This window comes from Frigidibacter sp. MR17.14, from assembly GCF_037095735.1.
Taxonomy (GTDB): domain Bacteria; phylum Pseudomonadota; class Alphaproteobacteria; order Rhodobacterales; family Rhodobacteraceae; genus Frigidibacter.
The window spans coordinates 57,672-112,774 of the sequence record NZ_JBAWKD010000006.1; the positions used below are offsets into that span (position 1 = coordinate 57,672).

Sequence of the window (55,103 nt, forward strand, 5' to 3'; positions counted from 1 at the left end):
GGGTCGACCACCGCGCCCGCATCGGTGCCCATCCGGCAGGTCCCGGCGACATGGTAGATCGTCTGGCCATTGGCCCGCGCGAAGGCCAGCCAGTCGGCAGCGCTCTGGCAGGCCGGGCCGGGGCTCATCTCGTGGTCGCGGAAGGCGTCCATCGGCGCCTGCCCCACGATCTCGCGCGCCATGCGCATCCCCTCGACCATCGCACGGCGGTCCTCGTCCTCGGCCAGGAAGTTCGGGCGGATCGCCGGGCCCTGCCGCGGATCTGGGCCGCGCAGGTGGATCGTGCCGCGTGACTGCGGACGCAACTGGGTGACGCCGATGGTCATGCCCGGCAACCGGTCGAGCTTGCGCTCGGCGGCGTTGGCGTAGCTCGCATGCATGAAGAAATACTGCACATCCGGCCCCTCGAGCCCCGGCCGCGTCCGCACGAACCCATGCGCAAGCCCGGTGCCCAGTGTCAGCACCCCGCGCCGCGACAGGCCGTAGCGCAGCACCTCGGCCAGCAGCGGCAGGCCCCGGGTGCGGTCGTTCAGCGTCCCGGGCTGGCGCACCCGCCAGTTCATCCGGGTGCAGAAATGGTCGAGGTAGTTCTCGCCCACCCCCGGCAGTGCGTGGCGGGTCTCGATCCCCGCCGCGGCGAGGACCGCGGGCGCGCCGATGCCCGACAGTTCCAGAAGCTGCGGGCTCTGGATCGCGCCGGCGGCAAGGACCACCTCGCGCCGGGCGGTGATCGCGCGGGGCGCTCCGCCGTGCTCGGCCAGAACGCCGGTCACGCGGCGGCCCTCGAGCAGCAGGCGGGTGACGAAGACCCCGGTCGCGACACGCAGGTTCGCCCGGCTCCGCGCCGGCGCCAGCCAGGCATCGGCGGCGCTGGCCCTGCGGCCGCGGTCCTGATTGACCTGATAGTAGCCGAAGCCGTCCTGCGCGGCGCCGTTGTAATCGGCGCTGCGCCTGTGCCCCGCGGCTTCGGCGGCGGCGATGAAGGCCTCGGCGATCGGGGGATGCTCGGCCACGACCTCGACCGGCAGCGGCCCTCCGCGCCCGCGCAGCCCCTCGGGGTCGGGGCCGCGATAGGCCTCGATCCCGCGGAACACCGGCGCGACGTCGGCCCAGGACCAGCCCCGCGCGCCCAGCTGCGCCCAGAGGTCGTAATCCTGCGGCTGGCCGATGACATAGATCATGCCGTTGATCAGGGTCGAGCCGCCCAGCCCCTTGCCGCGCGGCACCGCGATCACCCGGTTGCCGGTCGCGGGTTCGGGCTCGGTCGCAAAGTGCCAATTGTACCGCGGGTTGGTGAGCAGCTTGTAGAAGCCCGCCGGGATCCCGATCCAGGGACTGCGCGGCTCTCCCCCGGCCTCGAGCAGCAGGACCCGCACCGCCGGATCCTCGGACAGGCGGTTGGCAAGGATGCAGCCCGCGGTGCCACCGCCGACGATGACATAGTCCCAGTCGCCATCAAGCGTGTGCATCACCCCAGCGCCCCCATGTGGCGGGCCATCAGCTCGATCTGCGCCTCGAGCATCGGCAGGCCGGGATGCACCGCGGCCCCCGCCGCGCGGGCGCGGGCCAGAAGCGGGGTTTCCGCCGGGTCCATGATCGCCTCGGCCACCACCTGCCCGGCGTGCAGCCCTGCCGGATCGACGGGCAGCGCATCCCCGGCACGCATGCCCAGCGAGGTGGCGTTGACGATCATCTCGGCCTGATCGCAGTTCCCGTCGCCTGCCGCCACCGGCAGCGCCGGATGCAGCGCGGCCACCCGCTCGACCAGCGCCTCGGCCTTGGCGCGGGTGCGGTTGACGATGGTCAGCCCCGCCACCCCGGCCTCGGCCAGCGCGAAGGCGATCGCCGAGGCCGCCCCTCCGGCCCCCGCCAGCAGTATCCGCCGGCCCGCCGGATCGTGGCCGGCGCGGCGCAGCCCCTCGACCATGCCGATCCCGTCGAGGATCGCGCCGGTCATGCTGCCGTCGGCCTCGCGCCGCACGCAGTTCACCGCACCCACTGCCCGCGCCGCCGGGCTGACCCGGTCGCACAGCGCCAGCATCGCCTCCTTGTGTGGCATGGTGGCGATGAAGCCGCCGAAGTTCTCAAGCCGGCGCAACCCGTCAAGCGCCTGCGCGAGCCCCTCGGGCGCGACCTGCATCGGCACCAGCACGCCGTCGATGCCGTGCCGGGCAAAGACCCGGTGCATGACCATCGGCGTCTTCACATGCACCACCGGATCCGCAAGGATCGCGTAAAGGCGCGTCCGCCCGGTGACCGCCACCGCGGGAATTCCGTCCATCGTCGTTCCGACCCCGTCCATCGTCCTGCCTCAGGTCATCATGTAACCGCCCGCGACATCAATGGTCTGGGCAGTGACGAAGCTTGCCTCGGGCGAAGTAAGCCAAAGGGCGACATCGGCGACCTCTGCCGGCTCGCCCAGCCGCCCCATCGGCGTGAGCGCGACCTGCGCGTCGTTCACCTCGCGCGCGACGCCGTTGACCATCGGCGTCGAGATCCGGCCCGGCGCCAGCGCGTTCACCCGGATCCCGAAGGGGCCGAGTTCCGCCGCCAGATGCTTGGTGAAGCCGATGATCGCCGACTTGGTGGCGGCGTAGTGGCAGGCGACGATGGGCGAGTAGGTCTTGCCCGCGACCGACGAGGTGTTGACGATCCAGCCGCGGCGCGCGGCGCACATCGCGGGCGTCAGCGCGCGGATCGTGTTGAAGGTGCCGGTCAGGTTCACGTCGACCACCCGGCGCCATTCCGCGGGGTCCATCTCCCAGACCTTGTGCGCGCGGCCCGCGTGCTTGGGTGAGATGCCGGCGTTGTTCACCACCGTGTCGAAATCGCCCCCCGCCGCGGCCAGCGCGCGGTCAAGGGCGCCGTAATCCGACACGTCGCAGGCCAGCGCCACCGCCTGCCCGCCCGCCTCGCGGATCGCGGTGACGGCGCGGTCGACATCCTCGGCCGACAGGTCGCAGACACCCACCACCGCGCCGCGCGCGGCGAAGGCCTGCGCCAGCGCCGCGCCGATGCCGCGCGCGGCCCCGGTCACCAGCACCCGGCGCCCGGCGTGGCTGGCGCGCCCGGCCATCGCGGCCGGGTTGATCTCTCGTTCCGTCATCATTCAGATCCCCAGGTAGGCCTGCCGCACATGGTCGTTGCGCAGAAGCGCCGCGGCATCGTCGGCGATCACGATCTCGCCGTTTTCAAGGACATAGCCGCGGTCGGCGGCCTTCAGCGTGTGGAAGACGTTCTGCTCGACGATCAGGACCGTGGCGCCGGTGGCCACGATCCGCTCGATCACCTCGAAGACCTGCGCGACGATGATCGGCGCAAGGCCAAGCGAGGGTTCGTCGAACATCAGAAGCCGCGGGCGGGCCATCATGCCGCGCGCGATCGCCGCCATCTGCTGCTCGCCCCCCGACATCGACGAGGCCTGCTGACCCAGCCGTTCCTTCAGCCGCGGAAACAGCGCCAGCACCTCTTCCAGCGTCTGCTCGGTCTGCCCGCGCGCCCCCCGTCGGTAGGCGCCCATCCGCAGGTTCTCTTCCACCGTCATGTCGGGGAAAAGCTGGCGCCCCTCGGGGATCAGGGTGATGCCCAGCTCGACCGTCTCATGCGCCGAGAGGCGGGTGATGTCCTGCCCCTCGAAGCTGATGCTGCCGGCCGAGGGCGTGAGCAACCCCGCGATGGTGCGCAGCGTGGTGGTCTTGCCCGCGCCGTTCGCGCCGACGATGGTCACCACCTCGCCCTGCCGCACCTCGAGCGAGACGCCGTGCAGGATCGTGGTCGCGCCATAGCCCGCGTCGATCCCCTCAAGCCTGAGCATGGCTGAACTCCTTGCCGAGATAGGCCTCGATCACCTGCGGGTCGCGCACCACCTCCTGCGGCGGCCCCTGCGCGATGATCCGGCCCGAGTTGATGACGATCACGCGGTCCGACAGCGACATCACCGCCTGCATCACATGCTCGATCGCGACGATGCTGACGCCGGTGTCGCGGATCGACTTCATCAGGTCGATGGCGCGGCGCACGTCGGTCTGGTTGATGCCGGCCATCACCTCGTCCAGCAGCAGGATCTTCGGCTGCATCGCCATGACCCGCGCCACCTCGAGCCGCTTGAGCCCGCCGATGGTCAGCCCGCGCGCCTCCGAATGCAGATAGGGCGCGAGGCCCATCGCATGGGCGACCTCGCGCGCGGCCTCGCGCGCCGCCTTCACCTCGCCGTGGCGCCAGAAGGCGCCGACCATGATGTTTTCCTCGACGGTCATCGCCGCGAAGGGCTGCACGATCTGGAAGGTCCGCCCGAGGCCGAGGCTGGCGAAATCGGCGGGGCTCGAGGGTTCCTGCCAGCCGCCGTCCGGCCCGCGCAGCAGGACCCGCCCGCCGTCCGGCTTCAGGAAGCCCGAGATCATGTTGAAGACCGTGGTCTTGCCGGCGCCGTTCGGGCCGATCACGCCCAGGATCTCGCCCTCGCGCAGGGTGAAGCCCACGTCGTTGGTGACATGCAGGCCGCCGAAATGCTTCTGCAGCCCTTCGACCCGCATCACCTCGTCCCCGATCGGCGGGCGCGTGGCCGCCGCGGGGCGCGCGGCGACGGCCTCGGTCTCGCCGGGTTTCACCGCGCGTTCGGGATGCAGCAGGCGGTCGAGCACGCCCATGATCCCGTTCGGCATGAACAGCACGACACCCATCAGCACCGCGCCATAGACGAAGCCGTGCAGACCGATCGCCTGCGCGCCCAGCGCCCCGCGCGCCAGTTCCGAGATCGGCACCAGGAGCACCGCGCCCAGCAGCGGGCCGAAGACCGTGCCGATGCCGCCGATCAGCGCGAACATCGCGATCTGGATCGAGTTCTGCAGCGAGAACATCGCCGCGGGCTCGATGAAGGTCAGGTACATCGCGTGGAAGGTGCCCAGCATTGCCGTCAGCGCCGCCGAGGCCGCGACCGCCATTAGCCGCACCCGCACCGTGCGCACCCCCGCCGCCTTCGCCGCGCTTTCGCGTTCGCGCGTGGCGACAAGGTAGAAGCCCAGCCGGCGCGAGCGGATCGCCCAGGCCACCGCAAGGCAGACCAGCAGCATCCCGAAGGCGATCAGCAGCGCGGGCCACTTCTCGCGGAAGACCATCCATTCCCAGCCGATCTTCAGCGGGATCATCAGCCCGGTCGCGCCGCCGGTGAGGTCGCGGAAATGCAGCGCCAGCACGCGGAACACCTCGAGAAACGCGATTGTCGCCAGCGCGAAGAACGGCCCGTGCAGGCGGAAGCAGGGCCACGAGATGACGACAGCGACCACCGCAGCCACGGCCGCGCCCGCGAACATCCCGACCCAGGGCGAGATGCCGTGGCTCATCAGGATCACGCCGACATAGCCGCCGATGCCGTAGAAGATCGAATGGCCCAGCGAAAGCTGCCCGGCATAGCCGCCGACGATGTTCCAGGCGGTCGAGAGACCGGCGAACAGGCAGATCGTGACGAAGACATGGGTGACGAAGGCGTCGTCGATCGCCAGCGGCACGATCAGCAGCGCGGCCAGCACCGCGACGAGGCCCCAGGCGCCCCAGGTGGTGCGGCGGCTGGCGGCGGCCTCGGCCCGGGCGATGCGGCTGGCGGGAAGAGAGCTGTCGGTCATGACACATGCGCGAGCACGGCCCGCGTCCCGAAGAGGCCCGAGGGCCGGAGGATGAGGATCAGCAGGAACACCCCGAACACCACCGCCTCGCGCACGTCCGAGCCGATGTAGAAGCCCGAGAGCGCGTCGAGCAGGCCGATGACCATCGCCCCCGCGAAGGCGCCGGTGATCGAGCCGAGCCCGCCAAGCACGACCACCACGAAGGCGGTCAGCACGAAGTAGGTGCCGATGGTGGGCGAGGTCGGATAGAGCGGCGCGATCAGCGCCGAGCCCAGCCCGACGCAGGCCGCGCCGATGCCGAAGGTCAGCATGTAGATCGCGTCGACGTTGATCCCCATCAGCTTCGCGGCGGCCCGGTTCTGGGCGACGGCCCGGATCGCGCGGCCGGTGTTGGTGCGGGCGAGGAAGGCGCGCAGGCCGATCACCAGCGCCACCGCGGCGACGAGGATCCAGAGCTGCCCGGTCAGCATCCGGACCGGCCCCGCCTCGATCGGCGCGCGCAGCCCATGGGCCGGGGTGTTGGCGATGTCGGCGCCGAAGACCATCAGCGCGAGGTTCATCAGCGCGGTCGACAGGCCGACCGTGGCGAAGATCTGCACGTGGTCGTCGCGCGCGGCCATCAGCGGCTGGATCAGGAAGCGCTGGGTCAGCACCCCCAGCAGGAACAGCAGCGGCACGACGCCGGCCACGGTGACATAGGGGTGAAGGCCCATCTTCGTCGTCAGCAGCCAGGTGGCGTACATCCCCACCATCAGGAACTCGCCATGGGCGAAGTTCACCACCTTGACGATGCCGAAGATCAGCGTGAGCCCCACCGAGATGATGGCGAAGATCCCGCCGAGCATCAGCCCGTTCAGCACGATCTGGAAAAAGGTCTGCATGACACCTCGCAGCAGCCGAAGGCCGGCGCGGGGGCTCCGCACCGGCCGGGTTCGGGACGGGTCAGTTCGAAGGCTTGGCGAAGATCATCTCGGACACCGCGGCGGCATCCGGGAAGACGGTCACCAGCTTGCCGTCCTGCCACTGCATCCCGGCCATCGCGGCGCGTTCGTTCTGGTTGTTCTTGCCGAACTTGATGCCGTAACCCGCCGCGGTGGTGCCGTCGGCCACGTCGATGGCCGTCACCGCCTCGACGATGGTGTCGGGCTCGAAGTCCTTGGCCGCGTTCATCGCCTGCAGGATCGCCAGCGCGCCGACGTAATTGTTCAGCGAATGGCCCGAGCGCGGCTCGCCGCCGAACTTGGCCTTGTAGGCCGCGACGAACTCGGTCAGGCCGGGGGTGAACTCGGTGTTGACCGCGTATTGGGTAAAGTCGACGTCGAAGACGCCGTTCATCAGCTCGGCGCCCACCGCCTCCATCGTGGGGGTCAGCGAATAGCCGCCGCCGCCGCCGATGATCGCCTTCGGCTGGTAGCCGGCCTCGTTCGCCTGCTGCAGGAACAGCACCGAGTCGTTCTGGTACGAGGTCTGCAGCACCACGTCGGCGCCGCGGCTCTTGAGGTCGAGCACCAGCGAGGACATGTCGACGGTGTTGGCCGGATAGGCGCTGTCGGCGACGATCGTCAGGCCCGCGGCCTTGCCATACTCTTCCTGATGCGCGGCGACCGAGGTGCCATAGCTCGAATCCTCGTGGATGATGCCGATCTTCAGATCACCCGGCGCGACGCCAAGGCCGGGGGCGATCTTGTCGGTGATCATCTGCACGATCATCTTCGCCATGTCGTCCGCAGTCGGGTTGGTGCGGAAGACATATTGCAGGCCGCGGCCGGTCACCTCGTCGGCGACCGCGCCCAGTTCGAAATAGGGCACGCCCGCAAGCTCGGCCACCTGGCTGGCCGCGATCGAGCGCGACGAGGAATAGGTGCCGAAGACCGCCTTCACCCCCTCGAGCGAGATCAGCCGGCGCGCCTCGCCGATGGCCTGGTTGTTGTCGACCGCGTCGCCCTTCACCAGCACGATCTTCTCGCCCTGCAGGCCGCCCGCGGCATTGACCTGATCGACCGCGATCTCGAGCCCGCGGGCGCTTTCCTCGCCCAGCAGCGCGAGCCCGCCCGAGAACGGGTAGAGCTCGCCCAGTTTCACATCGGCAGTCGCGGCGGTGGCCGCGAGGCCCGCGACCAGCGCGGTCGTCGTCAGATAGGCTGCAAACCTCATAGGTTCCTCCCTGTTTCGCAGCGATCGTCCCGGTGCCCGCGCCTCCCCGCGCGGGGTGCCGGCCCTCGTCAGTAGTCCAGCGCCTCTTTCCCCTCGAAGGAGGTGATCGGCGGATGCGCCCGCTCGTCGGTGACGACGTCGAGCACGGTCAGCGTCGGTTCCGCCAGCGCGGCGGTCAGCGCGGGCAGGAATTCTGCCGGCCGCTCGACGCGCACACCCCGGCAGCCGACGGCCCGCGCGATGGCGGCATGGTCGACCGGCTGGAAATGCACGACGTCGGTATGGGCGCCGAACAGGCTCAGCTCGGCATGTTTCTGGTAGCCGAGGATCTGGTTGTTCAGCACCACCAGCACGATCGGCAGCTTCATGCGCTTGGCGGTCTCCATCTCGGCCCAGACATGGCCGAAGCCGCCGTCGCCCGAGACGCAGATCACCGGCGCATCGGGCCGCGCGGCCTTGGCGCCCAGCGCGAAGGGCAGGCCCCAGCCCAGCCCGGCAAGGCCCCGCGGCGTCAGGAAGCGCTGGCCCGCCCGGCGCGCGGTCAGGAAATTCGCGACCCAGATTGAGGAATAGGAGGCGTCGGCCACCACGATCGCCTCGGGCGTCAGGACGCTGTCGATGTCCAGCATCAGCCGTTCCGGCCGGCAGGGTGCTGCGTCGAGGTCGTAGAGCCGCGCCATGTCCTCACCATGCGCCGCCCGCCCCGCGGCGATCCGCGCCGCCAGCCCCTCGCGCCGGGCGGCCATCGCCGTCAGGTCCTGCCCCTTCAGCGCCGCCGCCAGCGCCGCCAGCGTCAGCTTGGCATCGCCCTGCAGGCGCAGCGCCTCGTAGTTGCGGCCGATCTCGGCCCCGTCGATGTCGATATGGATGTAGCGGGCCGAGCGCGGGTAGAGCTGCCAGCTGTCGGTGCCGTTCTGGTTGGTGCGGTTGCCCACCAGCAGCACCACGTCGGCGCCGGTCACCAGCTCGCGCTGATGCGACGAGCGTCCGCCCGGCGCCATGAAATAGCCCACCACGCCCAGCGACAGCGGGTCGGTCTCGTCGACCGCGCCCTTGCCCATCACAGTAGTCGCGACCGGCAGGCCCAGCGCCTGCAGCGCCGCCAGCTCGTCCCAGGCGCGCGAGCTGTTCACGCCGCCGCCCGCGATCACCACCGGGGCCCGGGCCTGCGCCAGCAGCGCCGCCGCCTCGGCCACCCGCGCCGGATCGGCCGCGGTGCGGTCCAGCGGATAGCGGCCCAGATCGGCCGCCCGCCGCCCCTCGGCCGGGATCAGGTCGGGTCGTTCGTCCAGCAGGTCGAGCGGCACCATCAGCACCGCCGGCCCCGGCCGCCCCGAAGCCGCAGCGGTGAAGGCCATGTCGACGTAATCGTCGATCCGCGCCGAATCGCTGACCCGGCGGATCCACTTGGCGCAGCCGCCGAACAGAGCGAAGTGATCCATCTCCTGGAAGGCGTTGCGGTCGGTGAAGGGCCGCGCCACGTCCTGCACGATCGCGACGACCGGGATCGAGGCCTTCAGCGCCTCGGCCAGGCCCGGCACCAGCAGCGTCGCCGCCGGGCCGTTCTGCGCCGTCACCACCGGCACCTGCCCCGAGATCCGCGCATAGGCATCGGCCATGGCGGCGCCGGCATTCTCGGTGCGGTAGCCGATCTGGCGGATGCCGTAATCCGGCGCGGCCAGGAACAGCGCCGAGGGCAGCGACTGGCCGAAGATCTCGGTCACGCCGTGGCGGGCAAGGGCCGCGGCCATCACATGGGCGCAGGTCAGGTTCGATTGCGTTCGCGCGGTCTTCAGCTGGGTCACGGACATGGGTTCCTCCCGGGCGCGCTCAGGCCCCGGCCTCCTCGGTCATGGTCAGGACGATCTTTCCGACATGGTCCCCGCCATCCATGCGGGCATGGGCGCGGGCCACGTCGTCGAAGGGAAAGGTGCTGTCGATCAGCGGCCGCGCCTTGCCCGCGGCCAGCAGCGGCAGCGCGCGTTCCGCAAGGTCGCGGGCCAGCGCGGCCTTCATCGGCACCGGCCGCGCGCGCAGGGTCGAGCCGGTCAGCGTCACGCGCTTGAACAAGAGCGGCCCCATGTCCAGCTCGGCCCGGCTGCCCTGCTGGAAGGCGATCTGCGCGATCCGCCCGTCGGGCGCGATCAGGTCGAGATTGCGCTGCATGTAGGGCCCGCCGACCATGTCGAGGATCACCTCGGGCCCGGCGCCCCCCGTGATGTCGCGGGCAGCGGCGACGAAATCCTCGGCGCGGTAGTCGATGGCGTGATCCGCGCCGACCGCCAGCGCCGCGCGGCACTTCTCGGCGCTGCCGCAGGTGACGATCACGGTCGAGCCCAGCGCCTTGGCCAGCTGGATCGCGGTGGTGCCGATGCCCGAGGTGCCGCCGTGGATCAGCAGCGTCTCGCCGGGCCTCAGCCCCGCCCGCTGGAAGACGTTCGACCAGACGGTGAACCATGTCTCGGGCAGCGCGCCGGCCTCGGCCAGCGTCACGCCCTCGGGCACCGGCAGGCAGACATCGGCCTCGACGATGGCGCGCTCGGCATAGGCGCCGGCGGCGACCAGCGCCATCACCCGGTCGCCCGGGGCGAAGGCGGTGACGCCCGGGCCCAGCGCCTCGACGATGCCGGCCAGTTCCAGCCCCAGCACGTCGCCCGCGCCGGGGGGCGGCGGGTAGTTGCCCTGCCGCTGCATCACGTCGGGGCGGTTTACCCCGGCGGCGGCTACGCGGACCAGCATCTGGCCGGGCCCCGGCGCGGGCAGCGTGCGGCGGACGATCTTCAGCACCTCGGGGCCGCCGGCCCCCTCGGCGATCACGGCGCGGGTCTCGGTCATCACCGGATCTCCTCGTCTGGGGTCAGCATCACCTTCACCGCCTGCCGGCTGCGCGCGAGCGCCATCGCCTCGAGCGCGCGGCCAAGCGGCAGCCGGTGCGTGACCAGCGCGCCAAGGGTCGCGCCCTCGGCCACCAGCAGCGCCATCGCCGCGGCAAAGGCGGCCTCGGTCGTGTCATGGGCGCCGCGCAGCTGCTTCTTCTCGCGCACCAGCCGCGTCAGATCGAGGCTGACCGGCCGGGCATGGATGCCCGCGGCGACAAGGATCCCGCCCGGGCGCAGCACCGCCAGGCCGTCCTCGACCGAAGACGCGACGCCCGTCGCCTCGATCACCCTGTCGATGCGGCTGCCGAAGGCGGCCTGCACCGCATTGGCCAGCGGCGCTTCGGCCAGATCCGCGACATGGGCCGCGCCCATCGTCCGGGCCACCGCCAGGCGCGGTGCGTCCTCGAACCCCGCCACCATCACCTTCGCCCCGCGGCGCGCGGCGACGAAGGCCGCGGCCAGCCCGATCGGGCCCGGCCCCAGCACCGCCACCCGGTCCCCGGGCGCGATGTCGGCGGTGTCGACGGCATGGACCGCGACCGCAAGCGGCTCGGTCAGCGCGGCCAGCCCGAGGTCGAGCCCCTCGGGCAGCCGCCGCAGCACCCGCGCCGGCACCGTGACCCGGGCCGCGAAGCCGCCGTCGCGATGCAGCCCGACGATGCGGCGGTTCTCGCAGCACAGCGGCGCGCCCGACCGGCAGCCCGGACAGTCGCCGCAGGTCAGCGTCGGCCAGCAAGTGACGCGGTCGCCGGGCTCCAGCCCCTCGACGCCCTCGCCCAGCGCCTCGATGGTGCCGGCGAATTCGTGGCCGAAGGTGACCGGCAGCAGCCGCTCCATGAATTCATAGCCCGGGGTCCATTCGAAGGCATGCAGGTCCGACCCGCAGATGCCCGCGGCGGCGACCCTGACCCGCGCCTCGCCCGGGCCGGGCGTGCCGCGGTCGGGCAAGGCAATATCGACCAGCTCCGCTCCGAAAGCGGGCTGCGTCTTGCGCAAGGCAAGCATCGGCGGTGATCCTCCCTTACCCCGCCCTCCCAAGCGGGGTCGTCCTTCCCGCCGGTGTCGCAACCGGGTTGCGCTGGGGCGGGTAAGGTGTAATTTGTAATTACAACGCTCACACCCTTCGCAAGTTGAGTCAAGACAGATGTCGAGCCCTGCAAAATACGTCGCGGAACCAGAGGATTGGGCGCAGCCCCTTCAGCGCGAGAACCTGAGCGACCGGGCCTATCTGTCGCTGCGCGACGCGCTGATGCGTGGCCAGCTGCGGCCCGGAGAGCGGTTGCGGCTGCGCCCGGTGGCGGCCCGATTCGGGATCAGCCCGACCCCGATGCGCGAGGCGCTGCTGCGGCTGGTGGTCGAAAAGGCGCTGGCGCTGGACGCGCGCGGCACGGTGATGGTGCCGCAGCTGACGCTTGACCAGCTGCTCGAGATCCGCGCGATCCGGGTCGATCTGGAGGGCAAGGCCGCGGCGGCGGCGGCAGAGCGGGCGACGGTGGACGAGATCGCGGCGCTCGAGGCGATCCATGACCAGATCCTTTCCGCCCACGGCCAGCAGGCCTGGGGCACGGCGGTCGAGCTGAACACCCGCTTCCACCTCGACCTCTGCCGGCTGGGCGGACTGCCGATCACCTTCGAGATCGTCGAGAACCTATGGGTGCGCTGCGGCCCGATCCTGAGCCACCTCTATGACGCGGGCGTGCCCGAGGACTGGGACCCGCATCCGCATCTGCGGCTGATCCGTGCGCTGCGTGAGCGCGACCCCGACAGCGCGCGCGAGGCGATGCGGGTGGATATCGAGCATGGCGGCCACGGGCTGCTGGCCCATGTCGCCCAGAACCCGCCGGTCGAGTGATCGCGGATCAGTCGCCGATCAGTCGCGGGGGACAGGGCGCGGGCGGCCGTTCTCGTCGATGGCGACGAAGGTGAAGACGCCCTCGGTCACCTTGGCGGCCTCGGTCTCGATGCGCTTGCGGCACCAGACCTCGACCGCGATGCGGATCGAGGATGTGCCGATCTTCAAGACTTCCGTATAAACCGTCACTTCGTCGCCGACCTTCACGGGGCGGATGAAGCTCATCGCCTCGACCGCGACGGTCGAGGTCGAGCCGCGCGCGACCGCGCCGGCGGTGGCGCCGGCGGCCATGTCCATCTGCGCCATGATCCAGCCGCCGAAGACATTGCCCGACAGGTTCATGTCGGCGGGCATGGCGATGGTGCGAAGCGCCGGGCGGCGGCTGTCGGGGGGCGTGTGGGGCAAGGTCTCAGACCTCCAGAAGCGCGCGGGTCAGCGGGTGGGCCGGATCGGCCAGCCCGTCCACGACGGTGAAATGGTTGCGGTCCGGCTCTTCCACGAACGCCGTCGCCGCGCCGAGCCCGCGCCAGACCTCTGGCAGGATACGGTTCTGGCGCAGGAATTCCGAGGTCTCGCGCTGCCCCGCCCATCCGATCAGCCGCGCGCCCTCGCGCGGGGTCAGCAGCACCGGGCTTTCGGCCAGCGCCTCGGCCGCGTCGATGGCCAGCGTCGCGTTGCGCCCGATCCGGCGCAAGGGGCGCAGATCGTGCAGGCCCGAGATCGAGACGGTCATCGCGATCCGCGCGGCGACGTCGCCGGGCAGCGGCGCATCCTCGCAGAGCATCCGGGTGACCAGATGCCCCCCCGCCGAATGGCCGGTCAGCCGGATCGGGCCCGCCACCTCGGCCGCGGCGGCGGCGATGGCCGCGCCGATCTCGCGGGTGATGCCGGCGATGCGGATCGTCGGGGCCAGCGTGTAGGCCGGCATCGCCACCGCCCAGCCATGCGCCAGCGGCCCCGCCGCCAGATGCGACCAGAAGCTTTCATCAAGCCCCATCCAGAACCCGCCGTGGACATACACGACCAGCCCCTTCGCCGCGCCTTCGGGCAGGAAGAGGTCGAAGCGGTTGCGCTCTGCCGGGCCGTAGCGCAGGCCAAGCCGCGCCCGCCCCGCAGACGAGAGCGCCGCGCGCGCGGCCGCCGCGGGCTCGACCCAGAGGCCGGGCCAGCGCTCGCCCTTCGGGATGTTGCCGGCGTTGTCGTAGAGATCGCTCCAGTCGGCGACGGCGGTCAGGGTCCAGTCAGACATTCAGATAGCGTTCCTTCACCGCGGGCGTGGCCATCAGCGCGGCCGTGGTCCCGGTCCAGACGACGCGGCCGCGCTCGATCACCACGTGGCGGTCGGCGAAGCGGGCCAGCGCGTCGACGTTCTTGTCGATGACGAGGATCGCCTCGCCCTCGGCCTTCAGCCGCGCGAGACAGGCCCAGATCTCGTCGCGGATCAGCGGCGCCAGCCCCTCGGTCGCCTCGTCGAGGACGATCAGCCGCGGGTTGGTCATCAGCGCGCGGCCGATGGCCAACATCTGCTGTTCGCCCCCCGACAGCTGGTCGCCCATGTTGCGCCGCCGCTCGGCCAGACGCGGGAACAGCGCATGGACCGCGGCCAGATCCCAGCGGCCGGGGCGCGCGGTGGCCAGCAGGTTTTCCTCGACCGTCAGCGTCGGGAAGATCTGGCGTCCCTCGGGCACCAGCCCCAGCCCCGCCTTCGCGCGCAGATGCGGCGCGGCCCGGGTCATGTCCTGCCCGTTCAGCAGCACCCGCCCCGCCGTCACCGGGATCAGTCCGAAGACCGCCCGCAGTGTCGTGGTCTTGCCCATGCCGTTGCGGCCCAGAAGCGTCACTGCCTCGCCCTGCCCCACCGCGAAGTCGAGCCCGAACAGCACCCGCGCCGCGCCGTAACCGGCCTGAAGGCCTTCGACCGACAGCAGGCTCATGCCGCGTCCTCGCCAAGGTAGGCCGCGCGCACCTTCGGGTTGGCGCGGACCTGCGCGGGCGTGCCGCCGGCGATGATCTCGCCGTAGACGAGGACAGAGATCCAGTCGGCCAGCGCGAAGACCGCCGTCATGTCATGCTCGATCAGCACCATGGTCAGGCGCCGCTTCATCCGGCCGATCAGGGCAATGAGCCGCTCTGCCTCTTCGCCCGCGGTGCCGGCCAGAGGCTCGTCCAAGAGCAGCAGGCGCGGGCGGGTGGCCAGCGCGACGGCCAGTTCGAGCTGCCGCCGCTCGCCATGGCTCAGCGCGCCGGCCAGCCGATAGGCGCGGTCGTCGAGGCCCACTTCCGACAGCGCGTCCATCGCCTCGGCGGTGATCGCGCGGTCGGAGGCTGCGGGACGGAAGAACCGGAAGGACGAGCCCGCGCGCGCCTGCACCGCCAGCGCGACATTGTCGAGCGCGGTCATGCCCGGCAAGAGCGTGGTGATCTGGAAACTGCGCGCGAGGCCGCGCCCGACCCGCGCGGGCATGTCGAGCCGCGTCACGTCCTGCCCGGCGTATTCGACGCGCCCCGCATCCGGGCGCAGCTGGCCCGACAGCTGGGCGACGAGCGTGGTCTTGCCGGCGCCGTTCGGGCCGATGATCGCGTGCAGCTGGCCTTCCTGCACGGTGAAGGAGACGCCATTGGTGACCTGAAGCGCGCCATAGGCCTTGCGCAGGTCGTGGACGGCAAGAAGCGGCCCGCTCATGCCCCGGTCCTTCCGGTCAGACGGCGGATCAGCCCGGTGACGCCGCCCGGCGAATAGAGGACGACCAGCACGAGGATCAGCCCGAAACCGAGCCGCCAGTGATCCGAGAACCGCGCGAGCCCCTCTTCCAGACCGATGGTGACCAGCGCGCCGGCGATCGCGCCCGCAAGGTTGCCGATGCCGCCGAGGATCACCATGACGATCAGCTCGCCCGAGCGCTGCCAGCTCATGTAGGCGGGCGAGACGTAGAGCGCCTGATTGGCAAGAAAGACACCGGCCACGGCGCAGGTCCCGGCAGAGATCAGGTAGGCCGCAAGCTGGTAGGGCAAGGGCCGGAAGCCGATGGCCTGCATGCGCAGCGCGCTTTCGCGGGTGCCGACCAGCACCCGCCCGAAGCGCGAGCGGGTCACCGTCCACAGGCCGACGAAGGTCAGGATCAGCACCACGAGGGTGGTGTAGTAGAGCCCCGCATCGCTGGCCATCACCGGGGCGCCCAGCAGCGTCGAGCGGTGATCGAGCGCCATGCCGTCGTCGCCGCCCAGCGAAGAGAGCGAGACGAAGAAGAAATAGGCCATCTGCCCGAAGGCCAGCGTGATCATGATGAAGTAGATGCCGCGGGTGCGCAGCGAGATCGCGCCGGTGACCGCGGCGAAGGGCAGCGCCACGGCCAGCGCCGCGAGGATCTGCAGGATCAGGTCGTCGATCCCCCAGCGCATCATCACGCCCACCGCATAGGCGCCCAGCCCGAGATAGGCGGCATGGCCGAAGCTGACCAGCGCGCCGTAGCCCAGGATCAGGTCGAGCGAGAGCGCGGCAATGGCGAAGACCAGCATCCGCGTGCCGACCACGATCAGGAAGGGGTCGCCGAGCGAGACGACCACCGGCGGCAGCAGGGCCATCAGCGCAAACAGCGCGAAGGCCGCCTGCAGGCTGGGCTCGGGCCGGCGCTGAAGCGAAGAGAGCACGCTCATTTCACGACCGCCTTGCCGAAAAGCCCGGCGGGGCGCCAGGACAGGACCGCGGCCATCAGCAGGTAGACCAGCATCGGTGCCAGCGTGCGCCCGGCCTGCGCGGCGGCGGCGGGGTCCATGATCGCCTTCAGCCAGATCGGCCCGAAGATCCGCCCGACGGTGTCGATGATCCCCACCAGCAGCGCGCCGACGAAGGCGCCGCGGATCGAGCCGACGCCGCCGATGACGATCACCACGAAGGTCAGGATCAGGATCTGGTCGCCCATCCCCGGATCGACCGACAGGATCGGCGACACGAGCGCGCCCGCGAAGCCCGCCAGCATCGCCCCGAAGGCGAAGACCACCAGGAACAGCCGCCCGATGTCGACGCCCAGCGCCGAGACCATCGCCCGGTTCGAGGCGCCGGCGCGCAGCAGCATGCCTGCGCGGGTGCGCGCGATCAGCCACCACAGCCCCGCCGCCACCACCAGCCCCGCGACGATCACCGCCACGCGGTAGACCGGGTAGCGCATCGGCCCGATCAGCGGGATCGAGGCCGAGAGCGCCTCGGGCATCGCCACGCTGAGGGGGGCGGCGCCCCAGAGGATCTTCACGCCCTCGGACAGCATCAGCACCAGCCCGAAGGTCGCCAGCACCTGGTCGAGATGCGGCCGGTCGTAAAGCTTGCGGAACACCGTCACCTCGAGCACGAGGCCCAGCGCCAGCGTGGCGGGCAGGCTGAGCGCGAGGCCCAGCCAGAAGCTGCCGGTCAGGGCCGCGAACATCGCCATCAGATAGGCGCCCACCATGTAGAGCACGCCGTGGGCGAGGTTGATGAAGTCCATGATCCCGAAGACCAGCGTCAGGCCGGCCGCCACGAGGAAGAGCAGGATCCCGAACTGTGCGCCGTTCAGAAGCTGAAGAAGGAAAAGGCTGGTCATTCGAAAATACGGGGGGCCGAAGCCCCGCCGGTCACTTCATCGGGCATTCGCCGACATAGGCATCCGCATAGTCGGCGAAGACCTTTTCCACCACCGAGGTCTGGAAGACGCCGTCGTCGCGCTTCACCGCCTTGGTCAGGTAGAAATCCTGAATCGGGAAGTGGTTCGACGAGAAGGCGAACTTGCCGCGCAGGCTCTGGAACTCAGCGGCCTTGAGGGCGGCGCGCAGCGCGGCCTTGTCCTCGGTGTTGCCCACCGTCTTCACCGCGCTGTCGATCAGCATCATCGCGTCATAGCCGCCGACGGCGTAAAGCGAGGGCACGCGGCCGTAGGCATCTTCGAAGGCCTTCACGAACTCGGCGTTGCCCGGCGCGTCGAGATCGGGCGCCCAGTTCGAGCCGGTCAGCATCCCCAGCGCCGCGTCCTTCTCGGCCGGCAGCGTGGTCTCGTCGACGGTGAAGGCCGACATCAGCGGGATGTTCGACAGCCCCGCCTGCGCCCATTGCTTCACGAGATTCACGCCCATGCCGCCCGGCATGAAGGCATAGACCGCCGCGGGCTGGGTGGCCGCGACCTGCGCAAGCTCGGCCGAGAAGTCGAGCTGGCCAAGCGGCACGTAAAGCTCGCCCGCGACCTCGCCCTTGAACTGCTGCTTGAAGCCGTTGAGGCTGTCCTTCCCGGCCTGATAGTTCGGCGCCATGATGAAGGCGTTCGCGACGCCCTGCTTGTTCATCGACTCGGCCAGCACCTTCGGCATCTGGTCGTTCTGGTAGCTCACGACGAAGATGTTCTCGTTGCAGTCCTTGCCCGCGAAGGTCGAGGGGCCGGCGTTCGGCGACAGCAGGAACGCGCCTGCCGAGGTCACCGGGCCCGCGATCGCACCCATCACGTTCGAGAAGATCGGGCCGATCACGAAATCGGCGCCCTGCGCCTCGACCAGCTCGCGCGCCTTCTGGGCGGCGACATCGGGCTTGCCCTCGGCATCGACGACGATGATCTCGGCGTCGAGCCCGCCCACCTTGTTGCCCAGCGCCTTGGCCGCCAGCAGCGCACCGTCGCGGGCATGCTCGCCCAGCACCGCCGGCGGGCCGGACAGCGTGACCAGCACGCCGATCTTCACCGGCTCGGCCTGCGCCATCAGCGGCGCGGCAGAGACCGAGGCAAACAGAAGGCCCACATGGGCGAGGTTCCGAAACATGGCAGTGTCCCTGTCGTTGTCCGGTCTGCGCCGGCAATTCGTTCACTTCGGATTTTGACCCCGAAACCGGCCCCCGGTGCAATCCGCTTTCTTGCATCGCAGCAGCGCCGCGGCCTGCGCGCAACGTCGGGGCGCGCCGCGAAGTTTGCTGCATTGACAACGATCCCCGCGCGGCGCTAGCGGGGGCCCATGTCCCGCGCCCGCCCGCCGGACCGCTCTGCCCTGCCGGCCCGCCCGGCACAGCCCCGAACGGCCTTGCCGGCGCCCGCGTTCCCTGCCCTGCACCGCCCGCCGCCTTGCGAACCGCCCCCACCCGAACGCCCCCTGCGAAAGTCGCGCCGATGTCCGATCCGAAAGCCGAAGCCGGTGTGCGCAGCGCCGCCGACGAGGGCCGCCCCCTGCCCCAGCCCGAGATCGACCCGCGCGTCCTGCACAACCGCAACTACCTGAACTTCATCGCCTCGCGCACCTGCTCGTCGCTCAGCTTCCAGTCGATCGCGGTGGCGCTTGGCTGGATGATGTATGACCGTACCCAGTCGGCCTACATGCTGGGGCTGGTCGGGCTGTTCCAGTTCCTGCCGATGCTGCTTCTGACCTTCGCCGTGGGCACCGTCGCCGACCGCTTCGACCGCCGCCGCATCGGGCTGGTCTGCCAGTGGATCGAGGCCGCGACCGTCGCTGGCCTTGGCTTTCTGGTCTGGCACGGCGCGATCACGCCCACGCTGATCCTTGCCGCGGTGACGGTGCTGGGCGCCGCGCAGGCCTTCGAGCGGCCGACCATGGCCTCGCTTCTGCCCGGGATCGTCGGCCCCTCGATGATCCAGCGCGCCATCGCCACCTCGACCTCGTTCATGCAGACCGCGCTGATCGTCGGGCCGTCGCTGGGCGGCATCCTTTACGGCTTCGGCGAGGTGGTGCCCTTCTGCGTGGCCACCCTGCTGTTCCTGATCGCGGGGGCGAACATCGTCAGCATCCGGCTGGTGACCAAGCCCACTGCGCGGCCGCCGGTCACGCTGGCCTCGGTCTTTGCAGGCGTCGCCTTCATCCGCTCGCGCCCGGCGATCCTTGGCACGATCTCGCTCGACCTCTTCGCGGTGCTGCTGGGGGGCGCGACGGCGCTGTTGCCGATCTTCGCCAGCGACATCCTGAAGGCCGGCCCGATCGGGCTGGGCCTCTTGCGCGCGGCCCCGGCGACGGGGGCGCTGCTGATGTCGTTCTGGCTGGCCCGCAACCCGATCACGTCCCGCGCGGGGCGCAAGATGTTCATCGCGGTGGGCATCTTCGGGCTGGCGACGATCCTCTTCGCGCTTTCGACCAACGTGGCGCTGTCGATCGCGGCGCTGCTGGTCGTCGGCGCCTCGGACACGATCAGCGTCGTCGTGCGCTCATCGCTTGTGCAGATCATGACGCCCGACGACATGCGCGGGCGGGTGAACGCCGTCAATTCGCTGTTCATCGGCACCTCGAACCAGCTGGGCGAGTTCGAAAGCGGGATGCTCGCCGGGCTGATCGGCCCGGTCGCGACCGGGGTGATCGGCGGGATCGGCACCATCGCGGTGGTGCTGATCTGGATGCGGATCTTCCCCGACCTGCGCCGGGTCGAGCGGCTGGACGGGACCTAACGCTCGGGCACCGTCGCCAGCTCGTCCAGCCAGACGCGCGCGACGGAATCCGAGGGCGCGCGCCAGTCGCCGCGCGGAGACAGCGATCCGCCGGCCGAGACCTTGGGACCGTTCGGGATAGCCGAACGCTTGAACTGCGAGAAGCCGAAGAAGCGGTTCAGGAACACGCCCAGCCACTTGCGGATCTCGGGCAGCTCGTAGGCCTGCTTCTTCGCTTGCGGAAAATTCGCAGGCCAGGCGCCGATGCCGCCCTCGCCCCAGGCCTGCTCGGCCAGATAGGCGATCTTCGCCGGACCCATCCCCTGCCGCAGCACGTGCCACAGGAAGAAATCGTGCAGCGCATAGGGGCCGATCTTCGATTCCGTGGATTGCAGCGCCTCGCCCGGGACCAGCTCGGGCGAGATCTCGGTGTTCAGGATCGCCTCGAGCACCTCGCCGGTCGAAGGGTCGACCTCGCCCGCGCGGACGGTCCAGCGGATCAGATACTGGATCAGCGTCTTCGGCACGCCCGCGTTCACGGCGTAATGGCTCATCTGGTCGCCGACGCCGTAGGTGCACCAGCCCAGCGCCAGTTCCGACAGGTCGCCGGTGCCGATCACGAAGCCCTCGCGCTGGTTGGCGAGGCGGAAGAGGTAGTCGGTGCGCAGGCCCGCCTGCACGTTCTCGAAGGTCACGTCATAGACCGGTTCGCCGTCCGAGAACGGGTGGTTCATGTCCGCAAGCATCTGGCGGGCGGCGGGGCGGATGTCGAGCTCTTCGGCCGTCACCCCCATCGCGCGCATCAGCGCCCAGGCGTTCGCCTTGGTCTCGTCGCCGGTGGCGAAGCCCGGCATGGTGAAGGCGAGGATGCGGCTGCGCGGCAGGCCCAGCGCGTCGCAGACCTTGGCGGCGACGATCAGCGCGTGGGTGCTGTCGAGCCCGCCCGAGACGCCGATCACCATGGTCTTCAGCCCGGTCGATTCAAAGCGGCGACGCAGACCGTCGACCTGGATGTTGAAGGCCTCGTAACAGTCCTGGTCGAGGTGGCTTTCCCGCGCCGGCACGAAGGGGAAGCGTCGGATCGGGCGCTTCAGCGCGCCCTCGTCGGGCGAAAGCGGGTGCGAAAAGGCGATCTCTCGGAAGCCCGGGCGCGGCTTCGCGGTGGCGGCGTCGTTGAAGGTGCCGGTGCGCATCCGCTCCTGCAGGATCCGGCCAAGGTCGACATCGGCCAGCGCCTGCGGCGAAGGCCGCGCGAAACGGGCGCTTTCGGCCAGAAGATCGCCCAGTTCGTAGATCGCGCCCTGCCCGTCCCAGGCGAGATCTGTGGTGCTTTCCCCCGCCCCGGCGGCGGCATAGGCATAGGCCGCGACCGCGCGCATCGACTGCGACTGGCAGAGCAGGTGGCGTTCCGCCGCCTTGCCGATGACGATGTTCGAGGCGGACAGATTGGCCAGCACCGTGGCGCCCGCCAGCGCCGCGGCGGTCGAGGGCGGCTCTGGCGCCCAGAAATCCTCGCAGATCTCGACATGCAGCGCGAAGCCGGGAAGCTCGTCGGCGCGGAAGATCAGGTTGGTGCCGAAGGGCAGGTCGGCGCCGTTCAGGCGGATCGTGCCCGTGGTGTCGCGGCCATGGGCGAACCAGCGCTTTTCATAGAACTCGCGGTAGTTCGGCAGGAAGCTTTTCGGCACCACGCCAAGCACCTGCCCCCGCGCGATCACCACGGCGCAGTTGTAAAGCCGGCCCTCGCGGCGCAGCGGTGCGCCCACGAGGATCACCGGCTTCAGCCCCGCGCCCTCGGCCGCGAGGGTGGCGATGGCGCGTTCGACCGCGGCCAGCAGCGCGTCCTGCATCAGGAGGTCGTCGATGGCGTAGGAGGACAGGCCGAGTTCCGGGCAGATCAGCAGGTCCGCCCCCGCGGCATCGGCCCGGCGCCACTCTTCAAGCGTCTTGCCGGTGTTGAAGGGCACGTCGGCAGGCCGGACTCCGGGCGCGCAGGTGGCCAGCCGCAGGAAGCCGTGGCGGTGGCGGGCGCGGAAGGGCAGCGAAGGAAGCTCGGTCATCGGGGCGGTCCGGCCGTTGGGGTCTGTGCGATCTTTCCCCCAGAATGGCGGCGGAATGAAGTCCTTAACTGGCCGGGGAAGACGGGGGGCGCTGCCCCCCGGCCCTTGCGGGCCTCCCCCCCGGGATATTTGGACCAATGCGAAAGGGTCAGGCCATTGCGGTCTGCGGGGCCCGGAGGGTGATCGCCTCGTCGAGCGGGTGCGCGAGGTCGATCGCGATCTCGATCGCGCCGAGGCCCGCGCCGCGGCGCAGGGTCCAGCGGCCGGGGCCGTCGTCGGTCAGGGCGAAGGCGCCGGTCAGGAAGGTCGCGGGCTGGGTCGCGCGCAGCGCCATCATCTGGCCCAGAAGCCGGGACTTGGCCCGCGCCAGACCCTGCTTGGGGCCCTCGAGCGCCGCGAGCGCGACGGGCAGGCGGTTGTCGGGATCGGTGAGGCCGAAGGCGCCAAGCTCGGTGCCACGATAGAGGTCGGGCAGACCCGGCATCGCGAGCTTCAGCGCAAGCTGCGCCAGCGACAGCGTCTCGCCGAGGGCCGCGATCCGCAAAAGCGCCACCGGCGGCTCTTCGGCCCAGTCGGCGATCAGCGCGCGGGCGCAGGCAAGGACCGGCGCCTCGGCCGCGGCATCGGGATAGGGCCAGAACGTGACCTGCTTGGCCTCGCGCATCGCCTTTTCCATGTGACCGGCGAGACGGTCCGCAAGGTCGCCGCGACCGTCCTCCCAGATCGCGACGGCGCTTTGCGCCAGATACCACAGGGTGGCGCGGTCGATCCCCTCGGCCTCGGGCCGGGCGCGCAGGCCGCGGTAGAGGGCGAAGAATTCCTCGGGCAGGTGGCCGAGGGCCACGAGGCGCATCCGTGCATCCTCGGACCGCTTGGTGTCATGCGACGAGGTCAGCGTCAGCGCCGCCGGCCAGAGCGCCAGACGTTCGGCGCAGAGGGCGGCGAAGGCCTCGGTCGAAAGGCAGGGCGCGTCGGGTTCGGCGCCGACCTCGTTGGCGGCGAGATAGGGGGTGTGGCGGAAGCCCGCGGTGTCCTCGAGCGATTTCGCGATCAGTGCGCCCGAGACCTGCTGGAAGCGGCAGGCAAGGCGGCAGGCCTGCGCGCTGTCGCCCGCGGCCATCGCCGCGCCCAGCGCCCGCAGCACCCGGTCGCTGCGCAGCCCCGCCGCGGCATCGTCCATCACCTGCGACCAGAGCGCCAGATCCTCGGCCCGGGCCGGACCGGCGGCGAAATAGGTGCGGTAGCGCGGCACCGCGAGCAGCAGCGCCAGCACCGCCTCGCGCAGCGCCTCGGGCCCCGCCTCGAGATGCGGCATCGCCGTCACCACCTCTTGCGCGAGATGGCCGAGCTGCACAAGTTCGGCCGAGAGGTCGCGGCGGATCACCTCGTTCTTCGCGGCGATCAGCGCGTCGTGGAAACTGCCCTCGTCGCCGGTCTCGCGCCGCCACAGCTCGGTCAGCCGTGCGACGCCCGCCGGATCTGCCAGCAGCCCCGCGATCGCGCGACCGGCCTCGTAACCGGTGGTGCCGGCCACCGGCCAGTCCGGGTCCAGCGCCTCGTCCCCCGACAGGATCTTCTCGACCCAGACCGGGCAGCCCGGCAGGCGGGTCGTCAGCCGCTCGAGATAGGCGGCAGGATCGGCGAGCCCGTCGATGTGATCGACCCGCAGCCCCTGCACCAGCCCCGCGCCTACCAGATCGAAGATCAGCGCATGCATGTCCTCGAACACCGCCCGGTCCTCGACCCGCATCCCGATCAGCGAGGTGACGTTGAAGAACCGCCGGTGGGTGATCGCGTCGCGTTCCATCTCCCAATGCGCCAGCCGCCAGGGCTGGCGGGCCAGCAGGTCGCGCAAGGTGTCGGCAGAGAGAGGACCCACGGGCGGCACGTCCCCGGGCCCGCCTTGGGGCGCGAGCGGCACCGACAGCCCTGCAAGGCGCAGCACCGGCCCGTCGGCCTCGGCCGCGATCTCGGGCGCCTCGTCCTCAAGCACCGTTTCAAGGGGTGCGCCCAGCATCGGCAGCAACAGCGGGCGCGACCAGTCGATGTCGAAATGCCCGGCATAGCGGCTGGCCTGCCCGTGGCGCAGCACGTCGCGCAGCCAGGGGTTCTCGAACCCGAAGGCGGTGTGGTTCGGCACGATGTCGAGGATCACGCCGATCCCCTGCCCCGCCGCGGCCCGCGCCAGTCGCTCGAACCCCGCGCGCCCGCCCAGCGCCGGGTCGATCTGATCGGGCCGGGTCACGTCATAGCCGTGGGTCGAGCCAGACTGGGCGGTGAAGATCGGCGAGAGATAGAGGTGGCTGACCCCGAGCCCGGCGAGATAGGGCAGCCAGCGCTCGGCTTCGGCGAAGTCGACGCCGTCACGCAGCTGCAGCCGGTAGGTCGCGGTGGCATGGGTCAGCGCGGCGGGAAGACGGGGATTGGCGGTGGCTTCGGCGATCATCGGGTCCTCCGGCACTGGTCAAGAATGGGTGGGTCGGATGCGGCAGTCGAGCGCGAAAGCGTCCGCGCCGTAGCGTCCAAGTCGGAAATCGCAGTTGTCCCAGGGGACCGCGGCCTCGGGCGGCGTCCCGAGACTTGCGCGGATCTGCAGGCTGCCAGCGGCGAAGTCCCAGCACGCCTCGACCGCTTTCGACCCCGTCGCCAGCACCTCCGGCACGCCGGTGCGGCCCGAGGCGATCAGCGGCAGGATGGCGCGTGCCCTGAGCGCCAGCAGCTCGCGCGTCAGGGCCAGCCAGTCGGCAGCACGGGCGGGATCGCCGCGATAGGGGCGCGACATCTCGAAGGTCTCGACCGCGATCGGGTCCGGCACCTCGCCGCCGAAGCCCTTGAATTTCGCGAATTCCGCGGCGCGGCCCTTGCGGGTGGCCGAGGCGAGCGGCTCCGGGAAATCGGCGAAGAAGCAGAAGGGCGCGGTCTCGCCGGCCTCTTCGCCCATGAAAAGCATCGGCACGAAGGGGGCGAGCAGCAGCAGCGCATGGGCGGTGCGCGCGGCCTCTTCCCCCGCCAGTGCGATCAGCCGGTCGCCGCGGGCGCGGTTGCCGATCTGGTCATGGGTCTGGTTGGCATTGACGAAGGCGGTGACCGGCAGATGCGCCGAAGGTTCGCCCCGCGCCTCGGCGCCCGCTGGGCGCGGCTGGCCCTGGTCGACCTGCCCCTCGGCCAGCGCGCGGATCAGATCCCCCAGCGGATCGACGGCGAAGGGGGCGTAATAGCCCTCGTCCTCGCCAGTCAGCAGGCAGTGCAGCGCGTGATGGTAGTCGTCGTTCCATTGCGCATCGAAGCCGCCCGCCTGGGGATCGGTCAGGCCGGCAAGGTTGCGCTCGTCCTCGAGGATCAGCCAGACCTCGCGCCCGCCGCCGGCGCTGCGCGCGGTCAGCGCGACCTCGTCCAGCACGTGACGGGCCGAGGCGTCGACGATCTGGTGGGCCGCGTCGATGCGCAGCCCGTCGATGCGATAGTCGCGGACCCACATCGCGACGTTCGACAGCACGAAGTCGCGCACCTCGGGCCGCTCGAAGGCGATGCCCGCGCCCCAGGGGGTGTGGCGGTCCGCATCGAAGAAGGCGGGCGCGATCTCGTGCAGATAGGCGCCATCGGGGCCGAAGTGGTTGTAGACCACGTCGAGGATCACGGCGATCCCCACCGCATGGGCCGCGGCAACGAAGGCGGCCATCTCGGCGGGCGTGCCGTAGGCGGGATGCGGGGCAAAGGGCAGCACGCCGTCATAGCCCCAGCCGCGGTCGCCGGTGAACTGTCCGACCGGCATCAGCTCGACCGCGGTGATGCCCAGCGCGGCCAGTCCCGGCAGGCGCTTCGCCGCGGCGGCGAAAGTGCCCTCGGGCGTGAAGAGCCCGAGATGCAGCTCGAGGATCACCGCCTCGGACCAAGGGCGGCCATGCCATTGCGCCTCGGACGCGGGCCAGTCGAAGCGGGTATCGACAAGGCGCGAGGCCGCATGGACATCGCCCGCCTGCGCCCGTGCGGCCGGGTCGGGGCGCGGTCCGTCGCCAAGGTCGAAGGCATAGGTGTCGCCAGCTTCGGCGGGCGCATCCAGCGTGAACCCGCCCCGCCCGTCTGCAATCATCGCCAGGGCGCGGCCCTGCAGCAGCAGCGCGGCCCGGTCATGCCCGGGCGCCCAGAGCTCGAAGCGCCAGCGCCTGTCGCCGATCGGCACAGCGCCCCAGACCCGCGTAGGCGCGGCGACAGCAGGCGAACTCTGGCGGTCTGACAGGTCCATGACGTCTCGATGTCGAGGGGATGCAAGGTCAGAACCAGCGAAACCCCGGACGGTTCCTGCACCGCAGCAAAAAGCCGCGATCCCCGGCACTTGGCGCGGGACGCTCGGGTGGATGCTCAGGAAAGCGGCAGAACCAGCGGATAGTCCTGAAGACGCTCGTAGCGCGCGCCGTCGGCGTGCAGCCAGGACCGGAACAGGCCGAAGCTGCGGGCTGCGACAGGCGGCGGCGACAGGCCGATGTTCGCGGCCACGATCCGGTCGAGCGCCGGCCCGCCCCGCAGCCCGCGCGCCAGGGTGATATGCGGGCGGAAGCGGCGGCGGGGCAGGATGAGCCCTGCCCCGGCGAGGCGGCTGCCGAGGCGATCCTGCAGACCAAGCAGCCCGGGCTCCGGCGCGACGACCGCGTGCAGCGACAGCCGGCCCCGCGCTCCGTAACTGCCAAGCCCCTGCAGCCGCAGCCACACCGGCCCCGCCTGCAGGGCTTCGGCCGCCCAGGCGGCTTCCTCGGCCCTGGGTTCGTCGAGTTCGCCAAGGAAATGAAGGGTCAGGTGCAGGTCCTCCTCACCCAGCGCGTGGCCGCCGGGAAGCACTTCGGCAAGCCCGGCCAGCTGCGCGGCGAGACCCGGAGGAAGGCACAGGGCGAAAAAGAGGCGCATGGCCCGAAGCTAGATCGGGTCGCGCGCGGGGGAAAGGGCGGTTCCGCTGCGCGGGCCCCTCGGCGGGCCTTGCGGCGGCGGCCGGCTTGGTCTAAATCCCCCTCACCTCAAGCGGACGGCGGGTTGGCGGAGAGGTTACGCAGCGGATTGCAAATCCGTGAAGACCGGTTCGATTCCGGTACCCGCCTCCAACACTTTCCCGATTTCGGCTCGCCCCTCCCAATGTTCTTCCCAAGATGGCGTTCCTGCGCCAATTGGCGGACGGCCGATCCGTTCCTTTCCTGCGCAACGTTCAGTCCTCTGCGGTGATTTCTGCGGTGCTGCACTTTCATGAACGCGCCTTGTCGCGCCATCGGTTCGAGCGCAATGGCGATTGATGCGGGTCTGGACCTCTGCGATCTGCCGATCCGAGTCGCGGGAGCCGATGCGCTCGCCGAAGGCTTGAAACAATTCATCCGCATCTCGGCCCGACTTCGGACGTGCTAGCCGACCATACGTTTCCGGTTGGTTCGTCCAACGCGTCGTGTTTGGCGCAGCATGAAGTTTCGGACGCACAGGAATGAGAGGTGGCGAGCCGTGGAGGACTCGAACCCCCGACCTGAGAATTAGAAGTTCCCTGCTCTAATCCAGCTGAGCTAACGGCCCTCACCGCCGTTGGCTGTATCGTCGCGGCTTGGGACAAGTCAACTCCGGTTCGGCCTCGCGCGAGGCTCGAGAGACCGGGCAAGTTTGGCTGCCTTGACGCGGTGACCAACCGCAGGGTCCGCTGAGCGATAGCGGAACATGGCGGATGGGTGCAGTCGTCCGGCGGACCTGGTTCAGCCGGCCACGACCGGGCCGTTCCCCTGTCGCGCGCGATACTCCGGCTGGCGCCGACGACCCGAACACGCTCGCGCGCGCAAGATCGATCGGCAGATCGACACCGGGAACTCGCGCGATCCGCGGGCGCGGGCAGCGCCTGCCACCCTGCCCTGCTGCCCCATGGGCCCTCGGGCCGTGCGTCACGGCCGGAGGGCGAGACGATGGCGGGGTTCAGGCGTTGAACAGGAAGTGCAGGACGTCGCCGTCCTTGACCTCGTAGGTCTTGCCCTCGACGCGGAACTTGCCGGCCTCGCGGGCGCCCGCCTCGCCGTTGCCGGCGACGTAGTCGGCGTAGCCGACGGTTTCCGCGCGGATGAAGCCCTTCTCGAAGTCCCCGTGGATCACGCCCGCGGCCTGCGGCGCCAGCGTGCCCTTGTGGATCGTCCAGGCGCGGGCCTCTTTCGGGCCGACGGTGAAATAGGTCTGCAGCCCCAGCAGGTCGTAGCCCGCGCGGATCAGCCGGTCGAGCCCGGCCTCGTCGAGCCCCATCTCCTCAAGGAACATCGCCTGTTCTTCGGCGTCGAGCTGGCTGATCTCTTCCTCGATCCGGGCCGAGATCACCACCGTCGCCGCGCCCTGCTCTGCCGCCATCTTCGCGACCCGCTCGGATTGCGAATTGCCCTTCGCGGCCGAGGCTTCCTCGACGTTGCAGACGTAGAGGACCGGCTTCGCGGTCAGAAGCTGCAGCATGTCCCAGGCGCGACGGTCATCCTCGGCCACGGCCACGGTGCGGGCGGGCTTGCCGCCCTCGAGCACCGCCAGCGCGACGCGCAGCAGCCGGTCCTGATCGACCGCCTCCTTGTCGCCGCCCTTGAGCTTGCGCGCGAGGTTCGCCAGCCGCCGCTCGATCGATTCCATGTCGGCGATCATCAGCTCGGTCTCGATCGTCTCGGCATCCGCGATCGGATCGACGCGGCCCTCGACATGGGTGATGTCGCCATCCTCGAAGCAGCGCAGGACATGGGCGATCGCATCCGTCTCGCGGATGTTCGCGAGGAACTGGTTGCCGAGGCCCTCGCCCTTGCTCGCGCCCTTCACGAGGCCGGCGATGTCGACGAAGGTGATCCGCGTCGGGATGATCTGCTTCGAGCCGGCGATCGCGGCCAGCTTGTCCAGCCGCGGGTCGGGCACGGCCACGTCGCCGACGTTCGGCTCGATCGTGCAGAACGGGAAGTTGGCGGCCTGCGCCGCCGCGGTGCGGGTCAGCGCGTTGAAGAGGGTGGACTTGCCGACGTTCGGCAGCCCGACGATGCCCATGCGAAAGCCCATGCTTCCCTCCGGTTCGCGGTGAAATCAAAGTTCCGGGGGCTTTTAGGCAAAGGCCCGCGCGGGCGCAAGCGACGGGCTCGTCGCCGGGGGCGAGTTGCGGTATGTTTATATCAACGCAAATCCCGTGGAGGACGGCATGAGCTTCGATCCCTACCTGCATTTCCAGGGCACCTGCGCCGAGGCGATGGAGTTATATCGCGACTGGTTCGGTGGCACGTTGACCGTCATGCGCTATGCCGATGCACCGCCCGGCGCCGCGCCGGTGCCGGAAGGGGCGGCGGGAGATCTGGTGATGCATGCCGCGCTGGAACTGGACGGGCGGGTGCTGATGGCCTCGGACTTCCCGCCGGGCTGGGGCGAGGCACAGAAGGCGGTGACGATCTCGCACGCGGTGACGGATCCGACGGCGGCCGAGACGCTGTTCGCGCGGATGCTGGCCGAGGGGGGCGAGGTGATCATGCCCTTCGCGGCCACATTCTTCTCGCCCGGGTTCGGCATGCTGCGCGACCGCTTCGGGACGCATTGGATGATCCTGGTGCCGCAGGCGGGCTGAGACGTCGAAACAATTGCAGCGTGCGCCCGCTCAGGTAGACTCACGCCGTTGTGGGCAATGTATTGGTGCGATCATGGGAACGAGTGACAAGAGCCTGCCGCCGGATGAAATGTGGCCGCCCGGCGGGCCGAGGCCGGTCAACGTGGCGCTGGCCTGCCAGGGCGGCGGGGCGCAGACGGCCTTCACCGCGGGCGCGCTGAGCCTGCTGCTGGAGCGGGTCAAAGACGGCGACACGCGGTTCCGCATCGTCGGGCTCAGCGGCACCTCGGGCGGGGCGATCTGCGCCGCGCTCACCTGGCGCGACCTGCTGCTGGGCGTTCCCGAGGGCGGCAGCAGCGTCGAGCGGTTCTGGAAGACCGGTTACCCCGCGGGCAACGCGGCCTTCGGCGGCGGCAGCCTGACCGAAGACTGGCTGCGCCTGTGGCAGGGCGGGCATGTCTTCGGGCAGAACACGGCCGCGTCCCTGCGCAACTGGAGCGCCGCCGCTGCGGCGTGGATGACCGACCTCGCCTGGGTCGCGACGCCGTTCCAGCCGGAGGTCGGGCTGAAGGCAGGCTATTGGAAGCAGCTTTTCGACACGATCGACGCAACGGTGCCGGGACAGATGGCCGATCAGATCGCCGACCTGATGCGTCCGGCCTTCGTCCATGCCGCCGCGCGCCCCGAACTCAGGCCACTGGCGACGTTCTGGGCAGAGCTTCTGGACCTGTCGCCGCTGCACAGCCGCAGCCTTTTGTCCGAGACCGCCCCGCCGCTCGCCCGGCGCGACTTCGACGTGCTCGACGCCTTTCGCGCGGTCCTCGCGCAACATCTGGATAAGGACACATTAGAGCGACTTGGCCTCGAGATCTCCGGGCGCGACCACAGCGGACACTTCGTGCCGGAGCTGCTGATCGGGGCCGCCGATGCGGTCTCGGCGACGGTGCAGGGCGCAGGCAGCGAGCCGTCCGACGCACCCGACGTGGCTGCCGCCAAGGCGCGCACCCGCGCGCTGTCGGAGCCCGGTGCACCGCACCGCTGGGCCGGCGCGACCAATTACCGGATCTTCCGCGGCTCGGAACGGCTCGACGACCTGCTGGACTGCCTGCTGGCCAGCGCCGCGATCCCCGAGGTGATGCGCGGGGTGGCAATGGACGGCACCGTGATGTGGGACGGTCTCTATGCGGGAAACCCGCCGATCTCAGACCTGCCGGACGTCCAGTCAGAGCCGGGCAGCCGGCCGACGCGTCCCGAACTCGCTCGCGACACACGTCAATCCGACGACCCCGACGAGATCTGGGTGATCCGCATCAACCCGATGCGCATCCCCCCGGGCAAGGCCGGCCATGTGCTGTCGGACGCTGCGGAAATCGCGGACCGGCGCAACGAGCTGTCGGGCAACCTGCCGATGTTGCAGGAGATCCAGCAGGTGATGCGGATCGGCGGCGTGACCCGCAACGCGGGGAAGCCGGACGCGCGCTACTATCGCCCGGTGGCCTTCGGTTTCATCGACATGTCCGAAGACCTTGCCAGCACGCTCGACCACCCGTCGAAGATGAACACCTCTGCCTCCCAGATCGCGGCGCTGTTCGCAGACGGGCAGGCGCAGATGGCCGCCTTCCTGACCCGCTGGCAAACTGGCGTCGCGCGCCAGACCCAACCTGTTCAGCCCCAGCCGATCCCGGCCCAGCCGATCCCGGCCCAGCCCGTCGCGGCCCAACCCGACCCGGCGTCCGTCGCGCCCCCGTCCCCGGCAGCGCCCGGGAATGGGCCGCGGCAGGCGCCCACCTAGGCGCGACCGGCGCGCGGCCGGCCCGCACATCGGCGCTGCCGGCGCCGTGGCTGCCCCTCCGTGTCGGACCGTCGCCGGAGTGGTGGCGCCGGACCGGCAGCCATGGGGCCGACGGATACCGGTGCAGGCGGGGGCCGCACGGCCGGTCAGGTCGGGTTCCGCCCCCGCGCCGCCGCATCCGGCATTGATTTTCTTCCGGCGAGCGGGCATCACCCGCACGTTCAAGGAGACTGCCAATGACCCGGATCGACGACACCTTCGCGCGGCTCAAACAGGAAGGCCGCAAGGGCTTCGTCGCCTATCTGATGGCGGGCGATCCGGACATCGAGACCTCGCTGGCCGTCATGAAGGGGATGCCGGCCGCCGGCGTCGACGTGATCGAACTTGGCATGCCCTTCACCGATCCGATGGCCGACGGCCCGACGATCCAGCTCGCCGGGCAGCGCGCGCTGGAAGGCGGGCAGACGCTGGCCAAGACGCTCGACATGGTGCGCGCCTTCCGGGCCGGGAACGACACCACGCCGATCGTGATGATGGGCTACTACAACCCGATCTATTCGCACGGCGTCGACGCCTTCGTGGCCGAAGCGAAGGCAGCCGGGATCGACGGGCTGATCGTCGTCGACCTGCCGCCCGAGGAAGACAGCGAGCTGTGCCTGCCCGCGCAGGCCGCCGGGCTGAACTTCATCCGCCTCGCGACGCCCACCACCGACGCACGCCGCCTGCCGGTGGTGCTGCAGAACACCTCGGGCTTCGTCTACTACGTCTCGATCACCGGGATCACCGGCTCTGCCGTGGCACAGACGGGCGATGTGGCCCCCGAGGTCGCCCGCATCAAGGCCGCGACCGACCTGCCGGTGGTGGTGGGCTTCGGCATCAACACCCCCGAACAGGCCGAGGCCATCGCCGGCATCGCCGATGGCGCGGTCGTAGGCTCTGCCATCGTCAAGCTGATCGGCGCGCGCCGCCCGGTGGACGAGATCCTGTCGACCATCGCCGGCCTCGCCGCCGGCGCCCACCGCGCCTGACGCTGGCCCCCCGGAAGGAGACGTCGATGAAGCCCGCAGCCCTCACCGACGCTCCAGCCGACGCCGCGACGCGCCGGGCCATCGCCCCGGTCGTCTGCTACCCGGTCGAGACACTGCCCCGCCCCGACCTCGCCGCCTATCGCGCCCTGCGCCCGGGCCTCGTCCCGGTGGCCGAGGTGATCGTGCCCCCGCGCGAGGCCGCCTGTTTCGAGGTTCCGGCGGGCCACGTCTTCCGCATCCATTCGATCGAGGGGCCGCAGGTCGGCGACCTGAACCTGTGGAACGCCGAGAACCTCGACGAGGCCTTCTTCTCGGGCAAGACGCGGGCGCTGAACGGCACCCATGTCGGGCTTGGCGACCAGCTCTGGTCGAAGCTGCCCTGGCTGCGGCCGATGGCGACAATCATTCATGACACGCTCGACTGGTACGGGTTCGACGCTTTCGGCGGCGCCTGCCATGACGTGATCGGCACCCGCTGCGATCCCTATACCCATGCGCTGCTGTCAGACGGCGGCCAGTACCACCACTGCTGCCATTCGAACCTCGTGCGCGCGCTGGCCGCCCATCGCGGCCTGCCGCTGGCCGAGGCCGAGATGCGGGTCCACGACGTGCTCAATGTCTTCATGTGCACTGGCTTCCTGCGCGAGACGGGGCAGTATTTCATGAAGGCGAGCCCGGTGCGTCCGGGCGACTACCTGGAGCTTTTCGCCGAGATCCCGCTTCTGGGCGCGCTTTCGGCCTGCCCGGGCGGCGACTGTTCCAACACGCATTCTTCGGATGCCGCGGCCTGCCACCCGCTGCGGGTCGAGATCCTGCGCCCCGAGGCCCCGCCCGCCGGCTGGACCCCGCCCGAGCCCGCCCCCTACGACCGCAGCCACGGCCTGAACCGCGGCTGACGCGTCCGGCCGGAAAGCGGATCGCTCCGGCCGAGGGCGCAGGCGACCAGTCCGAAGCGTCCGCCCTTCGACCCGGCCCGCACGGCGGGGCGTCCCGCCCGACGGTCGGCGCCGCCCTCGCCATGCGATTGTCCCGCCCCGCGGGTCAGGGCTTCAGGCGCGCGGCGATCGCGGCGATCTCGGGGGCGCCCGTTTCGGCGACCTTGGCCGCCAGCCGCGTGTAGTCGGCCAGCACGGCCGCGCCCTCGTCGGTCAGGCGCGCGCCGCCCCCCTTCGGGCCGCCGCGCGTGCTTTCGACCAGCGGCCGGGCGAAATCGGCGTTCATCGCCTCGACCAGCCCCCAGGCGCGCTTATAGCTCATCCCCATACGCTTGCCCGCAGCAGAGATCGAGCCCTCTTCGGCGATCCCGCGCAACAGGTCCGCCTTACCGGGCCCGAAGCGCTGATCGCGGCCGAAGAAGAGCCGCAGCAGGAACCGCGGCTCGTCCATGCTCAGCGGGTCCGTGTCACGAAGCGGGTGTCGAGATAGGCCTCGATCGCCTCGGACCCGCCCTCGGTGCCGTAGCCCGAATCCTTGATGCCGCCGAAGGGCACCTCGGGCAGTGCGAGGCCGAGGTGGTTGATCGAGGTCATGCCCGCCTCGACCTCGTAGGTCATACGGTCCGCGGCCTCGGCCGAGCCGGTCCAGCCATAGGCGGCAAGGCCGAAGGGCAGCCGGTTCGCCTCGGCGATCGCCGCGTCGAGCGAGGTGAAGCGGTTGATCACCGCGACCGGGCCGAAGGGCTCGTCATTCATGATCCGCGCCGCGACCGGCACGTCGGCCAGCACCGTCGGTTCGAAGAACCAGCCCTTGTTGCCGATGCGCTTGCCGCCGGTGGTCAGCCGCGCGCCATGGTCGACGGCGTCATTGATCAGCCCTTCCAGCGCCGGGATCCGGCGATCATTTGCCAGGGGGCCCATGCCGCTTTCGGGGTCGAGGCCCGGGCCGACCTTGATCGCCTTCGCGGCCTCGGTGAAACCGTCGATGAAGCGGTCGGCCACGGCATCCTCGATCAGGAAGCGGGTGGGCGAGACGCAGACCTGGCCTGCGTTGCGGAACTTGTGCGCGGCCATCGTGGCGATCGCCTTGTCGATGTCGGCATCGGCGGTGACGATCACCGGGGCATGGCCGCCCAGCTCCATCGTCGCGCGCTTCATGTGCTGGCCGGCCATGCCCGCCAGAAGCTTGCCGACCGGGGTCGAGCCGGTGAAGGTCACCTTGCGGATCACCGAGCTCTTGATCAGGTATTCCGAGATTTCGGCCGGCACGCCGTAGACGAGGCCGATCACGCCCGCGGGCACGCCCGCATCGACGAAGCAGCGGATCATCTCGGCCGGCGAGGCCGGGGTTTCCTCGGGCGCCTTGACGATGATCGAGCAGCCCGCGGCCAGCGCCGCCGACAGCTTGCGCACCACCTGGTTGATCGGGAAGTTCCAGGGCGTGAAGGCGGCGACCGGGCCCACCGGCAGCTTGATCGTCATCTGGGTGATGCCGGGGGCACGGGCCGGGATCACTTGGCCATAGGTGCGCCGCGCCTCTTCCGCGAACCACTCGATGGTGTCGGCCGCGCCCAGCGTCTCCATCTTCGACTGGCCGAGCGGCTTGCCCTGCTCGCGCGTCATCATCCAGGCGATGTCGTCGACGCGGGCGCGCAGCAGCTCGGCCGCCTTGCGCATGATTTTCGAGCGGTCATAGGCGCCCATCGCCGACCAGGTGGCGAAGCCGCGTTCCGCCGCGGCCAGGGCGGCGTCCAGATCCTCGGTCCCGGCCCAGGCGATGGTGCCGATCTGCTCCTCGGTCGCGGGGTCGAGCACCGGCAGCGTGCGGCCGGCCTTCGCCGGGCCCCAGGTGCCGTCGATGAGAAGCTGGACGTCAGGATAGCTGGGCATGGTCTGGTCCTTCGCGGAATGTCTCGCCGGTCTGTGCGGCGCGGTCGCGCGCAACCCTAGCGGCCACGCCGGGAAGGGCCAGCGGAAAACGTGCGGCCACACCCATCCGGGCGCCCCGACGGCGCGTCAGGCCGCCGTTGCCATCGCGCGCGCCCACCAGTCGCCCAGTGCGGTGGCATCCGCCGGCAGGTCCTGCGCCAGATCGCCGGCATAGGCCGCGAAGGCGGGCTCCAGCTTCGGCGCCAGACCGCAGATCACCGGCACCCCTACCTCGAGCGCCCGGGCGATCAGGCCCGCGAAACCGCGGCCCTCTGCCTCGAGCTTGCCGAAACGGTTGACGATGACCAGATCGGCGCCCCCTTCGGCAAAGGCAGCCTCGATCCCCGCCACGGCCTGCTCCAGCGCATGGGCGTCCAGCCGGCAGCCCTCGGCCGCGGGTCCCAGATCCTGCGAGATGCAGATCTGGCGCCCCTCGGGCAGCAGGCGCAGCGCCATCTCGTCGGCGCAACTGCCGCCCGGACGGCTCTGCACCGCGCCGATCACCTGCCGCCCCTCGGCGGCCAGCGCCTCGGCCAGCCGCACCAGCGCCGCATCCGCCACGCCCTCGCCCCCGGTCCTGATCACGCCCAGCCGCATCGCGCCCTCCATCGTCGCGGCCATTGCGACCGACGGGCGGCGCGCTGTCAATGCCGCGGATTTCCCGTTGCAACCGGGCCGGGCCTTGCCGATACCGCGGGGATGATCCTGTACCGCGTCCTTCTGACCCTCGTCATGCCCGCGCTTCTGGTGCGGCTCGCGCTGCGCCGGCTGCGCGGCACGGAAGACGCGCGCGATGCGGCCGAGCGGCTGGGCGTGGGCCCGAAGACGCCCGGTGGCCCGGTGCTCTGGCTGCATGGCGCCTCGAACGGCGAGCTGGCCTCGGCCCGCGCGCTGGCCGAGGCGCTGCTGGACGCCCGGCCCGACCTGACGATGGTGGTGACCGCGAACACGATGACGGGCCGAGCGCTGGCCCGCCGCTGGGCGCTGCCGCGCTGCCTGCCGGCGCTGGCGCCGCTGGACCTGCGCCTGTTCACCGGACGCTTCCTCGCCCGCGTCAAACCGGCGCTGCTGGTGGTGATCGAGAACGAGTTCTGGCCGAACCGGCTGGAGATGGCCCGCGCCCGCGGCCTGCCGGTGGTGGCCGCCGGCGCGCGGATGTCCGCGCGCACCGCCGCCGGCTGGGCGCGCTTTCCCGCGCTGTCGCGCCGGCTGATGCGGGCGATCACGCTGCTGTCGCCGCAGGACCGCGCCTCGGCCACGCGTTTCGTGGCGCTGGGATTGCCCGAGGACCGCGTCGGGCCGGTGCTGAACCTGAAGGCCGCCGTCGCGCTGCGGGTGCCGGAGGCCGAACGCGTGCGCCTTGCCCCTGCCCTGCCCCGCGACCGCACGCTGCTGGCGGCCTCGACCCACGAAGGCGAAGAGGCGGTGGTGCTGCGCGCCTTCGCGGCCTTGCACTCCGAGGACCCGGAGCGCCGGCTGATCCTTGCCCCCCGCCACCCCCGGCGAGCGGACGAGATCGCCCGCATGATCGCCGCGGCCGGGCTGGGCCATGTCCGCCGCAGCACCGGAGACGGGCTGCCCGACGCCGCGCATCCGGTGCTGCTGGCCGACACGATGGGAGAGATGGGCCTGTGGTATGCGCTGGCGGGCACCAGCTTCGTCGGCGGCTCGCTGGTGCCGAAGGGCGGGCACACGCCCTATGAGCCGGCGGGCCTCGGCTCGGCGATCCTGACCGGACCGCATGTCGCGAACGCGGCCGAGGCCTTCGCGGCCCTGATCGCCGCCGGCGCCGCGCGCGAGGTCGGCGATGCTGACAGCCTTGCCGCGGCGGTCCGGGCGCTCGATCCCGCCGCGCAGGCCGCGCAGGCCGCACGCGCCCGTGCGGCACTGGCCGCCACCACCGGGGCCGCCGCCCGTGCGGCCCTTGTCGGCGACATCCTCGCGCTGCTGCCCGCGCGCCGCGATCGCTGACATTTCCCTGCCGCAATTTTATGCAATCGTCGCTTGTGCGACAGGCCGGGCGCGCGCTTTACTTGGTTATCGGGCCCCGCGCCCTACACTGACAGGAGAATAAGGCGAGTGGGGCAACCCGCCGGATGGACAGGGCAGGTGACAGCAATGCAGATGCAGATCGCGACCCCGGCGGGCAGCCCCCTTGGCGGCACCTTGGGCATGGCAGACGCCGAGACGCTGCGCGAGCAGGTCGGTGCGCTCTGCTATCGCAGCCATCGCGGCAAGGTCGAGATCCTGCTGATCACCAGCCGCGACACCGGTCGCTGGGTGATCCCCAAGGGCGGACCCATGACCGGCCTGGGCCTGCCGGAATCCGCCGCAGAGGAAGCCTGGGAAGAGGCCGGCGTCGTCGGCGCGATCCGGACCGAGGCGCTGGGAAGCTTCGCTTACCCCAAGCGCATGCGCCGCACCGCCCCGGTGCCCTGCCGGGTCGCGGTGTTCCCGCTGCGGGTCGAGCGGCTGGCGGAACGCTTCCCGGAAAAGGGCCAGCGCCGCCGCAAGTGGTTCAGCCCCGCGAAGGCTGCGGGCAAGGTCGACGAGCCAGAGCTCGCACGTCTCATCGCCGATTTCGTCCCGCCGGGGGCCGGGCTCGCCACGGCTTGATTTCCGTCGCAGAAGCGTTACGTCGATCCGGTCACTCCTCCCGGCGCATTGCGATGATCCGCTACAGCCTCCACTGCGATCAAGGCCATGACTTCGACAGCTGGTTCGCCTCGGCCGAGGCGTTCGACCGGCTGGCCGCCTCTGGCCATCTCGCCTGCGCGATCTGTGGCGGCAGCCGCGTGACCAAGGCGCTGATGGCGCCGTCGGTGGCCAAGTCCGAGCCGGAGCGTCCGCTCAGCCAGCCCGCCTCGCCGGCCGAGGCCGCGATGGCCGAACTGCGCAAGCGGATCGAGGAAAACTCGGATTACGTCGGCCTGAACTTCGCCGCCGAGGCCCGCGCCATGCACGAGGGCGACAGCCCCGAGCGCGCGATCTGGGGCGAGGCCAAGCCCGAGGACGCCCGCCAGCTGATCGAAGACGGCATCCCCGTCGCCCCCCTGCCCTTCCTGCCGCCGCGCAAGACGAACTGACCGTCGGGCGGGCCCCCAAGCGCGGGGGGGGTCCCAGTGGTGCGCCATCGGTCCGGGAACCGATGGCAACGGGGGGGCCCGCGGCTCCCCCGACGCTGTTTTGGCCAAAGCTCTCCGCAAGCCCCGTCATGGCCCTTGCATGACGCCCCCCCCGCCGCTAGGAAGCCCACGGTTTTTCAGGCGGACCCGCGCAGGCGGCCGCCCGGCGAAGGGGGGCCTAAGATGCCGCTTCTGGTGATGAAATTCGGCGGCACCTCGGTCGCCGATCTCGCGCGGATCAAGAACGCCGCCGAGAAGGTCAAGCGCGAGGTCGAGCGCGGCTATGACGTGATCGTCATCGTCTCGGCGATGTCGGGCAAGACCAACGAGCTCGTGGGCTGGGTCGAGCAGACCTCGCCGCTGTTCGACGCGCGCGAATATGACGCCGTGGTCGCCTCGGGCGAGAACGTCACCGCCGGCCTCATGGCGCTCACCCTGCAGGAAATGGACGTCCCCGCCCGCAGCTGGCAGGGCTGGCAGGTGCCGATCAACACCACCTCGGCGCATTCGGCCGCGCGCTTCGTCTCGATCCCGCGCACCAACATCGACACGAAATTCGCCGAGGGCATGAAGGTCGCCGTGGTCGCGGGCTTCCAGGGTCTGTCGCCCGAGGGCCGGATCACCACGCTGGGCCGCGGCGGGTCGGACACGACCGCGGTGGCCTTCGCCGCCGCCTTCGAAGCCGAGCGCTGCGACATCTACACCGATGTCGACGGCATCTACACCACCGACCCGCGGATCTCGTCCAAGGCCCGCAAGCTCGACAAGATCGCCTTCGAAGAGATGCTCGAACTGGCCTCGCTGGGGGCCAAGGTCCTGCAGACCCGCTCGGTCGAGCTGGCGATGCGCTACAATGTCCGTCTTCGGGTCCTTTCGAGCTTCGAAGATACTGACGAAAATTCCGGCACGCTGGTCTGCGCCGAGGAGGATATCATGGAATCGAAAGTCGTCTCCGGTGTCGCCTACTCGCGCGACGAAGCGAAGATCACCCTCTTCACCATCGAGGACCGCCCCGGCATCGCCAGCGCGATCTTCGGCACGCTGGCCGAGGCCGGCGTCAACGTCGACATGATCGTGCAGAACATCTCGGAAAAGGACTATGACGAGGCCTTCCCGGGCTCCGTCACCGACATGACCTTCTCGCTGCCGACGAATCAGGTCGCCCGCGCCAAGAAGGCGATCGACGACGCCTATGCGAAGGGTCTCCTGAAATACGAAGAGCTGATCATCGACGAAGACGTCGCCAAGGTCTCGGTCGTGGGCATCGGCATGCGCAGCCACGCCGGCGTCGCTGCGCGCATGTTCGAGGCACTTTCGAAGGAAGGCATCAACATCAAGGTCATCGCGACGTCCGAGATCAAGATTTCGGTGCTGATCGACCGGAAATACATGGAACTCGCCGTGCAGGCGCTCCATGATGCCTTCGAACTCGAGAAGGCGGCCTGACACAGCCGGGGCGGGCATGGAAGCAGCGCGGGACCAGACGACACCATCCGTCTCCGATCGCGAGGACCGGGAGAGCCGCAAGCTGCTGTCCCGGTTGCGCGACACGCTGGCCACCCCTGCCAAGGGTCAGGAGCGGCTTGACCGGATCACCCATCTGATTGCGGATTCGATGGGGACCGAGGTCTGCTCGATCTACCTGTTCCGCGACCCGACCACGCTCGAGCTTTGCGCGACCGAGGGCCTGAAACCCGAGGCCGTTCACCAGACCCGGATGAAGCTGGGCGAAGGTCTTGTCGGCCGCGTCGCCAAGACCTCGACCCCGGTGAACACCGGCGACGCGCCCTCGGAAAAGGGCTTCCGCTACATGCCCGAGACGGGGGAAGAGATCTTTTCCTCCTTCCTCGGCGTGCCGATCCAGCGGCTGGGCGAGAAGCTGGGCGTGCTGGTCGTGCAGTCGAAGGCCAAGCGCCAGTTCTCGGATGACGAGGTCTATGCGCTGGAAGTCGTGGCCATGGTGCTGGCCGAGATGACCGAGCTTGGCGCCTTCGTCGGCGATGACGAGGCGATGGCCGCGCTGCACAAGCACCCGGTGCTGTTCCGCGGCCTGATGGGCCAGGAGGGCGCCTGCGAGGGCCGCGTCTGGCTGCACGAGCCGCGCGTCGTCGTCGCGAACCCGGTCGGCGACGACCCCGAGACCGAAAAGGCCCGGCTCAACGCCGCGGTCGAGGATCTGCGCGGCTCGGTCGACGCGATGCTGGCGGGCGGCGAGATCGCCGACAAGGCCCAGCAGGAGATCCTCGAGGCCTACCGCATGTTCGCCAACTCGCGCGGCTGGCTGAAACGGATGGAAGAGGACATCGACCGCGGGCTTTCGGCCGAGGCGGCGGTGGAAAAGGAACAGTCCGCGACCCGCGCCCGGATGGAGCAGGTTCCCGACCCCTACCTGCGCGAGCGGATGCAGGATCTGGACGACCTGTCGAACCGGCTGCTGCGCATCCTGACCGGCCAGGGCAACGACACCGGCGCAGAGATGCCGGAAAACCCGGTGCTGGTCGCGCGCAACATCGGCCCCGGCGACCTGCTGGAATACGGCCGCAAGCTGAAGGGCGTGGTGCTGGAGGAAGGCTCGGTCGGCAGCCATGCCGCCGTCGTCGCCCGCGCGCTGGTGATCCCGCTGGTGATCCAGGCCAGCCGCATCACCACCGAGGCGCTGAACGGCGACCCGATCCTTGTCGATGGCGATCAGGGCGTGGTGCACCTGCGCCCCGAGGACAGCGTCGCCGCCGCGTTCCGCGACAAGATCGCGATGGCCGCCGCCGCGCAGACCCGTTACGCGTCCCTGCGCGAACTGCCCGCGGTCGCGACCTGCGGCACGCGCGTCGGGCTGCACATGAACGCGGGCCTCATGGCCGACCTTCCCTCGCTGAAGGGTTCGGGCGCCGAGGGCGTGGGCCTGTTCCGCACGGAACTGCAGTTCCTGATCCGCAACCGCGTGCCCCAGCGGGGCGAGCTTGCGCAGCTTTACGCCCGCGTCCTGCAGGCGGCGGATGGCAAGCGCGTGGTGTTCCGCACGCTCGACATCGGCTCGGACAAGGTCCTGCCCTACATGAAGCCGCAGGACGAACCGAACCCGGCGATGGGCTGGCGCGCGATCCGCGTCGGTCTCGACAAGCCCGGCGTGATGCGGATGCAGCTGCAGGCACTGCTGCGCGCCGCGGCGGGGCGTCCGCTGACGGTGATGTTCCCCTTCATCGCGCAGGCCAGCGAGTTCTTCGAGGCGCGGCAGGCGCTGCTCGACGAAGTCGAGCGCGAGCGCAAGATCGGCCACGCCCTGCCCTTCAAGCTGGAAATCGGCGCGATGCTGGAGACGCCCAGCCTTGCCTTCGCGCCGAAGTCCTTCTTCGAGACCGCCGATTTCATCTCGATCGGCGGCAATGACCTCAAGCAGTTCTTCTTCGCCGCTGACCGCGAGAACGAGCGCGTGCGCCGGCGCTACGACACGCTGGACGTGAGCTTCCTGAGCTTCCTCGGCCAGATCGTCGAGCGCTGCCACGAGGCGCACACACCGCTCAGCTTCTGCGGCGAGGATGCCGGCCGCCCCGTCGAGGCCCTGTGCTTCGCCGCCATGGGCCTGCGCACCCTGTCGATGCGGCCAGCCTCGATCGGGCCGGTCAAGCATCTGATCCGCAAGGTGTCCCTGCGGGATCTCCGCGCGGTGATCGACGAGGCGATGGCTTCGGGCGTGCAGTCGGTGCGCCCCGCGGTGATGGAATGGCTGGCGCGTCAGCCCGTCTGACGCCCGAACCGTCTGACGCCTGAACCGTCTGGGATTTGAATGCTCGGGGGCTCAGACCGCGGCCTGCGCGCGGGGCAGGTCGCGCATCGGCGGATGGCCGAACATGCGGGCATACTCGCGGCTGAACTGGGTGGGGCTCTCATAGCCCACCTCGAAGGCCGCCTGCGCCACCCCGTGCCGGCCTGCGCCCAGCAGCCTGCGCGCCTCGGTCAGGCGCAACTGCTTCTGGAACTGCAGCGGCGTCACCGAGGTCAGCGCCCGGAAGCTTTCGTGGAACCGCGTCAGGCTCATCCCCGCGATCCGCGCGAGATCGCCCACCGCATGGGTCTGCCCCGGCGCGCGGCGGATCGCCTCGACCGCGCGCGAGATCCGCTCGCCCTGTCCCTCCGGCCGCGCCAGACGCCGCAGCGTCGCGCCCTGCGGACCGGCCAGAAGGCGATAGTGGATCTCTTCGGTCGCATGGGGGGCCAGCACCGGCAGCGCCTGCGGCTCTTCCGTCAGGGCCCAGAGCCGCGCGAAGGCCGCGACCAGCGCGGGCTCGGCCGGGCCGGCGGTCACCGGCAGTTCGGTCGAGGTCTCGGGCAGCGCCGGCATCCGCGCGGCGAGGTCGCGCAACAGCGCCCGGTCGAGCGCCAGCGCGAGGCCCAGATAGGGCGCCTGCGGCCCGGCCTCGACCACGCGGCTCGTCACCGGCAGATCGAACGAGGCGACAAGCGCTTGCCCTGACCGCAACGTCACCTCGGCCCCGGGCAGGAAGATCCGCTTGGCGCCCTGCAGGATCAGGCAGACCAGCGGTTCGTAAACCACATGGCGCATCGGCCCCGGCATCTGCGCCCGCATCAGCGACAGGCCGGGCGCGCCCAGGGCGTGCGGATCCTCACCGATCGCATGATCGGCAGCATATCCGGCAGCACGGCGGGCAAGATCGGCAAGCATCGGCACCTCCATCGGGTCTGAGACGAAGCTAGCCCCCGCATGCAACGCAGGCAACGCGCCCTGCGCAGATCTGCAGGATCGGGCAGGCGATGCGGAGGATCGGGCAGCCCCTGCGCCACCACGGCTGCTAGATCAAGTTCAGCAGATGACACAGGAGCCTGCCATGACCCCTTCCCCCACCCCGCTTGCGCTCGTCACCGGATCGAGCCGCGGCCTCGGCCGCTCGATGGCCATCCACCTCGCCCGCCGCGGCGCCGATGTGATCGTCACCTACCAGGGCAATGCCGAGGCCGCCGCCGAGGTCGTCGAGGCGATCCACGCCGAAGGTCGCAAGGCCGTGGCCCTCAGGCTCGACACCGGCGCTGTCGCGGGCTTCCCGGCCTTCAAGGTCTCGGTGATCGAGGCGATGGCCGCGATGGGCCACGACAAGCTCGACTATCTCGTGAACAACGCGGGCTTCGGCGTCCACGCGACCTTCGAAGACACGACCGAGGCGCAGTTCGATGCGCTGGTCAACGTCCATGTGAAGGGCGTCTTCTTCCTGACCCAGGCGCTGCTGCCGCTGATCGCGGACGGCGGCCGGATCGTGATGCTATCTTCGGGCCTGACCCGGCTGACCCTGCCCTGGTACCCGGCCTACGGGATGATGAAGGGCGCGGTGGAACAGCTGACGCGCTACCTTGCCAAGGTGCTGGGCGCGCGGCGCATCACCGTGAACACCGTGGCCCCCGGCGCGATCGAGACCGATTTCGCCGGCGGCGTCGTGCGCGACAACGCGCAGATGAACGCGCAGATCGCCTCGATCACCGCCATGGGCCGGGTCGGTCTGCCCGATGACATCGGCGCCGCCGTGGCCGATCTGCTGACCGGCCAGTTCGGCTGGGTGACCGGCCAGCGGATCGAGGTTTCGGGCGGTCAGGGGATCTGAGACGCGAAAGGGCCGCTCCTGCCGGAGCGGCCCGTCCTGTCCGGCGGTCAGGCGGCGCGGCGTTCGTGCCGGCCCTCGGCGACTTCCTCGGCGATCTTCGCCACGAAGGCCTTCAGATCGCCCGGGTTGCGGCTGGTGACCAGCCCCTGGTCGCAAACGACCTCTGCGTCGGTCCAGTCGGCGCCCGCGTTGATCATGTCGGTGCGGATCGACGGGTACGAGGTCAGCTTGCGGCCCTTGGCGATCCCGGTTTCGGCCAGCAGCCAAGGGCCGTGGCAGATCGCGGCGATCACTTTCTTCTCGGCCCAGAAGGCCTTCACCAGCGCCAGCGCCTTGTCCTCGACGCGCAGCAGATCCGGGTTGATCTGGCCGCCGGGCAACACCAGCGCGTCGTAATCGGCGCTCGAGGTGCCGTCGAGCCGCCGGTCGACCTTCACCGCGCGCCCCCAGTCCTTCTCGTCCCATCCGCGGATCTCGCCCGACTTGGGCGAGACGACATGGACGGTGGCGCCGGCCGCCTTCAGCTCGTTCAGGGGCACTTCAAGTTCGGATTGCTCGAAACCGTCGGTGGCGAGAATGGCGATGGTCTTGCCGTTCAGGGATTGCATCTTGGCCTCCGTTCACTGTTGCGATTTGCAAGACAAACGGAAAAGCCCGCCCCGGCGTTCCGGCGGCGCGCTTCACGATGTTCTGTCCGCAGCGGGCGGAACTAGCGGGCGGTCAACCTTAGCCGCAGCGCCTCGACCAGCGCCTCGCGCGGCAGGCCCGAGTCCTCGGCCAGCCTGCGCAGGCCGAACTGCACGCGGGCCATTTCCTGATAATAGCTGGTGAAGGCGAAGTTCACCGCCGCGCCCGCCACCGCCCCCAGCATCGGCACCGCCTGTGCCGCCAGCTTCTGGCCAAGCACCAGCGACAGATGCGGCGCGATGCGCGCGATCAAGGCATGCAGGCTCGAGCCGGTGATCGCCGCGCGGGCGGCGAGAAACCCGAGATCGGTGCCGTCATCCTTCGCAAGCGGCCCGGCAGAGGCGAAGACGCGGATGCAATCGAAGCGCGTGGCCTCTTCGGCGGGGTCGAAGCCATGTTCGGCCGCAATGCCTTGAATCGCGCGAAGCAGGATCGTCGTGGTCACCGGGATCTCGGCCAGCGAGGTCGCGAGCCCGCCCGAACCACCGGCGATGCCCATCGCCGTGGCCACCACGGTGTTGAGCCAGTCCGAGCGGTCCGCGACAAGGCCGCGGCTGCGGGCGGCGGCGTTGAACGAGGTCTCGAGCGCGCCACGGGTCGCGCCCTCAAGCCGGTCCTTCACCCGCTCGGGCAGCTTGTCCAAAAGCGTCTCGGCGCTGCCGCCAACCAGCCCCATCAGCTGCATCCCGATCCCGTTCGCCGCGCGATGCCGCTTCGCGAGCGCATCGAGCGCGGCCATGACGACGGGGTCGGTCACATCGGCGGGGGCGGGCACAAGCATCGTGTCTGCGGGCATTGCGGGGCCTCGTTCAGGAAACGGTCCCCCGGAATATGGGGCGCGCGGGCCGAGGTGCCAGTGGTCGGTGCCAGCCGTCGCTCAGGGTGGTCAGCGCGGGTCGCGGGCCTTTGGCGGGGGGCCGAACTTCGTCACCTCGCCGGTCACGCCCTTCCAGCTGCCGGGGATCAGCTCGCGCCCCAGCACGCGTTCGGGGTTGGTGGGCGGCGGCATGATCACGCCCCCAAGCTTCACGAAGCCGAAGCGGCGGTAATAGGGCTCGTCGCCCACGAGCAGCACCCGCTCCCAGCCCAGACGCCGCGCCTCGCCGATGCTTTCGTTGATCAGAATGCCGCCGAAGCCCTCGCCCTGATGGGTCGGGTGCACCGCGACCGGGCCCAGCAGCAGCACCCGCTGCCCGCCGACCAGCACCGGCCAGTAGCGGATCACCGCCGCCAGCGCGCCCTCGTCGCCGCGCAGGACAAGGCAAAGCTCTGCCACCTTCGGCACCCCGTCGCGCAGCCGGTAGGACGAGAGCGCCGTGCGACCCGGCGCGAAGCAGAGATCGTAAAGCGCCTCCACCTCCCACCAGTCGGCCTCGGTCTCGACCTCGAGCTGATACATGGGGCCTCCGGGTGCAGGGAGTCGCGGGCGGTTTTCTCTGGACCCGCGCCTAGCACGGGCTAGGGTTCGGTTCAAACAGATCGGGGCAAGGCGCCTTTGGCCCGAAACCCCAGCGCCGGAAGGGAAATCCCGATGTTCTACCGCCCCGCCGACGGCCACGGCCTGCCGCACAATCCCTTCAACGCGATCGTGACGCCGCGGCCCATCGGCTGGATCTCGACCCGCGGGCCCGAGGGCGACAATCTCGCGCCCTACTCTTTCTTCAACGCCACCGCCTATGTGCCGCCGCAGGTGATGTTCGCCTCGACCAACGCCAAGGATTCGCTGGCCAACCTGCGCGAAACCGGCGTCTTCGCGGTCAACATCGTCGAAGAGGCGGCGCTGCACCGGATGAACGCAAGCTCTGCCGCCCTGCCCCGCGACACCGACGAATTCGGCGTTTCCGGCACGCCGAAGGCCGAGTGCGAGACCATCGACTGCCCGCGCGTCGCCGATGCGCCCGCCGTGCTGGAATGCCGGGTGATCGAGGTGATCCGGCTTCTGGGCCGCGACAACCACCTGATCCTTGGCGAGGTCACCGGCGTCCACCTGCGCGACGACTGCCTTGTCGACGGCCGGTTCGACGTGACCCGGTTCCGCCCGGTCTCGCGGCTGGGCTACCGTGACTACGCCGTGGTGCGCGAGGTGTTCGAACTGGCGCGACCGGGCGAGGATTAAGCCCCGCGCGCGACGCGCCGGGTGCGCAGCAGCGTGTAGATCCCGGTCGCAAGGATCAGGGCCGAGCCCGCCAGCGTCATCGCGTCCGGCCGTTCGGCCAGCAGCCCCGCGCCAAGGATCATCGCGAAGATCAGCCGCGTGTAGCGGAAGGGGGTGACGACCGAGACCTCGCCCACCCGCATCGCGGTGGTCAGCGCCGAATAGGCGCCGATCCCCACGCAGATCGCCCCGGCAAGGCACAGCGCCGACAGCATCGGCGCGAGGTGCGCCCCGTCGCCGCCGTGGCCAAGACCCAGCGCCCAGGTAACGGCGCCCGTGGGCACCAGCACCGCGAAGCCGGTGAGGCCCAGCTGCGCATTGCTCAGAAGCTTCGGCGCGGCCCGGGTCGCAAGGTCGCGCGCGGCGAAGCCGAAGACCGAGACCACGGCCCAGAGCGCCCCGGTGGTGAAGCCGTCGAGCCCCGGGCGCAGGATCATCAGCACGCCCGCGAACCCGATGCCGATCGCGCTCCAGCGCCGCCAGCCGACCGTTTCGCCGAAGACCAGTGCCGCGCCCGCGACCACCACCAGCGGCGTCGCCTGCATGATCGCCGAGGCCGAACTCAGCGCCGTCGTCGCCAGCGCAAGGGTGTAGCCGAGCCGCCCTGTGACCTCGGCCAGCGCCTTCAGTCCCATCACCGGATGCAGCATCGCGGGCGAAAACAGCGTTTGGCCCGCGCGCCGCGCCAGAAGCGCGAAGCCAAGGCAGCCGCCGAGCCCGAACAGCATCAGCACCAGCCCCGCCGGCAGGCCGCGGGTGGCCAGCTTGATGAGCAGGTCCTCGATCGCGAAGCCCCCCATCGCCAGCACCATGAACAGCGATCCGCGCGCGTTGTCCTGCATCCGGGGGCTCCTTGTGGTTCCGCTGCTTAGCGCCCCGCGCGGGCGGGCGAAAGCCGCTTCCCGCCGGGCCGTGGCGTCGATAGCCTCGGCCCGGACAGTGGCACCGGTAAAGTTGGGGCACGGAGTGAAGATGAAACGCAGGCTCGGGGTGATCGGCGGATCGGGCGTCTCGCAGGTGGCGGCGCTGGAAGGCGCGCGCGAAGTGGCGGTGGACACGCCCTGGGGCGCGCCCTCGGGGCCGGTGACGGTCGGGTCCATCGGCGGGGTCGAGCTGTGCTTCCTGCAGCGTCACGGGCCGGGGCATGTGCATTCGCCAAGCTCGGTCCCCTACCGCGCGAACATCGACGCGCTGAAGCGGCTCGGCTGCACCGAGGTGCTGTCGCTCTCGGCTTGCGGCTCGTTCCGCGAAGAGATGGCGCCGGGCGATTTCGTGATCGTCGACCAGTATATCGACCGCACCTTCGCGCGCGAGAAGTCGTTCTTCGGTGCGGGCTGCGTCGCCCATGTCTCGCTCGCCGATCCGACCTGCACGCGGCTGTCTTCGCTGGCGGCAGAGGCGGCGGCGGCCGCCGGGGTCCGGGTGCATCGCGGCGGCACCTATCTGGTGATGGAGGGGCCGCAGTTCTCGACGCTCGCCGAAAGCCGGATGTACCGCGACAGCTGGGGCTGCGACGTCATCGGCATGACCAACATGCCAGAGGCCAAGCTCGCCCGCGAGGCCGAGCTTTGCTACGCCAGCGTGGCGATGATCACCGATTACGACAGCTGGCACCCCGACCACGGCGCGGTCGAGCTGTCGACGATCCTGAAGGTGCTGGGCCAGAACGCCGCCGCGGGCGGGCGGCTTGTGGCCGCACTGGCGCCCACGTTGGGGCCGGCGGCGCCCTGCCCCTGCGGCTGCGATCGCGCGCTCGACGCGGCGCTGGTGACCGCGCCCGCGCAGCGCGACCCGGCCCTGCTGGCCCGTCTCGACGCCGTTGCGGGCCGCGTGCTGGCCGAACGCCAACCCTGACCGCGTGACCTCTGACACACGCGCCAAAGCGCAGGGGGGCGCGGGGGGGGGGGCGCCTCCCCCCGACCTTCCTTACGCCAGCACGACGCCCGGATTGAGGATCCCCTTCGGATCCAGCGCCGCCTTCACCGCCCGCATCGCCACCAGCCGCCCCGGGTCGCCGTAGCGCTCCAGATCCGCGACCTTCAGCCGCCCGATGCCATGTTCGGCACTGAACGAGCCCTCCATCGCGTCGACGATGTCATGCACACGGTCCATCACGGCCCGGCGCTGGCCTTCGTACTCGGACTTGTGCCGCCCCGCCGCCGGGAAGGCGTTGAAATGCAGGTTGCCGTCGCCCAGATGCCCGAAGCAGTTCACCCGGAAATCGCCCATCTCCGCCAGCGCCGTCTGCGCCGTCCCGATGAACTCAGGGATCCGCGACAATGGCAAAGACACGTCATGCGAGCTGACCGCGCCGATCGCCCGGTTCGCCTCGGGGATATGTTCGCGGAACGCCCAGAAGGCATGGCGCTGCTCGACAGAGCTTGCGATCACCCCGTCCGTGACCAGTCCCGCCTCCATCCCGGTCTCGAAGATCATGCCCAGCATGTCGGCGGCAGCGAAGCCAGCGGGCAGGCCCAGTTCGATCAGCACCGCCCAGTCCGGGGTCCCGCGCAGGGGCGCGCGGACCTGCGGCTGGGTCTCGGCCATGAAGGCGAAGCTGGTGCCCGAGATCAGCTCGAAAGCCGAGACCATGCCGGTCGCCAGCGTCTGCGACAGCGTCAGCAGGTCGAGCGCCGCCTGCGGATCGCGCACGGTCAGCACCGCCGTCCCGGTCTCGACCGGCGGCATCACCAACTTGAGCGCAGCGGCGGTGATCACGCCCAGCGTTCCCTCTGCCCCGATCAGCAGGTCGCGGATGTCGTAGCCCGTATTGTCTTTGCGCAGCCGGCGCAGGTTGCGGATGATCGTGCCATCGGCCAGCACCGCCTCGATGCCAAGGCACAGCTCGCGCGCATTGCCCCAGCGCAGCACGTTCACGCCGCCCGCATTGGTGCCAAGGTTGCCGCCGATCGTCGCCGTGCCCTGCGCGGCAAGGCTCAGCGGGAACAGCCGCCCGGCCGAGGCCGCGGCCTCCTGCGCGGCGGCCAGCGTGGCGCCGGCCTCGATCACCAGCACGTTCTCTTCGGGATGGACCGCGCGCACCGCCGCCATCCGTTCCAGGGACAGGATCAGCGGCAGCGGACCCGCATCGGTGACCTGCCCGCCGACCAGCCCGGTGCCGCCGCCCCAGGGCACGACCCCCACGCCGGCCTCGTGGCAGGCGGCAAGGATCACCGAGACCTCCTCGACCGTCCGCGGGCGCGCCAGCGGCCCGGGGCGGCCCTTCACGCGGCCGCGCGGTTCCTCGAGGTGGCGGGGCTCGGCCTCGGACAGCACGCCCTCGGGCAGGCGGGCGGCGAGGCTTTCCAGAAAGGCGGGCGTCACGGGTGCGGTCATCGGGGGCTCCTTCCGCCCCCGGTGAAGCACCCGCGGAAGGCGAAGGCAAGCTCAGTCGAGCCAGCGCGGCTCCAGCACCATCACGGTGGGGCGTGATGGCAGCGTGGTCAGCGAGACCTCGACCGAGCTTTCGCCGGGCCGCATGATCGCGAATTCGCTCGAGGACAGCCCGTCGAGGAAACGTTGCAGCGTGCCCTCGCCGAACCAGTGCATCGGCAGGATCAGCGACGAGCGCAGCCGCGCCAGCACCCGCGTCATCGTCTCGGTGTCCATCGTGTAGCCGCCGTCGACCGGCACCATCACCACGTCCATCCGGCCCAGAAGCGCGTATTGCTGCGGTGTCGGCTCGTGATGCAGGTGGCCCAGATGCCCGATGCAGAGCCCGGCCGCCTCGAAGACGAAGATCGAATTGCCATTGGCCCGCGTTCCCCCGCCCCAGTCGCGGGTGTCGGTCGAGACGTTGCGCACCAGCATCCCGCCCAGATCGAGCGCATGGGCCGGCACCGCGCCGTCGATCGCCCAGCCCTCGAGCACGTTGGGGATCCGCGGATCGGGTCGCGCGGTCCAGTGGGTGGAATGCGAATTGTTCATCGTCACCACGTCGGGCACCGGGTCGGCAGGGCCCAGCGTGCCGGTGTAATCGGTCGCGGCCAGCAGGCCCGCGGTCTCTATCGCGTAGGTCGCGTGGTGGACGTAGCTCAGGCGCACCGTATCCTCGGCCAGTGCATCGCCGTAGCCCGCGCGCCAGACCCGTGCACCGGGGGTGGCATCGGCCAGCGCCACGCAATGGCTGGGGATGCGGCCCGGCGCCTCGGGCGCTGCGGGGGCGGAGGGCGTGGGGAACTGCACCTGCGCCGCTGCGGCGGCGGGGATCAGGGCCAGAAGCAGCGCGAGACGGGTCCGGGGCATGGCGGCACCTCCTGCCCGAAAGGCTGCCTGTCAAGGCGCCACCCGTCACGCGGTTTCCCCTGCGTCACGACCGTCTCGCGCAAGCGTGAACCGCTCTGCCCGATCGCGCGGCAGGCTCAGCCGATGTCGGTCTTGCCGCGCCGGTCCGAGCGAAGGTTCGAATAAAGGACATGGTTGCGCCAGCGCCCGTTGATCTGCAGGTAGCTTTGCGCGACGCCCTCGTATTTGAAGCCCGCGCGTTCGAGCACCCCGCGCGAGGCGGCGTTTTCCGGCAGGCAGGCGGCCTCGATCCGGCTGAGGTCAAGGCGCATGAAGGCGTGGTGCACCACCGCCCGGATCGCCTCGCGCATGTAGCCCTTCCGGGCATGGGGCTCGCCCACCCAGTAGCCCAGCGTCCCCGATTGCGCAGGGCCGCGGCGGATGTTGTCGAGCGTGATCGCCCCCACCAGCGTGCCGGTGTCGCGCGCGATCAGGAACATCGGCAGGGCCGAGCCCTGCGCCTCGGCCCGCGCCGCCCAATAGACACGGTGGGTGAAGGCGCGGCGCGACAGGTGATCCTCGGCCCAGGCGGGCTCCCAGGGCTTCAGGAAGGCCTCGCTCTGGCTGCGCAGCGAGGTCCAGGCGCGGAAGTCCGAATGCTGCGGCAGGCGCAGCGTCAGGCGCTCCGTCTCGATCCTGACCTTCCTGCGGCGCGCGAGCATCAGGCGGCGAGCGCCTCGCGCAGGGCGGCGAGTTCCGGCGCCCGTTCGGCCCGACCGTACAGCGCCAGCGCCGAGCCCGCGCCCAGCATCCGGCCCGCGTAGTCCAGCACCGCGCGGCGGTCGACGGCGTCGATCTTGGCCGCGGCCTCGTCCACACCCGGCACCCGGCCCCAGATCGACAGCATCCGCGCCATCCGCTCGGCCCGGGCCGAGGGGCTTTCCAGCCCCATCAGCATCCCGGCCTTCATCTGCGCGCGGGCACGGGCGATCTCGGCCTCGGTCATGTCGTCGGCGGCGCGGCGCAGCTCGTCGATGGTCAGGCCCGCCAACTCGCCGATCTCCTCGGCCGAGGTGCCGGCGTAGATCGTCAGCATGCCCGTGTCCTCATGCGCCGAGGACTGGGCGAAGATCGAATAGCACAGCCCCCGCTCTTCGCGGATCTTCTGGAACAGGCGCGAGGACATGCCGCCGCCCAGTGCCGTCGAATAGACCTGCGCGGTATAGACGTCGTCGCTGCGATAGCCCGGCGCCTCGAAGGCCAGCGCGAAATGAACCTGCTCGAGGTCCTTCAGTTCGCGCCGCTCATGCCCGCGCCAGAGCGCGGGCTGCACCGCGGCCTGCGGGCGCGATTTCAGCGCGCCGAAGGTCTCTTCCGCCAGCCGCACCAGCCGGTCGTGATCGACGGCCCCGGCGGCCGACAGGATCAGCTGCTCGGGCCCGTAATGTTCGCGCACGAAGCCTTCGAAATCGCCGCGCTGGAAGGCCTGCACCCGCTCTGCCGGGCCGAGGATCGTGCGCCCGATCGCTTGGTCGGGATAGGCCGCTTCCTGAAGCCAGTCGAAGATGATGTCGTCGGGCGTATCCAGCGCCTGGCCGATCTCCTGCAGGATCACGCCGCGCTCGACCTCGATCTCGCGCGCGTCGAAGGCCGGGTTCAGCACGATGTCGGAAATCACGTCGACCGCCAGCGGCACGTCATCGGCCAGCACGCGGGCATAGAATGCCGTCATCTCGCGCGAGGTATAGGCGTTGATGTAGCCGCCGACATCCTCGATCTCTTCAGCGATCTGCAGGGCGCTGCGCCGCTTGGTGCCCTTGAACGCCATGTGTTCAAGGAAATGCGCGATCCCGTTCTGCTCGGGGCGCTCGTGGCGTCCGCCCGCATCCACCCAGACCCCGACCGAGGCCGAGGCAAGGCCGGGCATCGTTTCGGAAACGATGCGGAAGCCATTGGGAAGAGTGGTCAATCGGACAGTCAACGGGCACGCCTTTCGTGAACCAGCGCCTCGAGCGCGGCAAGATCGTTTGTGGAGCGCGTCACCCGCTCGGCCCGGTCGAACAGGTCGGCCATGCGGGCGGGCAGCGCGGGACGGCGGCCGGTGGCGGCCTCCACGGCATCGGGGAACTTCGCCGGATGCGCGGTGGCCAGCGTCACCATCGGCGCTTCGGGGCGAATATGGGACTTCGCGACGAAAACGCCAACCGCCGAGTGCGGGCAGAGCAATTCGCCGGTCTCGGCCAGCGTCGCCGCGATCTCGGCCGAGGTTTCCGCTTCCGAGGCGCGGCCCGAGGCGAAGGTCGCGCGCAGCGTTTCCAGCGCGCCTTGGCTGATCGCGAAGCCGCCCGCGGTCTTCAGTTCGTCCATCAGCTGCGCGACCGGCGCGCCGTCGCGGCCATAGGCGTCGAAGAGCGCGCGCTCGAAGTTCGACGAGACCTGGATGTCCATCGAGGGGCTGATCGAAGGTTCGACCCCGGTGGTCTGGTAGCGCCCGCCGGTCATCGCACGGTGCAGGATGTCGTTCTGGTTGGTGGCGATCACCAGCTTGCCAATCGGCAACCCCATACGCTTTGCGATAAATCCTGCGTAAATGTCGCCGAAGTTGCCGGTCGGCACGGTGAAGTCGACCTCGCGCGCGGGCGCGCCCAGCGCCACTGCGGCGGTGAAGTAGTAGACGACCTGCGCCAGCACCCGGGCCCAGTTGATCGAGTTGACGCCCGCCAGCCCCACCTCGTCGCGGAAGGCGAAGTCGTTGAACATGTCCTTCAGCCGCGCCTGGCAATCGTCGAAATCGCCGTCGAGGGCGACGGCATGGACGTTGGCCTCGGCCGGCGTGGTCATCTGCCGGCGCTGCACCTCGGACACCCGGCCATGCGGGTAAAGGATCACCACGTCGACGGCGTCGAGCCCCTTGAAGGCCTCGATCGCGGCCGAGCCTGTGTCTCCGGACGTCGCGCCGACGATGGTGACGCGCTTGCCCTCTTTCGCGAGCGCGATCTGGAACAGCTGACCGATCAGCTGCATCGCGAAGTCCTTGAAGGCCAGCGTCGGGCCGTGGAACAGCTCGCACAGGAAATGGCCGGGGGCGAGCTGCTTCAGGGGCGCGCGCGCCGGATGCTCGAACCCCGCATAGGCCGCGGCGATCGCCGCCTGCAGTTCCGCGTCGGTGAAGGTGTCGCCGGTGAAGGAGCGCATCACTCGGAAGGCGGCCTCTTCGTAGGGTAGACCCGCCAGCGCCGCGATCTCGGCCGGCGTCAGGGTCGGGATCGTTTCGGGGACATACAGACCGCCGTCACGGGCGAGGCCGGTCAGCATCGCCTCGCCGAAGCTGAGGGAGGGGGCTTTGCCGCGGGTCGAGATATAGCGCATGGTCGGTCCTCACATCGTCCGCCGCCTGATACGCCACAGCAGGTAGACTGTCATCCCCGCCCAGACGGCGGCGAGGGAAAACCAGGTGATGGCGTAGTTCAGGTGGTCGTTTGGTATGCCCAAGGTGGTGACGGGCACCGGTGTCACCCCCTGCCCCTCGCCCGTGACCTCGCGTGCGACGACCAGGACCGGCTCGGTTCCCAGTGCCGCGGCCATGGCCGGGACATCGCGGGCGAACCAGATGTTGCGGCCCAGATCCGGCTCGGGCGTCGACGAGGTCTTCTCGTCGGGCCAGTGCAGCGTGCCCAGCACCGTCAGCTGCACCGGCGGCCGGGGGGCCTCCTTCGCCGCCTCGGCCACGAAGCCGCGGTCGAGCAGCACGGTGCGCCCGCCGGTCTCGAAGGGAGTGATAATCTCGTAGCCCGCGCCTTCGCCCTTCACGCCGGTCAGCATGTGGATCTCGCGCGCGCCGGTCGTGCCCTGCAGCCGGACGGGCTGGTACTTTGCCGCCTCGCTGGTCTGAGCGGCGGGGGGAAGATGCCCCGGCTGGGCCGCCATCTGTGCCTCGATCCGCTCGAGCACCGCGGTCTTCCACTCGAGCCGGCGCAGTTGCCAGAGCCCGAGCTCGACCAGGATCGCGCAGCCGAGGCAGCCGAGGATCAGCGGAAAGAGGTATCGACGCATCGGCAGTCCAGGGCGCACGGAACGAAAGGGGCGCCAGAGCGCGGGGGGGCGCGGGGGGGGGGGGGGGGAGCC

Annotated in this window: 51 protein-coding genes and 2 tRNA genes (1 of these 53 only partly in view); 16 read left to right on the forward strand and 37 right to left on the reverse strand. The window is 70.3% G+C overall.

The features are described 5' to 3' along the window. The 10 genes from V8J36_RS15615 to V8J36_RS15660 form a co-directional block, all read right to left on the reverse strand. On the reverse strand, positions 1-1,469 hold the 5' portion of the coding sequence (locus V8J36_RS15615; protein ID WP_336468242.1) for a GMC family oxidoreductase. 175 nt of this gene lie to the left of the window's left edge; the window shows 1,469 of its 1,644 coding nt (coding positions 1-1,469); the start codon lies at positions 1,467-1,469; its stop codon lies off the left edge, out of view. Continuing rightward, positions 1,469-2,281 carry a shikimate dehydrogenase family protein gene (locus tag V8J36_RS15620; RefSeq protein WP_336468243.1) on the reverse strand — a complete coding sequence of 271 codons (813 nt, stop codon included), beginning with the start codon at positions 2,279-2,281 and terminating at the stop codon, positions 1,469-1,471. The genes V8J36_RS15615 and V8J36_RS15620 overlap by 1 nt, the downstream gene beginning before the upstream one ends. 30 nt (positions 2,282-2,311) lie before the next feature. After that, positions 2,312-3,106, reverse strand: a complete 795-nt coding sequence (gene fabG, locus V8J36_RS15625; protein ID WP_336468244.1) for a 3-oxoacyl-ACP reductase FabG — start codon at positions 3,104-3,106, stop codon at positions 2,312-2,314. Positions 3,107-3,109: 3 nt separating this feature from the next. Continuing rightward, entirely contained in the window at positions 3,110-3,814 is a 705-nt protein-coding gene (locus V8J36_RS15630) for an ABC transporter ATP-binding protein (protein ID WP_336468245.1), read from the reverse strand. Beyond that, positions 3,801-5,618: a branched-chain amino acid ABC transporter ATP-binding protein/permease gene (locus V8J36_RS15635; protein WP_336468246.1), complete on the reverse strand. Its 1,818-nt coding sequence runs from the start codon at positions 5,616-5,618 to the stop codon at positions 3,801-3,803. Before V8J36_RS15635 ends, V8J36_RS15630 begins: the two co-directional genes overlap by 14 nt. Beyond that, positions 5,615-6,499, reverse strand: a complete 885-nt coding sequence (locus V8J36_RS15640) for a branched-chain amino acid ABC transporter permease (protein ID WP_336468247.1) — start codon at positions 6,497-6,499, stop codon at positions 5,615-5,617. Before V8J36_RS15640 ends, V8J36_RS15635 begins: the two co-directional genes overlap by 4 nt. Positions 6,500-6,560: 61 nt before the next feature. Next, positions 6,561-7,772 (reverse strand): ABC transporter substrate-binding protein, encoded by a 1,212-nt coding sequence (locus V8J36_RS15645; RefSeq protein WP_336468248.1) that lies wholly within the window; start codon positions 7,770-7,772, stop codon positions 6,561-6,563. A gap of 68 nt (positions 7,773-7,840) precedes the next feature. Further along, on the reverse strand, positions 7,841-9,583 hold the full coding sequence (locus V8J36_RS15650) for an acetolactate synthase catalytic subunit (protein WP_336468249.1): 1,743 nt from the start codon (positions 9,581-9,583) through the stop codon (positions 7,841-7,843). A 19-nt stretch (positions 9,584-9,602) separates the two neighbouring features. Then, positions 9,603-10,607, reverse strand: coding sequence for an NAD(P)H-quinone oxidoreductase (locus V8J36_RS15655; protein WP_336468250.1), 1,005 nt, complete (start codon positions 10,605-10,607; stop codon positions 9,603-9,605). Further along, positions 10,607-11,656 carry a zinc-dependent alcohol dehydrogenase gene (locus tag V8J36_RS15660; protein ID WP_336468251.1) on the reverse strand — a complete coding sequence of 350 codons (1,050 nt, stop codon included), beginning with the start codon at positions 11,654-11,656 and terminating at the stop codon, positions 10,607-10,609. Before V8J36_RS15660 ends, V8J36_RS15655 begins: the two co-directional genes overlap by 1 nt. A gap of 139 nt (positions 11,657-11,795) precedes the next feature. On the opposite strand from V8J36_RS15660, the gene V8J36_RS15665 reads away from it, so the two are divergent. Beyond that, a complete protein-coding gene (locus V8J36_RS15665) occupies positions 11,796-12,503 on the forward strand; it encodes a GntR family transcriptional regulator (RefSeq protein ID WP_336468252.1) in 708 nt (235 codons plus the stop codon). Positions 12,504-12,521: 18 nt separating this feature from the next. Here V8J36_RS15665 and V8J36_RS15670 read toward each other — a convergent pair whose 3' ends face one another. Genes V8J36_RS15670 through V8J36_RS15700 form a run of 7 tightly spaced genes read right to left on the reverse strand, consistent with a single transcriptional unit; the run spans position 12,522 to position 18,275 of the window. After that, on the reverse strand, positions 12,522-12,908 hold the full coding sequence (locus V8J36_RS15670; RefSeq protein WP_336468253.1) for an acyl-CoA thioesterase: 387 nt from the start codon (positions 12,906-12,908) through the stop codon (positions 12,522-12,524). A gap of 4 nt (positions 12,909-12,912) precedes the next feature. Next, a complete protein-coding gene (locus V8J36_RS15675) occupies positions 12,913-13,752 on the reverse strand; it encodes an alpha/beta hydrolase (protein ID WP_336468254.1) in 840 nt (279 codons plus the stop codon). After that, complete coding sequence (locus V8J36_RS15680; protein WP_336468255.1) at positions 13,745-14,437, reverse strand: ABC transporter ATP-binding protein; 693 nt, start codon at positions 14,435-14,437, stop codon at positions 13,745-13,747. Before V8J36_RS15680 ends, V8J36_RS15675 begins: the two co-directional genes overlap by 8 nt. Beyond that, the gene (locus V8J36_RS15685) at positions 14,434-15,186 is read right to left on the reverse strand and encodes an ABC transporter ATP-binding protein (protein ID WP_336468256.1); all 753 of its coding nucleotides are present in this window, start codon (positions 15,184-15,186) and stop codon (positions 14,434-14,436) included. The genes V8J36_RS15680 and V8J36_RS15685 overlap by 4 nt, the downstream gene beginning before the upstream one ends. Continuing rightward, positions 15,183-16,157 carry a branched-chain amino acid ABC transporter permease gene (locus V8J36_RS15690; protein WP_336468257.1) on the reverse strand — a complete coding sequence of 325 codons (975 nt, stop codon included), beginning with the start codon at positions 16,155-16,157 and terminating at the stop codon, positions 15,183-15,185. Before V8J36_RS15690 ends, V8J36_RS15685 begins: the two co-directional genes overlap by 4 nt. Beyond that, a complete protein-coding gene (locus V8J36_RS15695) occupies positions 16,154-17,077 on the reverse strand; it encodes a branched-chain amino acid ABC transporter permease (RefSeq protein WP_336468258.1) in 924 nt (307 codons plus the stop codon). The genes V8J36_RS15690 and V8J36_RS15695 overlap by 4 nt, the downstream gene beginning before the upstream one ends. 31 nt (positions 17,078-17,108) lie before the next feature. Then, on the reverse strand, positions 17,109-18,275 hold the full coding sequence (locus tag V8J36_RS15700; protein ID WP_336468259.1) for an ABC transporter substrate-binding protein: 1,167 nt from the start codon (positions 18,273-18,275) through the stop codon (positions 17,109-17,111). Positions 18,276-18,616: 341 nt separating this feature from the next. On the opposite strand from V8J36_RS15700, the gene V8J36_RS15705 reads away from it, so the two are divergent. Then, the gene (locus V8J36_RS15705; RefSeq protein WP_336468260.1) at positions 18,617-19,897 is read left to right on the forward strand and encodes an MFS transporter; all 1,281 of its coding nucleotides are present in this window, start codon (positions 18,617-18,619) and stop codon (positions 19,895-19,897) included. Here the strand turns inward: V8J36_RS15705 and V8J36_RS15710 are convergent. From V8J36_RS15710 to thpR, 4 genes are all read right to left on the reverse strand, one after another. Beyond that, positions 19,894-21,936, reverse strand: coding sequence for an NAD(+) synthase (locus tag V8J36_RS15710; protein ID WP_336468261.1), 2,043 nt, complete (start codon positions 21,934-21,936; stop codon positions 19,894-19,896). The genes V8J36_RS15705 and V8J36_RS15710 overlap by 4 nt on opposite strands. A 148-nt stretch (positions 21,937-22,084) precedes the next feature. Beyond that, on the reverse strand, positions 22,085-24,382 hold the full coding sequence (gene treY, locus V8J36_RS15715; protein ID WP_336468262.1) for a malto-oligosyltrehalose synthase: 2,298 nt from the start codon (positions 24,380-24,382) through the stop codon (positions 22,085-22,087). Positions 24,383-24,400: 18 nt separating this feature from the next. Then, positions 24,401-26,179 (reverse strand): malto-oligosyltrehalose trehalohydrolase, encoded by a 1,779-nt coding sequence (treZ, locus tag V8J36_RS15720; protein WP_336468263.1) that lies wholly within the window; start codon positions 26,177-26,179, stop codon positions 24,401-24,403. Between the two features lie 116 nt (positions 26,180-26,295). Then, entirely contained in the window at positions 26,296-26,835 is a 540-nt protein-coding gene (gene thpR / locus V8J36_RS15725) for an RNA 2',3'-cyclic phosphodiesterase (RefSeq protein WP_336468264.1), read from the reverse strand. Between the two features lie 117 nt (positions 26,836-26,952). Between thpR and V8J36_RS15730 the strand changes: the two genes are divergently transcribed. After that, positions 26,953-27,026, forward strand: a tRNA-Cys gene (locus V8J36_RS15730). A gap of 45 nt (positions 27,027-27,071) precedes the next feature. Then, entirely contained in the window at positions 27,072-27,212 is a 141-nt protein-coding gene (locus V8J36_RS15735; protein WP_336468265.1) for a hypothetical protein, read from the forward strand. A gap of 190 nt (positions 27,213-27,402) precedes the next feature. On the opposite strand, the gene V8J36_RS15740 is transcribed toward V8J36_RS15735, so the two are convergent. Further along, positions 27,403-27,480 (reverse strand) — tRNA-Arg (locus tag V8J36_RS15740). 387 nt (positions 27,481-27,867) lie between these two features. Further along, positions 27,868-28,965 carry a redox-regulated ATPase YchF gene (gene ychF, locus V8J36_RS15745; RefSeq protein ID WP_336468266.1) on the reverse strand — a complete coding sequence of 366 codons (1,098 nt, stop codon included), beginning with the start codon at positions 28,963-28,965 and terminating at the stop codon, positions 27,868-27,870. Between the two features lie 136 nt (positions 28,966-29,101). Here ychF and V8J36_RS15750 point away from each other — a divergent pair, with 136 nt between their 5' ends. From V8J36_RS15750 to V8J36_RS15765, 4 genes are all read left to right on the forward strand, one after another. After that, positions 29,102-29,518, forward strand: coding sequence for a VOC family protein (locus V8J36_RS15750; RefSeq protein WP_336468267.1), 417 nt, complete (start codon positions 29,102-29,104; stop codon positions 29,516-29,518). 73 nt (positions 29,519-29,591) lie between these two features. Further along, positions 29,592-31,289, forward strand: a complete 1,698-nt coding sequence (locus tag V8J36_RS15755) for a patatin-like phospholipase family protein (RefSeq protein ID WP_336468268.1) — start codon at positions 29,592-29,594, stop codon at positions 31,287-31,289. Positions 31,290-31,525: 236 nt separating this feature from the next. Further along, complete coding sequence (gene trpA / locus V8J36_RS15760; RefSeq protein ID WP_336468269.1) at positions 31,526-32,317, forward strand: tryptophan synthase subunit alpha; 792 nt, start codon at positions 31,526-31,528, stop codon at positions 32,315-32,317. Between the two features lie 26 nt (positions 32,318-32,343). Next, positions 32,344-33,213: an urea carboxylase-associated family protein gene (locus V8J36_RS15765; RefSeq protein WP_336468270.1), complete on the forward strand. Its 870-nt coding sequence runs from the start codon at positions 32,344-32,346 to the stop codon at positions 33,211-33,213. 145 nt (positions 33,214-33,358) lie between these two features. Here V8J36_RS15765 and V8J36_RS15770 read toward each other — a convergent pair whose 3' ends face one another. The 3 genes from V8J36_RS15770 to V8J36_RS15780 form a co-directional block, all read right to left on the reverse strand. Continuing rightward, positions 33,359-33,703 (reverse strand): winged helix-turn-helix domain-containing protein, encoded by a 345-nt coding sequence (locus tag V8J36_RS15770; protein WP_336468271.1) that lies wholly within the window; start codon positions 33,701-33,703, stop codon positions 33,359-33,361. 2 nt (positions 33,704-33,705) lie between these two features. Further along, positions 33,706-35,142: an NAD-dependent succinate-semialdehyde dehydrogenase gene (locus tag V8J36_RS15775; protein WP_336468272.1), complete on the reverse strand. Its 1,437-nt coding sequence runs from the start codon at positions 35,140-35,142 to the stop codon at positions 33,706-33,708. Positions 35,143-35,268: 126 nt separating this feature from the next. Further along, positions 35,269-35,802, reverse strand: coding sequence for a DUF2478 domain-containing protein (locus tag V8J36_RS15780; RefSeq protein WP_336468273.1), 534 nt, complete (start codon positions 35,800-35,802; stop codon positions 35,269-35,271). Positions 35,803-35,880: 78 nt separating this feature from the next. On the opposite strand from V8J36_RS15780, the gene V8J36_RS15785 reads away from it, so the two are divergent. The 5 genes from V8J36_RS15785 (at position 35,881) to ptsP (ending at position 42,048) form a co-directional block, all read left to right on the forward strand. Next, positions 35,881-37,152, forward strand: coding sequence for a 3-deoxy-D-manno-octulosonic acid transferase (locus V8J36_RS15785; protein WP_336468274.1), 1,272 nt, complete (start codon positions 35,881-35,883; stop codon positions 37,150-37,152). A gap of 201 nt (positions 37,153-37,353) precedes the next feature. Next, a complete protein-coding gene (locus V8J36_RS15790; protein WP_442902504.1) occupies positions 37,354-37,797 on the forward strand; it encodes an NUDIX hydrolase in 444 nt (147 codons plus the stop codon). Between the two features lie 53 nt (positions 37,798-37,850). Then, entirely contained in the window at positions 37,851-38,267 is a 417-nt protein-coding gene (locus V8J36_RS15795) for a DUF1178 family protein (RefSeq protein WP_336468276.1), read from the forward strand. 222 nt (positions 38,268-38,489) lie between these two features. Next, positions 38,490-39,752 (forward strand): aspartate kinase, encoded by a 1,263-nt coding sequence (locus V8J36_RS15800; protein WP_336468277.1) that lies wholly within the window; start codon positions 38,490-38,492, stop codon positions 39,750-39,752. A 16-nt stretch (positions 39,753-39,768) separates the two neighbouring features. Further along, positions 39,769-42,048 carry a phosphoenolpyruvate--protein phosphotransferase gene (ptsP, locus tag V8J36_RS15805; protein WP_336468278.1) on the forward strand — a complete coding sequence of 760 codons (2,280 nt, stop codon included), beginning with the start codon at positions 39,769-39,771 and terminating at the stop codon, positions 42,046-42,048. A 51-nt stretch (positions 42,049-42,099) separates the two neighbouring features. Here the strand turns inward: ptsP and V8J36_RS15810 are convergent, their stop codons facing one another. Beyond that, complete coding sequence (locus tag V8J36_RS15810) at positions 42,100-42,984, reverse strand: AraC family transcriptional regulator (RefSeq protein WP_336468279.1); 885 nt, start codon at positions 42,982-42,984, stop codon at positions 42,100-42,102. A gap of 163 nt (positions 42,985-43,147) precedes the next feature. Between V8J36_RS15810 and V8J36_RS15815 the strand changes: the two genes are divergently transcribed. Further along, positions 43,148-43,912, forward strand: coding sequence for an SDR family NAD(P)-dependent oxidoreductase (locus V8J36_RS15815; RefSeq protein ID WP_336468280.1), 765 nt, complete (start codon positions 43,148-43,150; stop codon positions 43,910-43,912). A gap of 47 nt (positions 43,913-43,959) precedes the next feature. On the opposite strand, the gene V8J36_RS15820 is transcribed toward V8J36_RS15815, so the two are convergent. From V8J36_RS15820 to V8J36_RS15830, 3 genes are all read right to left on the reverse strand, one after another. Then, positions 43,960-44,520, reverse strand: a complete 561-nt coding sequence (locus V8J36_RS15820) for a type 1 glutamine amidotransferase domain-containing protein (protein WP_336468281.1) — start codon at positions 44,518-44,520, stop codon at positions 43,960-43,962. Between the two features lie 101 nt (positions 44,521-44,621). Continuing rightward, positions 44,622-45,395 (reverse strand): EcsC family protein, encoded by a 774-nt coding sequence (locus V8J36_RS15825; RefSeq protein WP_336468282.1) that lies wholly within the window; start codon positions 45,393-45,395, stop codon positions 44,622-44,624. A 90-nt stretch (positions 45,396-45,485) separates the two neighbouring features. Then, the gene (locus tag V8J36_RS15830) at positions 45,486-45,998 is read right to left on the reverse strand and encodes a GNAT family N-acetyltransferase (protein WP_336468283.1); all 513 of its coding nucleotides are present in this window, start codon (positions 45,996-45,998) and stop codon (positions 45,486-45,488) included. 132 nt (positions 45,999-46,130) lie between these two features. On the opposite strand from V8J36_RS15830, the gene V8J36_RS15835 reads away from it, so the two are divergent. Further along, entirely contained in the window at positions 46,131-46,715 is a 585-nt protein-coding gene (locus V8J36_RS15835) for a flavin reductase family protein (protein ID WP_336468284.1), read from the forward strand. Here the strand turns inward: V8J36_RS15835 and V8J36_RS15840 are convergent. Further along, positions 46,712-47,596, reverse strand: coding sequence for a DMT family transporter (locus V8J36_RS15840; RefSeq protein WP_336468285.1), 885 nt, complete (start codon positions 47,594-47,596; stop codon positions 46,712-46,714). The genes V8J36_RS15835 and V8J36_RS15840 overlap by 4 nt on opposite strands. Before the next feature lie 130 nt (positions 47,597-47,726). On the opposite strand from V8J36_RS15840, the gene V8J36_RS15845 reads away from it, so the two are divergent. Further along, positions 47,727-48,608: an S-methyl-5'-thioadenosine phosphorylase gene (locus tag V8J36_RS15845; protein ID WP_336468286.1), complete on the forward strand. Its 882-nt coding sequence runs from the start codon at positions 47,727-47,729 to the stop codon at positions 48,606-48,608. A 72-nt stretch (positions 48,609-48,680) separates the two neighbouring features. On the opposite strand, the gene V8J36_RS15850 is transcribed toward V8J36_RS15845, so the two are convergent. The 6 genes from V8J36_RS15850 to V8J36_RS15875 all read right to left on the reverse strand — a co-directional run bounded on the left by V8J36_RS15850 (position 48,681) and on the right by V8J36_RS15875 (position 55,031). Continuing rightward, a complete protein-coding gene (locus tag V8J36_RS15850; RefSeq protein ID WP_336468287.1) occupies positions 48,681-50,090 on the reverse strand; it encodes an FAD-binding oxidoreductase in 1,410 nt (469 codons plus the stop codon). A gap of 51 nt (positions 50,091-50,141) precedes the next feature. Further along, positions 50,142-50,999 (reverse strand): MBL fold metallo-hydrolase, encoded by an 858-nt coding sequence (locus V8J36_RS15855; RefSeq protein ID WP_336468288.1) that lies wholly within the window; start codon positions 50,997-50,999, stop codon positions 50,142-50,144. A 116-nt stretch (positions 51,000-51,115) separates the two neighbouring features. Beyond that, the gene (locus V8J36_RS15860; protein ID WP_336468289.1) at positions 51,116-51,700 is read right to left on the reverse strand and encodes a GNAT family N-acetyltransferase; all 585 of its coding nucleotides are present in this window, start codon (positions 51,698-51,700) and stop codon (positions 51,116-51,118) included. After that, entirely contained in the window at positions 51,700-52,959 is a 1,260-nt protein-coding gene (locus V8J36_RS15865) for a M16 family metallopeptidase (protein WP_336468290.1), read from the reverse strand. The genes V8J36_RS15860 and V8J36_RS15865 overlap by 1 nt, the downstream gene beginning before the upstream one ends. Continuing rightward, on the reverse strand, positions 52,956-54,347 hold the full coding sequence (thrC, locus tag V8J36_RS15870) for a threonine synthase (protein WP_336468291.1): 1,392 nt from the start codon (positions 54,345-54,347) through the stop codon (positions 52,956-52,958). The genes V8J36_RS15865 and thrC overlap by 4 nt, the downstream gene beginning before the upstream one ends. 9 nt (positions 54,348-54,356) lie before the next feature. After that, the gene (locus tag V8J36_RS15875; RefSeq protein WP_336468292.1) at positions 54,357-55,031 is read right to left on the reverse strand and encodes an SURF1 family protein; all 675 of its coding nucleotides are present in this window, start codon (positions 55,029-55,031) and stop codon (positions 54,357-54,359) included. Between the last annotated feature and the right edge of the window lie 72 nt (positions 55,032-55,103).

Coding starts and splice junctions, on each gene's coding strand:
- V8J36_RS15620 (WP_336468243.1), bottom strand. CDS start 2,281: ATGGACGGAATTCCCGCGGTGGCGGTCACCGGGCGGACGCGCCTTTAC.
- fabG (WP_336468244.1), bottom strand. CDS start 3,106: ATGACGGAACGAGAGATCAACCCGGCCGCGATGGCCGGGCGCGCCAGC.
- V8J36_RS15630 (WP_336468245.1), bottom strand. CDS start 3,814: ATGCTCAGGCTTGAGGGGATCGACGCGGGCTATGGCGCGACCACGATC.
- V8J36_RS15635 (WP_336468246.1), bottom strand. CDS start 5,618: ATGACCGACAGCTCTCTTCCCGCCAGCCGCATCGCCCGGGCCGAGGCC.
- V8J36_RS15640 (WP_336468247.1), bottom strand. CDS start 6,499: ATGCAGACCTTTTTCCAGATCGTGCTGAACGGGCTGATGCTCGGCGGG.
- V8J36_RS15645 (WP_336468248.1), bottom strand. CDS start 7,772: ATGAGGTTTGCAGCCTATCTGACGACGACCGCGCTGGTCGCGGGCCTC.
- V8J36_RS15650 (WP_336468249.1), bottom strand. CDS start 9,583: ATGTCCGTGACCCAGCTGAAGACCGCGCGAACGCAATCGAACCTGACC.
- V8J36_RS15655 (WP_336468250.1), bottom strand. CDS start 10,607: ATGACCGAGACCCGCGCCGTGATCGCCGAGGGGGCCGGCGGCCCCGAG.
- V8J36_RS15660 (WP_336468251.1), bottom strand. CDS start 11,656: ATGCTTGCCTTGCGCAAGACGCAGCCCGCTTTCGGAGCGGAGCTGGTC.
- V8J36_RS15665 (WP_336468252.1), top strand. CDS start 11,796: ATGTCGAGCCCTGCAAAATACGTCGCGGAACCAGAGGATTGGGCGCAG.
- V8J36_RS15675 (WP_336468254.1), bottom strand. CDS start 13,752: ATGTCTGACTGGACCCTGACCGCCGTCGCCGACTGGAGCGATCTCTAC.
- V8J36_RS15680 (WP_336468255.1), bottom strand. CDS start 14,437: ATGAGCCTGCTGTCGGTCGAAGGCCTTCAGGCCGGTTACGGCGCGGCG.
- V8J36_RS15685 (WP_336468256.1), bottom strand. CDS start 15,186: ATGAGCGGGCCGCTTCTTGCCGTCCACGACCTGCGCAAGGCCTATGGC.
- V8J36_RS15690 (WP_336468257.1), bottom strand. CDS start 16,157: ATGAGCGTGCTCTCTTCGCTTCAGCGCCGGCCCGAGCCCAGCCTGCAG.
- V8J36_RS15695 (WP_336468258.1), bottom strand. CDS start 17,077: ATGACCAGCCTTTTCCTTCTTCAGCTTCTGAACGGCGCACAGTTCGGG.
- V8J36_RS15700 (WP_336468259.1), bottom strand. CDS start 18,275: ATGTTTCGGAACCTCGCCCATGTGGGCCTTCTGTTTGCCTCGGTCTCT.
- V8J36_RS15705 (WP_336468260.1), top strand. CDS start 18,617: ATGTCCGATCCGAAAGCCGAAGCCGGTGTGCGCAGCGCCGCCGACGAG.
- V8J36_RS15710 (WP_336468261.1), bottom strand. CDS start 21,936: ATGACCGAGCTTCCTTCGCTGCCCTTCCGCGCCCGCCACCGCCACGGC.
- treY (WP_336468262.1), bottom strand. CDS start 24,382: ATGATCGCCGAAGCCACCGCCAATCCCCGTCTTCCCGCCGCGCTGACC.
- treZ (WP_336468263.1), bottom strand. CDS start 26,179: ATGGACCTGTCAGACCGCCAGAGTTCGCCTGCTGTCGCCGCGCCTACG.
- thpR (WP_336468264.1), bottom strand. CDS start 26,835: ATGCGCCTCTTTTTCGCCCTGTGCCTTCCTCCGGGTCTCGCCGCGCAG.
- V8J36_RS15735 (WP_336468265.1), top strand. CDS start 27,072: ATGGCGTTCCTGCGCCAATTGGCGGACGGCCGATCCGTTCCTTTCCTG.
- ychF (WP_336468266.1), bottom strand. CDS start 28,965: ATGGGCTTTCGCATGGGCATCGTCGGGCTGCCGAACGTCGGCAAGTCC.
- V8J36_RS15750 (WP_336468267.1), top strand. CDS start 29,102: ATGAGCTTCGATCCCTACCTGCATTTCCAGGGCACCTGCGCCGAGGCG.
- V8J36_RS15755 (WP_336468268.1), top strand. CDS start 29,592: ATGGGAACGAGTGACAAGAGCCTGCCGCCGGATGAAATGTGGCCGCCC.
- trpA (WP_336468269.1), top strand. CDS start 31,526: ATGACCCGGATCGACGACACCTTCGCGCGGCTCAAACAGGAAGGCCGC.
- V8J36_RS15765 (WP_336468270.1), top strand. CDS start 32,344: ATGAAGCCCGCAGCCCTCACCGACGCTCCAGCCGACGCCGCGACGCGC.
- V8J36_RS15770 (WP_336468271.1), bottom strand. CDS start 33,703: ATGGACGAGCCGCGGTTCCTGCTGCGGCTCTTCTTCGGCCGCGATCAG.
- V8J36_RS15775 (WP_336468272.1), bottom strand. CDS start 35,142: ATGCCCAGCTATCCTGACGTCCAGCTTCTCATCGACGGCACCTGGGGC.
- V8J36_RS15780 (WP_336468273.1), bottom strand. CDS start 35,802: ATGGCCGCGACGATGGAGGGCGCGATGCGGCTGGGCGTGATCAGGACC.
- V8J36_RS15785 (WP_336468274.1), top strand. CDS start 35,881: ATGATCCTGTACCGCGTCCTTCTGACCCTCGTCATGCCCGCGCTTCTG.
- V8J36_RS15790 (WP_442902504.1), top strand. CDS start 37,354: ATGGCAGACGCCGAGACGCTGCGCGAGCAGGTCGGTGCGCTCTGCTAT.
- V8J36_RS15795 (WP_336468276.1), top strand. CDS start 37,851: ATGATCCGCTACAGCCTCCACTGCGATCAAGGCCATGACTTCGACAGC.
- V8J36_RS15800 (WP_336468277.1), top strand. CDS start 38,490: ATGCCGCTTCTGGTGATGAAATTCGGCGGCACCTCGGTCGCCGATCTC.
- ptsP (WP_336468278.1), top strand. CDS start 39,769: ATGGAAGCAGCGCGGGACCAGACGACACCATCCGTCTCCGATCGCGAG.
- V8J36_RS15810 (WP_336468279.1), bottom strand. CDS start 42,984: ATGCTTGCCGATCTTGCCCGCCGTGCTGCCGGATATGCTGCCGATCAT.
- V8J36_RS15815 (WP_336468280.1), top strand. CDS start 43,148: ATGACCCCTTCCCCCACCCCGCTTGCGCTCGTCACCGGATCGAGCCGC.
- V8J36_RS15820 (WP_336468281.1), bottom strand. CDS start 44,520: ATGCAATCCCTGAACGGCAAGACCATCGCCATTCTCGCCACCGACGGT.
- V8J36_RS15825 (WP_336468282.1), bottom strand. CDS start 45,395: ATGCCCGCAGACACGATGCTTGTGCCCGCCCCCGCCGATGTGACCGAC.
- V8J36_RS15830 (WP_336468283.1), bottom strand. CDS start 45,998: ATGTATCAGCTCGAGGTCGAGACCGAGGCCGACTGGTGGGAGGTGGAG.
- V8J36_RS15835 (WP_336468284.1), top strand. CDS start 46,131: ATGTTCTACCGCCCCGCCGACGGCCACGGCCTGCCGCACAATCCCTTC.
- V8J36_RS15840 (WP_336468285.1), bottom strand. CDS start 47,596: ATGCAGGACAACGCGCGCGGATCGCTGTTCATGGTGCTGGCGATGGGG.
- V8J36_RS15845 (WP_336468286.1), top strand. CDS start 47,727: ATGAAACGCAGGCTCGGGGTGATCGGCGGATCGGGCGTCTCGCAGGTG.
- V8J36_RS15850 (WP_336468287.1), bottom strand. CDS start 50,090: ATGACCGCACCCGTGACGCCCGCCTTTCTGGAAAGCCTCGCCGCCCGC.
- V8J36_RS15855 (WP_336468288.1), bottom strand. CDS start 50,999: ATGCCCCGGACCCGTCTCGCGCTGCTTCTGGCCCTGATCCCCGCCGCC.
- V8J36_RS15860 (WP_336468289.1), bottom strand. CDS start 51,700: ATGCTCGCGCGCCGCAGGAAGGTCAGGATCGAGACGGAGCGCCTGACG.
- thrC (WP_336468291.1), bottom strand. CDS start 54,347: ATGCGCTATATCTCGACCCGCGGCAAAGCCCCCTCCCTCAGCTTCGGC.
- V8J36_RS15875 (WP_336468292.1), bottom strand. CDS start 55,031: ATGCGTCGATACCTCTTTCCGCTGATCCTCGGCTGCCTCGGCTGCGCG.